Source organism: Corynebacterium fournieri, assembly GCF_030408775.1.
Taxonomy (GTDB): Bacteria; Actinomycetota; Actinomycetes; order Mycobacteriales; family Mycobacteriaceae; genus Corynebacterium; species Corynebacterium fournieri.
The window spans coordinates 1,864,311-1,920,093 of the sequence record NZ_CP047210.1 but is presented as its reverse complement, the minus strand read 5'-3'; the positions used below and the strand labels follow the sequence as shown (position 1 = coordinate 1,920,093).

At 64.1% G+C, this 55,783-nt stretch carries 50 protein-coding genes, 7 tRNA genes, 3 rRNA genes and 1 pseudogene (2 of these 61 only partly in view); 41 read left to right on the top strand and 20 right to left on the bottom strand.

Annotated features, from left to right (window positions below):
* Nucleotides 1-409, bottom strand: the beginning of a protein-coding gene (ygfZ, locus tag CFOUR_RS09285) for a CAF17-like 4Fe-4S cluster assembly/insertion protein YgfZ (RefSeq protein ID WP_085957308.1). The gene continues 644 nt to the left of window position 1, outside the view; the window shows 409 of its 1,053 coding nt (coding positions 1-409); its start codon is at nucleotides 407-409; its stop codon lies beyond the left edge, outside the window.
* A gap of 22 nt (nucleotides 410-431) precedes the next feature.
* Here ygfZ and CFOUR_RS09280 point away from each other — a divergent pair, with 22 nt between their 5' ends.
* Nucleotides 432-1,325 carry an aminodeoxychorismate lyase gene (locus tag CFOUR_RS09280; RefSeq protein WP_085957309.1) on the top strand — a complete coding sequence of 298 codons (894 nt, stop codon included), beginning with the start codon at nucleotides 432-434 and terminating at the stop codon, nucleotides 1,323-1,325.
* Here CFOUR_RS09280 and CFOUR_RS09275 read toward each other — a convergent pair.
* Nucleotides 1,322-1,966: a heme-binding beta-barrel domain-containing protein gene (locus tag CFOUR_RS09275; RefSeq protein ID WP_085957310.1), complete on the bottom strand. Its 645-nt coding sequence runs from the start codon at nucleotides 1,964-1,966 to the stop codon at nucleotides 1,322-1,324. The two genes, CFOUR_RS09280 and CFOUR_RS09275, sit on opposite strands and share 4 nt — an antisense overlap.
* The gene (locus CFOUR_RS09270; protein WP_230471776.1) at nucleotides 1,959-2,684 is read right to left on the bottom strand and encodes an LmeA family phospholipid-binding protein; all 726 of its coding nucleotides are present in this window, start codon (nucleotides 2,682-2,684) and stop codon (nucleotides 1,959-1,961) included. Before CFOUR_RS09270 ends, CFOUR_RS09275 begins: the two co-directional genes overlap by 8 nt.
* A gap of 34 nt (nucleotides 2,685-2,718) precedes the next feature.
* On the opposite strand from CFOUR_RS09270, the gene mshD reads away from it, so the two are divergent.
* The 5 genes from mshD (at nucleotide 2,719) to pstB (ending at nucleotide 7,915) form a co-directional block, all read left to right on the top strand.
* Entirely contained in the window at nucleotides 2,719-3,591 is an 873-nt protein-coding gene (mshD, locus tag CFOUR_RS09265) for a mycothiol synthase (protein ID WP_085958394.1), read from the top strand.
* A 164-nt stretch (nucleotides 3,592-3,755) separates the two neighbouring features.
* Complete coding sequence (gene pstS / locus CFOUR_RS09260) at nucleotides 3,756-4,898, top strand: phosphate ABC transporter substrate-binding protein PstS (RefSeq protein ID WP_085957312.1); 1,143 nt, start codon at nucleotides 3,756-3,758, stop codon at nucleotides 4,896-4,898.
* A gap of 155 nt (nucleotides 4,899-5,053) precedes the next feature.
* A complete protein-coding gene (pstC, locus tag CFOUR_RS09255) occupies nucleotides 5,054-6,124 on the top strand; it encodes a phosphate ABC transporter permease subunit PstC (protein WP_085957313.1) in 1,071 nt (356 codons plus the stop codon).
* A 17-nt stretch (nucleotides 6,125-6,141) separates the two neighbouring features.
* Complete coding sequence (pstA, locus tag CFOUR_RS09250) at nucleotides 6,142-7,101, top strand: phosphate ABC transporter permease PstA (protein ID WP_085957314.1); 960 nt, start codon at nucleotides 6,142-6,144, stop codon at nucleotides 7,099-7,101.
* Nucleotides 7,102-7,138: 37 nt separating this feature from the next.
* A complete protein-coding gene (pstB, locus tag CFOUR_RS09245; protein ID WP_085957315.1) occupies nucleotides 7,139-7,915 on the top strand; it encodes a phosphate ABC transporter ATP-binding protein PstB in 777 nt (258 codons plus the stop codon).
* Nucleotides 7,916-7,998: 83 nt separating this feature from the next.
* On the opposite strand, the gene CFOUR_RS09240 is transcribed toward pstB, so the two are convergent.
* Both CFOUR_RS09240 and dusB read right to left on the bottom strand, forming a co-directional pair.
* Complete coding sequence (locus CFOUR_RS09240) at nucleotides 7,999-8,730, bottom strand: phosphate signaling complex PhoU family protein (RefSeq protein WP_230471777.1); 732 nt, start codon at nucleotides 8,728-8,730, stop codon at nucleotides 7,999-8,001.
* A gap of 29 nt (nucleotides 8,731-8,759) precedes the next feature.
* Entirely contained in the window at nucleotides 8,760-9,920 is a 1,161-nt protein-coding gene (gene dusB, locus CFOUR_RS09235; protein ID WP_413540776.1) for a tRNA dihydrouridine synthase DusB, read from the bottom strand.
* 189 nt (nucleotides 9,921-10,109) lie between these two features.
* Here dusB and scpC point away from each other — a divergent pair, with 189 nt between their 5' ends.
* The 3 genes from scpC (at nucleotide 10,110) to zupT (ending at nucleotide 12,632) form a co-directional block, all read left to right on the top strand.
* On the top strand, nucleotides 10,110-11,618 hold the full coding sequence (gene scpC, locus CFOUR_RS09230) for a succinyl-CoA:acetate CoA-transferase ScpC (RefSeq protein WP_085957318.1): 1,509 nt from the start codon (nucleotides 10,110-10,112) through the stop codon (nucleotides 11,616-11,618).
* Between the two features lie 52 nt (nucleotides 11,619-11,670).
* Nucleotides 11,671-11,743, top strand: a tRNA-Lys gene (locus tag CFOUR_RS09225).
* Between the two features lie 82 nt (nucleotides 11,744-11,825).
* Nucleotides 11,826-12,632: a zinc transporter ZupT gene (gene zupT / locus CFOUR_RS09220; protein WP_085957319.1), complete on the top strand. Its 807-nt coding sequence runs from the start codon at nucleotides 11,826-11,828 to the stop codon at nucleotides 12,630-12,632.
* Nucleotides 12,633-12,637: 5 nt separating this feature from the next.
* Here zupT and CFOUR_RS09215 read toward each other — a convergent pair whose 3' ends face one another.
* The gene (locus CFOUR_RS09215) at nucleotides 12,638-13,225 is read right to left on the bottom strand and encodes a CG0192 family protein (RefSeq protein ID WP_085957320.1); all 588 of its coding nucleotides are present in this window, start codon (nucleotides 13,223-13,225) and stop codon (nucleotides 12,638-12,640) included.
* Nucleotides 13,226-13,298: 73 nt separating this feature from the next.
* Between CFOUR_RS09215 and CFOUR_RS09210 the strand changes: the two genes are divergently transcribed.
* The 8 genes from CFOUR_RS09210 (at nucleotide 13,299) to CFOUR_RS09175 (ending at nucleotide 18,617) form a co-directional block, all read left to right on the top strand.
* Nucleotides 13,299-13,371 (top strand) — tRNA-Glu (locus CFOUR_RS09210).
* Between the two features lies 1 nt (nucleotide 13,372).
* Nucleotides 13,373-13,449, top strand: a tRNA-Asp gene (locus tag CFOUR_RS09205).
* Between the two features lie 257 nt (nucleotides 13,450-13,706).
* The gene (locus CFOUR_RS09200; RefSeq protein WP_179154804.1) at nucleotides 13,707-14,534 is read left to right on the top strand and encodes a vWA domain-containing protein; all 828 of its coding nucleotides are present in this window, start codon (nucleotides 13,707-13,709) and stop codon (nucleotides 14,532-14,534) included.
* Between the two features lie 45 nt (nucleotides 14,535-14,579).
* Complete coding sequence (locus CFOUR_RS09195; protein ID WP_085957322.1) at nucleotides 14,580-15,590, top strand: hypothetical protein; 1,011 nt, start codon at nucleotides 14,580-14,582, stop codon at nucleotides 15,588-15,590.
* Nucleotides 15,591-15,640: 50 nt separating this feature from the next.
* Nucleotides 15,641-18,034, top strand: coding sequence for an ATP-binding cassette domain-containing protein (locus tag CFOUR_RS09190; RefSeq protein WP_085957323.1), 2,394 nt, complete (start codon nucleotides 15,641-15,643; stop codon nucleotides 18,032-18,034).
* 64 nt (nucleotides 18,035-18,098) lie between these two features.
* A tRNA-Asp gene (locus CFOUR_RS09185) sits at nucleotides 18,099-18,172 on the top strand.
* A 25-nt stretch (nucleotides 18,173-18,197) separates the two neighbouring features.
* Nucleotides 18,198-18,270 (top strand) — tRNA-Phe (locus CFOUR_RS09180).
* 56 nt (nucleotides 18,271-18,326) lie between these two features.
* On the top strand, nucleotides 18,327-18,617 hold the full coding sequence (locus CFOUR_RS09175) for a GNAT family N-acetyltransferase (RefSeq protein WP_085957324.1): 291 nt from the start codon (nucleotides 18,327-18,329) through the stop codon (nucleotides 18,615-18,617).
* Nucleotides 18,618-18,623: 6 nt separating this feature from the next.
* Here CFOUR_RS09175 and epsC read toward each other — a convergent pair whose 3' ends face one another.
* Together epsC and cysK are read right to left on the bottom strand one after the other, a co-directional pair.
* Nucleotides 18,624-19,223, bottom strand: a complete 600-nt coding sequence (epsC, locus tag CFOUR_RS09170) for a serine O-acetyltransferase EpsC (protein WP_085957325.1) — start codon at nucleotides 19,221-19,223, stop codon at nucleotides 18,624-18,626.
* A gap of 114 nt (nucleotides 19,224-19,337) precedes the next feature.
* Nucleotides 19,338-20,279, bottom strand: coding sequence for a cysteine synthase A (cysK, locus tag CFOUR_RS09165; RefSeq protein ID WP_085957326.1), 942 nt, complete (start codon nucleotides 20,277-20,279; stop codon nucleotides 19,338-19,340).
* 276 nt (nucleotides 20,280-20,555) lie between these two features.
* Here cysK and ramA point away from each other — a divergent pair, with 276 nt between their 5' ends.
* The 7 genes from ramA (at nucleotide 20,556) to CFOUR_RS09130 (ending at nucleotide 32,690) form a co-directional block, all read left to right on the top strand.
* Nucleotides 20,556-21,398, top strand: a complete 843-nt coding sequence (gene ramA, locus CFOUR_RS09160) for an acetate metabolism transcriptional regulator RamA (RefSeq protein WP_085958395.1) — start codon at nucleotides 20,556-20,558, stop codon at nucleotides 21,396-21,398.
* 44 nt (nucleotides 21,399-21,442) lie between these two features.
* Complete coding sequence (gene murA, locus CFOUR_RS09155) at nucleotides 21,443-22,693, top strand: UDP-N-acetylglucosamine 1-carboxyvinyltransferase (RefSeq protein ID WP_085958396.1); 1,251 nt, start codon at nucleotides 21,443-21,445, stop codon at nucleotides 22,691-22,693.
* Between the two features lie 553 nt (nucleotides 22,694-23,246).
* Nucleotides 23,247-24,764: ribosomal RNA gene (locus CFOUR_RS09150) — 16S ribosomal RNA — on the top strand.
* Nucleotides 24,765-25,166: 402 nt separating this feature from the next.
* Nucleotides 25,167-28,253: ribosomal RNA gene (locus CFOUR_RS09145) — 23S ribosomal RNA — on the top strand.
* A gap of 160 nt (nucleotides 28,254-28,413) precedes the next feature.
* A 5S ribosomal RNA gene (gene rrf, locus CFOUR_RS09140) occupies nucleotides 28,414-28,531 on the top strand.
* The 16S, 23S and 5S rRNA genes sit together here, the layout of an rRNA operon.
* 896 nt (nucleotides 28,532-29,427) lie before the next feature.
* Nucleotides 29,428-30,156 carry an ABC transporter ATP-binding protein gene (locus CFOUR_RS09135; RefSeq protein WP_085958337.1) on the top strand — a complete coding sequence of 243 codons (729 nt, stop codon included), beginning with the start codon at nucleotides 29,428-29,430 and terminating at the stop codon, nucleotides 30,154-30,156.
* Nucleotides 30,156-32,690 carry an ABC transporter permease gene (locus CFOUR_RS09130; protein WP_085956774.1) on the top strand — a complete coding sequence of 845 codons (2,535 nt, stop codon included), beginning with the start codon at nucleotides 30,156-30,158 and terminating at the stop codon, nucleotides 32,688-32,690. Before CFOUR_RS09135 ends, CFOUR_RS09130 begins: the two co-directional genes overlap by 1 nt.
* 7 nt (nucleotides 32,691-32,697) lie before the next feature.
* Here CFOUR_RS09130 and CFOUR_RS09125 read toward each other — a convergent pair whose 3' ends face one another.
* The 5 genes from CFOUR_RS09125 to CFOUR_RS09105 are packed head-to-tail and all read right to left on the bottom strand — an operon-like array spanning nucleotide 32,698 to nucleotide 35,553.
* On the bottom strand, nucleotides 32,698-33,063 hold the full coding sequence (locus tag CFOUR_RS09125; RefSeq protein WP_085956773.1) for a CrcB family protein: 366 nt from the start codon (nucleotides 33,061-33,063) through the stop codon (nucleotides 32,698-32,700).
* The gene (locus tag CFOUR_RS09120; protein ID WP_085956772.1) at nucleotides 33,056-33,406 is read right to left on the bottom strand and encodes a CrcB family protein; all 351 of its coding nucleotides are present in this window, start codon (nucleotides 33,404-33,406) and stop codon (nucleotides 33,056-33,058) included. Before CFOUR_RS09120 ends, CFOUR_RS09125 begins: the two co-directional genes overlap by 8 nt.
* Before the next feature lie 18 nt (nucleotides 33,407-33,424).
* Nucleotides 33,425-33,793, bottom strand: coding sequence for a FluC/FEX family fluoride channel (locus CFOUR_RS09115; RefSeq protein ID WP_085956771.1), 369 nt, complete (start codon nucleotides 33,791-33,793; stop codon nucleotides 33,425-33,427).
* Entirely contained in the window at nucleotides 33,786-34,124 is a 339-nt protein-coding gene (locus tag CFOUR_RS09110; protein WP_230471740.1) for a CrcB family protein, read from the bottom strand. Before CFOUR_RS09110 ends, CFOUR_RS09115 begins: the two co-directional genes overlap by 8 nt.
* Nucleotides 34,125-34,134: 10 nt before the next feature.
* Nucleotides 34,135-35,553, bottom strand: a complete 1,419-nt coding sequence (locus CFOUR_RS09105; RefSeq protein WP_085956769.1) for an alanine/glycine:cation symporter family protein — start codon at nucleotides 35,551-35,553, stop codon at nucleotides 34,135-34,137.
* Nucleotides 35,554-35,662: 109 nt separating this feature from the next.
* Here CFOUR_RS09105 and pgm point away from each other — a divergent pair, with 109 nt between their 5' ends.
* From pgm to CFOUR_RS09080, 5 genes are all read left to right on the top strand, one after another.
* Complete coding sequence (pgm, locus tag CFOUR_RS09100; RefSeq protein ID WP_085956768.1) at nucleotides 35,663-37,288, top strand: phosphoglucomutase (alpha-D-glucose-1,6-bisphosphate-dependent); 1,626 nt, start codon at nucleotides 35,663-35,665, stop codon at nucleotides 37,286-37,288.
* A gap of 18 nt (nucleotides 37,289-37,306) precedes the next feature.
* On the top strand, nucleotides 37,307-37,789 hold the full coding sequence (locus CFOUR_RS09095) for a MauE/DoxX family redox-associated membrane protein (protein ID WP_230471739.1): 483 nt from the start codon (nucleotides 37,307-37,309) through the stop codon (nucleotides 37,787-37,789).
* Between the two features lie 58 nt (nucleotides 37,790-37,847).
* Complete coding sequence (locus CFOUR_RS09090; RefSeq protein WP_085956767.1) at nucleotides 37,848-38,582, top strand: thioredoxin domain-containing protein; 735 nt, start codon at nucleotides 37,848-37,850, stop codon at nucleotides 38,580-38,582.
* Nucleotides 38,583-38,699: 117 nt separating this feature from the next.
* Nucleotides 38,700-38,772, top strand: a tRNA-Ala gene (locus CFOUR_RS09085).
* Between the two features lie 20 nt (nucleotides 38,773-38,792).
* Nucleotides 38,793-38,865: transfer RNA gene (locus CFOUR_RS09080), tRNA-Ala, on the top strand.
* Between the two features lie 100 nt (nucleotides 38,866-38,965).
* On the opposite strand, the gene CFOUR_RS09075 is transcribed toward CFOUR_RS09080, so the two are convergent.
* Together CFOUR_RS09075 and CFOUR_RS09070 are read right to left on the bottom strand one after the other, a co-directional pair.
* Entirely contained in the window at nucleotides 38,966-39,493 is a 528-nt protein-coding gene (locus tag CFOUR_RS09075; RefSeq protein ID WP_230471738.1) for a GNAT family N-acetyltransferase, read from the bottom strand.
* A gap of 6 nt (nucleotides 39,494-39,499) precedes the next feature.
* Entirely contained in the window at nucleotides 39,500-40,045 is a 546-nt protein-coding gene (locus CFOUR_RS09070; RefSeq protein ID WP_230471737.1) for a GNAT family N-acetyltransferase, read from the bottom strand.
* Nucleotides 40,046-40,179: 134 nt separating this feature from the next.
* Here CFOUR_RS09070 and CFOUR_RS09065 point away from each other — a divergent pair, with 134 nt between their 5' ends.
* The gene (locus CFOUR_RS09065) at nucleotides 40,180-40,701 is read left to right on the top strand and encodes a TetR/AcrR family transcriptional regulator (RefSeq protein ID WP_085958335.1); all 522 of its coding nucleotides are present in this window, start codon (nucleotides 40,180-40,182) and stop codon (nucleotides 40,699-40,701) included.
* Nucleotides 40,702-40,856: 155 nt separating this feature from the next.
* On the opposite strand, the gene CFOUR_RS09060 is transcribed toward CFOUR_RS09065, so the two are convergent.
* Complete coding sequence (locus CFOUR_RS09060) at nucleotides 40,857-41,570, bottom strand: hypothetical protein (RefSeq protein ID WP_085956766.1); 714 nt, start codon at nucleotides 41,568-41,570, stop codon at nucleotides 40,857-40,859.
* A gap of 49 nt (nucleotides 41,571-41,619) precedes the next feature.
* On the opposite strand from CFOUR_RS09060, the gene CFOUR_RS09055 reads away from it, so the two are divergent.
* A complete protein-coding gene (locus tag CFOUR_RS09055; RefSeq protein ID WP_085956765.1) occupies nucleotides 41,620-42,063 on the top strand; it encodes a methylated-DNA--[protein]-cysteine S-methyltransferase in 444 nt (147 codons plus the stop codon).
* Nucleotides 42,056-42,817: a fructosamine kinase family protein gene (locus tag CFOUR_RS09050; protein WP_290179233.1), complete on the top strand. Its 762-nt coding sequence runs from the start codon at nucleotides 42,056-42,058 to the stop codon at nucleotides 42,815-42,817. Before CFOUR_RS09055 ends, CFOUR_RS09050 begins: the two co-directional genes overlap by 8 nt.
* Here CFOUR_RS09050 and nadE read toward each other — a convergent pair.
* A complete protein-coding gene (nadE, locus tag CFOUR_RS09045; RefSeq protein ID WP_101706344.1) occupies nucleotides 42,814-43,638 on the bottom strand; it encodes an NAD(+) synthase in 825 nt (274 codons plus the stop codon). The two genes, CFOUR_RS09050 and nadE, sit on opposite strands and share 4 nt — an antisense overlap.
* A gap of 114 nt (nucleotides 43,639-43,752) precedes the next feature.
* On the opposite strand from nadE, the gene ykgO reads away from it, so the two are divergent.
* The 4 genes and pseudogenes from ykgO (at nucleotide 43,753) to nrdE (ending at nucleotide 47,291) form a co-directional block, all read left to right on the top strand.
* Nucleotides 43,753-43,875, top strand: a complete 123-nt coding sequence (gene ykgO / locus CFOUR_RS09040) for a type B 50S ribosomal protein L36 (protein ID WP_038612879.1) — start codon at nucleotides 43,753-43,755, stop codon at nucleotides 43,873-43,875.
* A gap of 307 nt (nucleotides 43,876-44,182) precedes the next feature.
* Nucleotides 44,183-44,413, top strand: a complete 231-nt coding sequence (gene nrdH / locus CFOUR_RS09035) for a glutaredoxin-like protein NrdH (RefSeq protein WP_085956763.1) — start codon at nucleotides 44,183-44,185, stop codon at nucleotides 44,411-44,413.
* 180 nt (nucleotides 44,414-44,593) lie between these two features.
* Nucleotides 44,594-45,022, top strand: a pseudogene (gene nrdI, locus CFOUR_RS09030) (class Ib ribonucleoside-diphosphate reductase assembly flavoprotein NrdI); the annotation flags it as partial.
* A gap of 103 nt (nucleotides 45,023-45,125) precedes the next feature.
* Nucleotides 45,126-47,291, top strand: coding sequence for a class 1b ribonucleoside-diphosphate reductase subunit alpha (nrdE, locus tag CFOUR_RS09025; protein ID WP_085956761.1), 2,166 nt, complete (start codon nucleotides 45,126-45,128; stop codon nucleotides 47,289-47,291).
* An 80-nt stretch (nucleotides 47,292-47,371) separates the two neighbouring features.
* On the opposite strand, the gene CFOUR_RS09020 is transcribed toward nrdE, so the two are convergent.
* The gene (locus CFOUR_RS09020; protein ID WP_085956760.1) at nucleotides 47,372-48,088 is read right to left on the bottom strand and encodes a FadR/GntR family transcriptional regulator; all 717 of its coding nucleotides are present in this window, start codon (nucleotides 48,086-48,088) and stop codon (nucleotides 47,372-47,374) included.
* 168 nt (nucleotides 48,089-48,256) lie between these two features.
* On the opposite strand from CFOUR_RS09020, the gene nrdF reads away from it, so the two are divergent.
* The 3 genes from nrdF (at nucleotide 48,257) to CFOUR_RS09005 (ending at nucleotide 52,021) form a co-directional block, all read left to right on the top strand.
* A complete protein-coding gene (gene nrdF, locus CFOUR_RS09015) occupies nucleotides 48,257-49,246 on the top strand; it encodes a class 1b ribonucleoside-diphosphate reductase subunit beta (RefSeq protein ID WP_085958334.1) in 990 nt (329 codons plus the stop codon).
* A 274-nt stretch (nucleotides 49,247-49,520) separates the two neighbouring features.
* Nucleotides 49,521-51,224: an aa3-type cytochrome oxidase subunit I gene (ctaD, locus tag CFOUR_RS09010; protein ID WP_085956759.1), complete on the top strand. Its 1,704-nt coding sequence runs from the start codon at nucleotides 49,521-49,523 to the stop codon at nucleotides 51,222-51,224.
* Nucleotides 51,225-51,301: 77 nt separating this feature from the next.
* Nucleotides 51,302-52,021: a peptidyl-tRNA hydrolase gene (locus CFOUR_RS09005; protein ID WP_085956758.1), complete on the top strand. Its 720-nt coding sequence runs from the start codon at nucleotides 51,302-51,304 to the stop codon at nucleotides 52,019-52,021.
* Here CFOUR_RS09005 and CFOUR_RS09000 read toward each other — a convergent pair.
* A complete protein-coding gene (locus CFOUR_RS09000; RefSeq protein WP_179154769.1) occupies nucleotides 52,011-53,975 on the bottom strand; it encodes an ATP-dependent DNA helicase in 1,965 nt (654 codons plus the stop codon). The two genes, CFOUR_RS09005 and CFOUR_RS09000, sit on opposite strands and share 11 nt — an antisense overlap.
* A 12-nt stretch (nucleotides 53,976-53,987) precedes the next feature.
* A complete protein-coding gene (locus CFOUR_RS08995; protein WP_085956756.1) occupies nucleotides 53,988-55,334 on the bottom strand; it encodes a nicotinate phosphoribosyltransferase in 1,347 nt (448 codons plus the stop codon).
* A 91-nt stretch (nucleotides 55,335-55,425) separates the two neighbouring features.
* Between CFOUR_RS08995 and clpS the strand changes: the two genes are divergently transcribed.
* Nucleotides 55,426-55,725, top strand: a complete 300-nt coding sequence (clpS, locus tag CFOUR_RS08990; RefSeq protein ID WP_085958333.1) for an ATP-dependent Clp protease adapter ClpS — start codon at nucleotides 55,426-55,428, stop codon at nucleotides 55,723-55,725.
* 11 nt (nucleotides 55,726-55,736) lie between these two features.
* Nucleotides 55,737-55,783, top strand: partial view of a DUF2017 domain-containing protein gene (locus CFOUR_RS08985; RefSeq protein ID WP_085956755.1) — the 5' end (the start) only. It continues 493 nt past the right edge of the window; the window shows 47 of its 540 coding nt (coding positions 1-47); its start codon is at nucleotides 55,737-55,739; the stop codon falls past the right edge of the window.

The following is a 55,783-nucleotide window of genomic DNA, read 5'->3' as shown; positions in this document are numbered from 1 at the left end:
CCGTCTCTTCGACGGTCACATCGGACCAGAACACCATCTTGCGCAGGAAGTCAACGAAAGATTCGCGCTGGTAGGAGGCCAAGTCCAGGTAGTACACCCCGTCTTTCACGGCGACGTCGGCGTGGTGCAGGATGCGACCCTGCGCGTCCAAGTCGAGGGCGGAGGCGGCGAAGCCGTCAGGGGCGTCGTCAAGCTTCTGCGACAGCAGGTTGTTCAAGAACCCGGGCGCGTCGGGGCCGGAAACGGCGATGATGGCGCGCTGCGAGCGGTCAATCAGCGTCGGCTCGGTGATGCGCTGCTCGCTCAAAGGGTTGCCGTAGTGCCAGGCGACACCGGCGGCGTCGAGAAGCGAGGGGCCCGGAAGTTCCTGGGCGCCGGGACGTGCGAGTAGCTCCGATGCATAACCCATGGGCGCCTATCATAGGGGCATTATGGTTTCTTCCCAGCTCCCGCCCGCGCCCGTGATTTACCTCGTAGAGCCGTTCGGCGGCTCCGTGCGGCGCCAGAACCCGAACATGCCGCACGTGTTCTGGGACGACGCAGCCGTCACCCGCGGCGACGGCATTTTCGAATCCATCTTGGTGCGCGGGGGCAAACCGCTGAACCTGGGCAAGCACCTGGACCGCTTCGCACGCTCGGCTAAGCTGCTTGGCCTACCGGAGCCGGGACGCGAGCACTGGACCCGCGCGACCGAGGAGGCGGTGGCGGACTACTGCCGCGAGCGCGGCGACGACAACGTGGAGGCGAAGTGCACCTGGACCTTCACCCGCGGGCGCGAAACCACGGGGGCGCCCACCGCCTGGCTGACCGTTCGCCCCCTGCCGGAGCAGGTGCTGCGCCAGCGCAAACGCGGCGTGAGTGTGCTGACCACCCCGCGCGGCTACAGCATCGACAACGACGTGCCCTGGATGCGCGGCGGCGCGAAGACCCTAAATTACGCGCTGACCATGGCGGCGCTGCGCTGGGCGGGTCAGCAGGGCGCAGACGACGTCGTCTTCGTCGACCCCGTAACCGACCGGGTGCTCGAGGGCGCGACGTCGAGCGTGCTCATGGTGAAAAAGGGCGGCCGCCTGCGCACTCCCGCTGCGGGCAACGGCGTGCTGGTCGGCACCACGCAGTCCGCCATCTTCGAGCACGCCGCCGCGCAGGGGTGGAAGTGCAAGGCGAAAGACATCTACCTCAGCGAGCTGTTCAAGGCCGAGTCCGTCTGGCTGGTCAGCTCCACCCGGGTGGCTGCGCGCATAAAGCGCCTGGACGGCACAAAGCTGCCCGCCCCCGACAACGAGTCGGAGATCAGGCAGCTGATCGAAGAAGCGATTGCCTAGCCCGCAACCCTTTTCAGCTCGGCGGACATGTAGGGCACCATCTCGCCGTCGACGGCGCGCTCGTCAACCCAGCCGAGGTTGTTGTTCGGCATCAGGCCGTACAGGCGCTTGCCCGGGCCGTGGGCGGCCGGGCCGGTTTCCGTGGCGATGGTGGAGGCGCTGGTGATCTGCCACGCGCGCTCGTTGACCGGCTCGCCGTACATGATCTCCACCAGGCCGCGGGAGTTGGTCAGCGTCACCTCGATCTCGTCTTTGAGCGAGATGCGCCAGAAGCCCACCTCGCGCTGGTCCGCGCCGGTGGGGTTGCCCTCGGAATCCAAGCGCCAGATGCGCGACTCGAAGCGCAGGTAATTCTCGCCGTCGTGGGAGATGATCAGCTGCTGGCCAAAGGCGTACTCGCCGCCTTCCGGGTCGGAGGGGTTGTTGGCCTGGCCGGAGCCGGACCACACGCCGACGAGGGGCAGAAGCGCCAGCAGACCGTCGTGAAGCGAGGGCCCGTAGCGCAGGTTCGCGGTGTCCGCCGCGAGCGGCATGTCCTCGAAACCCAGCTCCGGGATGTTGCGGTGGGCGGTTTCCTTGGACTGCTCCGCAGCGAGATTGACAGCGTCGTTGCCGTTGAGTTTGTTGTTTTCTTCAGTCATGCCTCTCAAGCGTAGACGCTCCCGCGAGCGGCTCCAGATCCGCTGGCTCAACCACGGTGTTGACGCGGTCGCGGGAGAACTCCAGCGAGCCGCCGGTCAGCTGCACCAGATCCGCCGGCCCGCCCAGCGGCAGGTCGCTGGTGTCGAAATCGATGCGGAAACCGTCGAGCACCTTGTCCTCGTCGCCCTGCGGGACCTCGATGAGCTGGCTCGGGCGCATCTGAAAAACGCCGTGGGATAGCCGCAGCGTCACCATCGCGGTCGCAGGCTCGCTCGCGCCGGGCACGGTGCCGGTCAGGCGGGCCTCGCTGGCCACCCCGCCGGAAGGGGAGATGTCGTACGGGTTGGCGATGTCCAAGTCCGTAATGCCCAGCAGCTCGCCGAAGCCCACGCCGTCGAGGCGGATGCGGCGGCGCACGAGGCGGGCGTCGGCCCCCACAATCTCGCCGCGCAGCGCGTCGGCGGGGGTGTCCAGCTTCAGGTTGAACATCTCCACGCTCGCCGTGCCCACGCCCGGGCCGGGAATGTCCGCGTCGGTGCGCCGCACGGTCACGCGCGGAACGCGGCCGCTGATGCCGGCGAACACGAATGGCGCTGCGGTGACTTGCACTTCCGTGCCGTCCGGGGCGAGTTGCCGCTCCACGTGGGAAGCGTAGGCGGTGTCCGCCAGCCCGAGGGTGGCGACGAGCGCGACTGCGCCGACAGCAACCTTGCGCACCTCGACCTCCTTTCCGCACGTAGCCTGGGTAGCTATGACTGTCGATATCCTAAGCGCCCACCTGCCCGGCGACCGCGTACGACCCCTCCTTCGCACCGCTGAGGCCGAAGACGGCATCGCCGCCTTTTCCGAGGCCTTCGTGCAGGGGCTTGACGACGTCCGCGTGAACCACTCCCACTTCTTGGCGGAAGATCGCGGCAAAGTGGTCGGCTGCGCCGGTGTGGCTGAAGACGGTTCCGCGGAACTGGTGGTGCACCCGCAGCGCCGGCGCGAGGGGATCGGGCGCGCCCTGGCGGAGGCGGTGCGCGCCCACAATCCTGAGGCAGGGCTGTGGGCGCACGGCAACCTGCCGGGAGCGCAGGCGCTGGCGGCTGCTCTGTCGCTGAAGATCGACCGGGAGCTGCTGGTGATGGAGATTGACGCAGGCGACATTCCAGCTGGGGGAGTGCGATTGCCGGAGGGCTTTGAAGACCTGGACTACGACGCTGCGGTTGCGCGGTGGGGGCGGGACGACGTCGACAAGCAATGGCTCGCCGTCAACAACGACGCGTTTTCCTGGCACCCGGAACAAGGCGGCTGGGACCTTCAGCGGCTGCGTCGCGCACGGGAGGCGGAGTGGTTCGACCCGGCGGGCGTGCGTTTGCTGTTCCACGGCGACGAACTCGCCGGGTTCCACTGGACCAAGCGCCACCCGGATGGGACGGGGGAGGTGTATGTTGTCGGGCTCGCTTCCGCGCATCGGGGGGAGGGAATGGGGGGACCCCTGATGCAGATGGGGCTGGAGTATCTTCGCGGGAAGGGATCTCCGCAGGTCATCCTCTATGTTGAATCCGATAACGAGCCCGCGGTCAAGCGGTACCGCCAGCTCGGGTTCGAGGTCCGTGAAAGTCACGTTGTCTACAGGTAGCCTGGCTATAACCTGCGAAAACAATGGGATGGACGGAAGTTCACCAAGTGTTCACTTAACTGGCTACCGGCCATTAACCAGGTTTTCGTAGGTTGGCATCTGTGAGTAATCGGACAGCTGGTCCGACGCTCGAAACCGACCAGTAAGCACCGGAAAGGTATCCCGTGATCCGTAACTTCAAGCGCACCGCCGCAATCGCTGGCGTCGTTGCAGTATCTTCCGTTTCCCTCGTCGCCTGCGGCGACTCCGACGACAACGCAGCTTCCGAGGCTGTTGAGTCCGCAACCGAGGCTGTCTCCTCCGACGAGAACAAGGGCGACACGAAGTCCGGCGACTACGAGCTGTCCGGCCAGGAAGGCACCCTCGTCGCTGAGGGCGCTTCCTCCCAGCAGAACGCGATGGACTACTTCGCGTCCGTCTACGCATCCGAGGTTCCGGGCGCTCAGCTCGCGTACACCCCGTCGGGCTCCGGCGCTGGCCAGAAGCAGTTCATCGCCGATCAGGTCGCCTTCGCCGGCTCCGACTCCCCGCTGAAGGACGACCAGGTCCAGGCTGCCGCTGACCGCTGCGGCGGCAACGAGGCTTGGCACCTGCCGTTCGTCATCGGCCCGGTTGCCGTCGCCTACAACCTCGAGGGCGTGGACAACCTCAACCTGACCGTCGACAACATCGTCGAGATCTTCCAGGGCGTCATCAAGACCTGGAACGACCCGAAGATCGCCGAGAACAACGAGGGCGTCGACCTTCCGGACACCCCGATCAACGTCTTCTACCGCTCCGACGAGTCCGGCACCTCCGACAACTTCCAGAAGTTCCTGGCTGCCGCTTCCGACGGCAAGTGGGAGTCCACCGGCAAGGCGTTCCCGAACACCGTCGGTACCGGCGCTAACGGCTCCTCCGGTGTTGCGCAGGAGGTCAACGCGACCGATGGCGCCATCACCTACGTCGAGGCTGGCTTCGCTGACAAGAAGGCCAACATCGACTTCGGCAACGGCCCGGTCGAGCTCACCGACGAGACCGTGGGCAAGGTGCTGGACAACCTGGAGTTCAAGACCGAGGGCCACAACATGGTCGTCGACTCCGACAAGCTGTTCAAGACCGACACCGCTGGCGCATACCCGCTGGTGCTGACCACCTACGAGATCGTCTGCTCCGCTGGCTACGACGAGGCGACCTCCAAGATGGTCAAGGACTTCCTCAACGTCGCTCTGGATTCCCAGGACGAGGAGCTCGCTGCCGAGGGCTTCATCCCGGTCGGCGGTGCACACGCTGACCGTCTGCGCGAGGCAATCAACGCCATCAAGTAACGCCAACTTGATGCTGGTCTCCAGGGCCTAGCGCCTAGGAGGCAGATGGACCCCCCACTGATTCCGATCGCGGGGGGTCTCTCTATGCGGAGACGCGGTAGAAAGGCCGTGTTTCCCGCCGTCCACAACGTTTATTCTTCGAAGGATTCGAGCAAATGGCTGCTAACGATCACCTCGACCGCGGTGCAGGACCCGCGAACACATCTGATCCTGTAATCCAGAACTCCACAGGCGGCACCCTGACAAAGGGACAGGAGGAGCGCACGCCCGTCAGCGACGATGCGAACACCGGTTCCGGCGTGAAGCGCCCGGGCGACCGTGTGTTTGAGTTCTTCTCTACCGCATCCGCGACCCTGATCACTGTCCTCGTCGCGGCGATCGGCATCTTTCTGCTCATCCAGGCCATCCCGCCGCTGAGCCGTAACGAAGGCGGGATCGTCGGCTTCCTCACCTACGGCGGCGGATGGCAGACGGCGAACCTGGACGCGATGAAGTTCGGTATCCCGAACCTCTTCTTCTCCACCATCACCATCTCCCTGATCGCACTGATCATCGCCATGCCGATCGCTTTGGGCGTGGCGCTGTTCCTGTCCAACTACTGCCCGACGAAGCTGGTTCGCCCGCTGGGCACCCTGGTGGACATGCTGGCCGCGGTGCCGTCCATCGTGTACGGCCTGTGGGGCGCTCAGGTGCTCGGCCCGCTGCTGGGCGACTTTTACAAGTGGGTCAACAGCTGGGGCGGCGACTTCTTCCTGTTCGCCACCTACCAGAACTCCCCGCCGTTCTCGACGGCGCGAAACGTGATGACCGGCGGCATCGTGCTGGCGATTATGATCCTGCCGATCATCGCCGCGACCGCCCGCGAGATCTTCGTGCAGACCCCTCCGGGCCAGATCGAGTCCGCCCTGGCCCTCGGCGCAACCCGCTGGGAAGTCATCCGCATGACCGTCATCCCCTTCGGAATGTCCGGCTTCATCGCCGGCTCCATGCTCGGCCTCGGCCGCGCACTCGGTGAGACCATGGCGCTGTACATGGCCGTGGCACCGGCGAACGATTTCCGCGGTTCGCTGTTCGACGGCGGCACCACCTTCGCCACCGCGATCGCCAACGCCGCCGCAGAGTTCAACAACCCGGTCTCCGCGGGCGCCTACATCGCCGCCGGCCTGGTGCTGTTCCTGCTGACCTTCGTCGTCAACTCGATCGCCCGCGCGATCGTTAACAAGTAAGGAGCGGAAAGCAGAAAATGTCTACTGCAGTACCCAACAACGGCGCCTCCCAGGTAGCCACCAAGACCTCCGCTCCGGCGCGCGCCTCCCGCGGCGGCGAGAACCCGTTCACCGACATCGCTTCGGGCCGCAAGACCACCAACTCCATCATGGGCGGCCTGATGTGGCTGTGCATGATCCTTGCCCTGATCCCGCTGCTGTGGCTGCTCGTCACCGTGGTCTCGCGCGGCATGGGCGCCGTGCTCGACCCGGCCTGGTGGAGCCAGGACATGGTCGGCGTGCGTTCCTCCAAGCCGGGCGGCGGCGCACTCCACGCGATCGCCGGTACCCTCATGCAAACGCTCATCGCGTCGCTGTTTTCCATCCCGATCGGCATCTTCACCGCTATCTACCTGGTGGAGTACTCCAACGGCAATAGGCTGGGCAAGCTGACCACCTTCATGGTGGACATCCTCTCCGGTGTGCCGTCCATCGTCGCCGCGCTGTTCGTCTACGCCCTGTGGATCACCATCCTGGGCCAGCAGCGCTCCGGCTTCGCCGTGTCGCTGTCGCTGATCCTGCTCATGATCCCGGTCGTGGTCCGCAACACCGAAGAGATGCTGCGCGTGGTCCCGATGGATCTGCGCGAGGCGTCCTACGCGCTGGGTGTTCCGAAGTGGAAGACCATCGTGCGCATCGTGCTGCCGACTGCGCTGTCCGGCATCGTCACCGGCATCATGCTCGCCGTCGCCCGTGTGATGGGCGAGTCCGCTCCGGTGCTGATCCTCGTCGGTTCCACGCCGACGACGAACTGGTTCAATATGTTTGACAAGCCGCAGTCTTCGCTGCCGCTGTTCATGCTGGACATGTGGAAGTCCGGCGCTACCGGCCCGGCAAACGACCGACTCTGGGGCGCGGCGCTGACGCTCGTGATCCTCGTTGTCACCCTGAACCTGCTCGCACGTTTTGTGGCGAAGCGCTACTCGGTCAAGAAGTAACCCCACCCGCGTTCCCACCCATCCAGGAGAAACCCAGATGTCTACCAAGCTCGAACTCAACGACGTCAACATCTACTACGGCGACTTCCACGCCGTGCAGAACGTCAACATGCAGATCCCGGCGAAGTCCGTGACCGCGTTCATCGGCCCGTCCGGCTGCGGCAAGTCCACCGTGCTGCGCACCCTCAACCGCATGCACGAGGTCATCCCCGGCGCGTCCGTGAAGGGCGAGATCCTCCTCGACGGCCACGATATCTACGGCAAGAGCGTGGACCCGGTTGCCGTGCGCAACACCATCGGCATGGTGTTCCAGAAGGCGAACCCGTTCCCGACCATGTCCATTGAGGACAACGTCGTGGCAGGTCTGCGCCTGTCCGGTGAGAAGGACAAGAAGAAGCTCAAGGAGGTCGCCGAGCAGTCCCTGCGCGGCGCGAACCTGTGGGACGAGGTCAAGGACCGTCTGGACAAGCCGGGCGGCGGCCTTTCGGGCGGTCAGCAGCAGCGTCTGTGCATCGCCCGCGCCATCGCGGTGCGTCCGGAGGTGCTGCTCATGGACGAGCCGTGCTCCGCGCTCGACCCGATCTCGACCCTGGCCGTGGAGGACCTCATCCACGAGCTGAAGAACGACTTCACCATCGTCATCGTGACCCACAACATGCAGCAGGCTGCACGTGTGTCCGACAAGACCGCGTTCTTCTCCCTCGAGGCAACCGGCAAGCCGGGCCACCTGGTGGAGTTCAACGACACCACCACCATCTTCGAAAACCCGCAGCAGAAGGAGACGGAGGACTACATCTCCGGTCGCTTCGGCTAAAGCATCCCTGCTTGACGACGCCCCTTCGGTGCCCCGTAACAGGGCAGCGCCGAAGGGGCGTCGCCCTATTTCGGCTCGTGGCGCTACTGGTGGTTGCGGAACCTCCGTTCGATGGTGGCGAACTTGGCTTCCGGGTCGTAGTCCTCGTCGTCGCGCTGGCGCAGGTATGCCTCCGGCTTGAGCCCGGTGATGAGAAAGACCATGCGGCTGGCAACGCTGACGCACCGGTCCGCGTACCGCTCGTAGTAGCGCGCGAGCATAGCCACGTCGACGGCTTCGCGGGTGGAGTACTCCCACTTCCGGTCGGAGACCAGGGCAGTGAGGAACGCCTTCATGTCGTCGACGCCTTCGTCGATCGTGTGTAGCTCAACAGCTGCGTCGGCGTCGGGGTCGACGAGCAGTTTGCGGGTGGCCGCGCCCATCTCTTGCACCAGCCGGGCGAGCTCTTCGACGTATCCCTGCAGCGCCTTCGGGTAGATGCGGGCGGGGTGGCGCTGGCGGGCCAGCAGGGCGATGTTTTTGGCCAGCGAGCCCATGCGGTCGAAGCTTTCCACAATGTAGATGGCGGAGATGACCTGACGCAGGTCCTTGCCCACTGGGCTTTGCAGGGCCAACAGGCGCATGCTGTGGTCCTCGCAGCGCTGGATGGCCTCCTGCAGGGAGTCCAGGTAACCCAGTGCCTCTTCGGCATCCTCGAGGGATTGCTCGAGCACGGCTGCGGAGGCGTAGTCCATGATTTCGCGCACGGTGTCGCACACCTCGAGGACGTCCTTGTGAAAAACCTCGAGATGTTCCCTATACACAGTGCGAAGCATGTGGTTCATGCTACTTAACGCGCCGCGTTTTACCCGCCGTTATTTTCAATCTCGGCGCCCTCGGGCACCGTGTCGTCCTCGGGGTCGTCGAGCCAGCCTTCCGGCAGTGCGATCTTGCCTGCGGAGCCTTGGCGTCCGCGGGCGTCGTCCGCGTGCTGCGCGAGCTCGTCGGAATCTGCGATGAGGGCGAGGCGCTCCTTGAGCTCGGCCAGGGAAGTCACCTGGGCGAGGGTCTTGCGGAACTCGCCGCCGACGGGGAAGCCGCGCAGGTACCAGCCGGTGTGCTTGCGGATGTCCCGGCACGCGTGATCCTCGCCGTCGTGGGCGGCCAGGAGCTCGGCGTGGCGGTAGATGATCGCGGCGACTTGGCCCAGAGTGGGCTCGGGCGGGATGTCCTCGCCGCGCAGCTGCGCGCCGAGTTGGGCGAACAGCCAGGGCCGGCCCAGACAGCCACGGCCGACTTCCACGCCGTGGCAGCCGGTCTGCTCCATCATCTTCGCGGCGTCGTCGGCAGCGAAGATGTCGCCGTTGCCGATCACGGGGACGCCGGTGCCGTCCATGTGCTCGACTAGCCGTCCGATCTCGTCCCAGTGGGCTCCACCGGAGTAGCGCTCGGCGCCGGTGCGCGCGTGCAATGCGACGGCAGCTGCGCCCGACTCGGCGGCGATGCGGCCGGCATCCAGGTGCGTGTGGTGCCCGTCGTCGATGCCGATGCGGAACTTCACCGTGATCGGGATGCCGGAGCCTTCGGCGGCGCGCACGGCCGCGTCGACGATGTTGCCGTAGAGGCGGCGCTTGTACGGGATGGCGCAGCCGCCGCCCTTGCGGGTGACCTTGGGCACGGGGCAGCCGAAGTTCATGTCCACGTGGTCGGCGATGTCTTCTTCCACAATCATGCGCACGGCCTCGTAGGTGAACTTCGGGTCCACGGTGTACAGCTGCATCGACCGCGGCGTTTCTACGTCGGCGAAGGTGGTCATGTGCAGCGTTTTCTGGTTGCGCGCCACCATGGCGCGCGCCGTGATCATTTCACAGACGTAGAGGCCGGAGGAGGTGCCGGTGAGCTCCTCCTCGATCTCCCGGCACAAGACGCGAAACGGCATGTTTGTCACCCCGGCCATCGGTGCGAGGATGACGGGGGAGTTCAAATCGATGCCGCCGATAGTCAGGGCGGGGGCAGCTGTAGTCATAGTGGGCCCCATTCTTCACGGACAGCACGTCTTGCGTCCAATCGCCGGAAGTACGCCCGTTCGGGGGTACGGAGGCGTCGATAAGCACTTGCTTTCCTGCGTCCCCCTCGCATGTCGTGGCAGTGGGGCATACGTCACAATATGGTGGTCAATGTTATCTACCCGCACGAAAAGATTTGAGGGAGCATCATGAGCGATCGCATCGCAAGCGCGAAGCTGCGCGACAAGGTCATGTCCGCCGAAGAGGCTGTCCAGTTTGTCAACCACGGCGACAAGGTGGGCACCTCCGGCTTCACGGGCGCAGGCTACCCCAAGGCCATGCCCGCCGCGATTGCGGACAAGGCGAAGGCCGCCCATGAAAAGGGCCAGGACTTCTCCATCGACATGTACACCGGCGCCTCCACGGCCCCGGAGTGCGACGGTGTGCTGGCGGAAGCTGGCGCGCTGCGCTACCGCATGCCGTACCAGTCGGACCCGACCATGCGTAAGAAGATCAACGCGGGCGAGATGAAGTTCCAGGACATCCACCTGTCCCACTCCGGCATGATGGTGGAGCAGGGCTTCTTCGGTGAGGTTGACCTGGCCATCGTCGAGGCCGTGCGCATCACCGAGGATGGCAACATCGTCCCGTCGTCCTCCGTGGGCAACTCCGTGGAGTTCCTCAACGCGGCCAAGAAGATCATCATCGAGGTCAACTCCTGGCAGTCCGAGGAACTCGAGGGCATGCACGACATCTGGACCGTGCCGCCGCTGCCGAACCGTATCCCGATCCCGATCACCAAGTGCGGCGACCGCATCGGCACCACCTACATCGAGATTGACCCGGAGAAGGTCGTCGCGGTCGTCGAGACGAACGACCCGGACCGCAACGCTCCGTTCAAGGCGCCGGACGAGATCTCCGAGAAGATCGCGGGCAACTTCCTCGACTTCCTGGAAAACGAGGTCAAGGCTGGCCGCCTGGCGTACGACGGCTACGTCATGCAGTCCGGCGTGGGCAACGTCCCCAACGCTGTGATGGCGGGCCTAATGGACTCCAAGTTCGAGAACATCCAGGCCTACACCGAGGTGATCCAGGACGGCATGGTCGACCTGATCGACGCGGGCAAGATGACCGTGGCCTCCGCCACCTCCTTCTCCCTGTCGCCGGAGTACGCGGAGAAGATGAACCGTGAGGCGTCGCGCTACCGCGAGTCCATCATCTTGCGCCCGCAGTCCATCTCCAACCACCCGGAGGTCATTCGCCGCACGGGCCTGATCGCCTCCAACGGCATGATCGAGGCCGACATCTACGGCAACGCCAACTCCACCCACATCAACGGCTCCCGTCTGATGAACGCGCTGGGCGGCTCAGGCGACTTCACCCGCAACGCCTACATCTCCTCGTTCATCTCCCCGTCGATCGCCAAGGATGGCGCCATTTCCGCGATCGTCCCGTTCGCGTCGCACATCGACCACAACGAGCACGACGCTATGGTCTTCATCACCGAGTACGGCGTGGCCGACCTGCGCGGCCTGGCGCCGCGTGACCGTCCGGCGAAGATGATCTCGATTGCGCACCCGTCCTACCGTCCGCTGCTGGAGGAGTACGTCGAGCGCGCCTCCAAGTGCAAGTACCAGGCAACGCCGCACGACCTGCGCCACGCCTTTGACTTCCACCTGCGCATGGAGGAGACCGGCACGATGATGAAGGAGGACTAAGCCTGCCCCGATTTCCGGGCTAAGGGGCCCACGGGCTACCATTAGCCCTCGCGGGCCTTTAGCTCAGCTGGTAGAGCTACGGACTTTTAATCCGCAGGTCGCGGGTTCGATCCCCGCAGGGCCCACCGCATGCCTCGGCCGTATTCGGCCGGGGCATTTTGCGTATCTGCGCCCCCTGCGACTGGGCTGAACTGCTAGGTTTACGCCATGGATCTTGCAACAGCTACCCCGGGTGCCGTCACCGTCGCGCTCGGGATCTCCCTGTTGGCGGGCCTGTCCACCGGCTTCGGCGGCCTTATCGTGGCGCTGAAGCGCTCCCCGGGGCCAGGCTTTTTAGCTGGCGCGTTGGGGTTTTCCGCCGGCGTGATGGTCTACATTTCATTCATGGAGCTTCTGCCGGAGGGGATCGACGGGCTTGCGGAAGCGGGCAACGTATCCGCGGAGCTGTGGGGCGCAGTGGCGTTTTTCGCCGGCATTGCGCTCATCGCGCTGATTGACAGGTTCGTGCCGGAGGAGATCAACCCGCACGAAGAGCCGGACGCTTCCGGGGTGAGCCGCGCCCGGCTGCGCAACGTCGGCGTACTCAGCGCCGTGGCGATCGCGGTGCACAACTTCCCGGAGGGGTTTGCCACGTTCGCGGTGGCGTTGGCGGACCCGGCGCTCGCGTTGCCGATCGCAATCGCGATTGCGATTCACAACATCCCCGAGGGCATCGCCGTGGCCGTGCCGCTGCGGCAGGCCACCGGCTCGAAGTGGAAAGCCGCCGGCTGGGCCACCCTATCCGGTCTGGCGGAGCCGCTCGGCGCCGTCATTGGTTTTCTGCTGCTGCGGCCGTTTCTGGGCTCGCAGACGTTGGGCTACACCTTCGCCGCGATCGCCGGAATCATGGTCTTTGTCAGCCTGGATAAATTGCTGCCCACCGCTATTGCCACAGGCAAGCACCACACCGCCATCTACGGCATGATCATCGGCATGGCCGTCATGGCAGCCAGCCTGCTCATCCTGCCGGGCTAAGCGGGCTACTTCCACACCTCGAGGCGCATGAGGATCACGCCGTCATCGGTGCGCACGAGCGCGAGGTCCTCCGGCTCTGCCACCTGGGCGTCGAGGATCTCGCGGGTGAGGCGCAGCTGGTAGCGCTGCGGTTGCGCGTCGATCTCCACGGTGCCGATGCTGGTGTACTCGTTGTGGTCCTCAATCTCCACTGCGCCCACGGCTGCGTCAGGGGTCAGGCCGGTGCCGCGCACGGCGAAGATCGGCTCGCCGTTGCTAAAGGACGCGCCATCCCCACCCGCGAGGATTGTGTGAATCAGCTCGCGAACCGCCACCGGATCCGCGTTGAGCGGTGCAACAGATCGGGCACCGAGGACGGAGTGGTCCATGGGCGTCAGCTCGTCGTCAAGCTTGGCTCCCGCGTCGCGGTAGGAGACCCCGAACTGCCGAAGCGCTCCGTTGGCATCGCGGCCGACGAGGACCTCGATGCCCACCTCCCCGTCGCGGTCCACCACACGGTAGGAACCGAGGCGTTCCACGATGGGGGAGTGCTCGGAAAGGAGCCGGTCTTTCGTCGGGGAAAGGGTCGCGTCGTAAATGATTGCTTCGGCCATGTGGCCACTGTACTGCTCATTTGGTTGCTGGGGGCGCGCTGTCGTATGATTCAACGGCTGTCTTTGATGACAGGCCCCCATCGTCTAGAGGCCTAGGACTCCGCCCTTTCACGGCGGCAACACGGGTTCGAATCCCGTTGGGGGTACGGCCCTGTGGCGCAGTTGGTTAGCGCGCCGCCCTGTCACGGCGGAGGTCGCGGGTTCAAGTCCCGTCAGGGTCGCCAAATACAAGCCAGTTCTCGGAAAACCGGGGACTGGCTTTTTGCTACTTCCAGAACATCTGTTGCCAAAGCGTTGATCCACTTTTATTGTTGTCTGTGACAATGGACACATAAGGAAGAGGGCCTGAGCAATGTCGCATGTCAAATGGGGAAGTCGTTCCGTGGCCGTGTGCGTACTTGTCGTCGCTTGCATGCTGGCGTGGGTAGCGCCTGCATTCGCGACGGAGACGACGCGTCGGCCCGCGGAATCGAGCATTGCAGTGAGCACTGAGACGAAGACGTTGTCGAGCTCGACCACGAGGGCGTCGGCAAGCGCGGGCTCCGCAGACGCGAAGGCCGTCCTGATCCTGGATGCGTCCTACTCCATGGTCGAGGAGGACGCCGAGGGTCCGCGTATGGACGCGGCGAAGAAGGCGACCCACGAGCTGGTTGAATTCCTGCCGCCGACCGCGAAGATGGGGCTCATTGCCTACGGCGCGCAGGAATCCAACGCGCCCGACAATCGCGAAAAGGGCTGCAAAGACATCCAGAGCCTCGTGCCTATTGGCGAGGTGGACAAGAAAGAGTTCGGCGCGGCTATCGACGGGCTGACGCCGAAGGGTTACACGCCGATGGGCAACGCGCTGCGCAAGGCTGCAGAGCAGTTGGGCACCGACGGCGAGCGCTCGATCATTCTGGTCTCCGACGGTATCGACACCTGCGCGCCGCCCGAGGTGTGCGACGTGGCCAAAGAGCTGGCGGGCGACGGCGTAGACCTGGCGATCCACACTGTCGGGTTCAAAGCTGACGAGGAGGCCCGCGCGGAGCTGGAATGTATCGCGGAAGCTGGCGGCGGGCAGTTCCTAGAGGCGGCCGATGCAAGCAGCTTGGCGCAGTCGCTGAAGTTTTTGTCCCAGCGCGGGGTGGAGAAGTACCAGACGGGTGGCACGCCTTTTGAGTTCTCGGACACCCCAGAGGGCGCGAAGTGGCTGGGCGAAGGCCAGTACCAGACCACGGTGACCCCGGACCGGGGTACTGCGAAGGACCGGTACTTCCGTATTTCCGTGCCGCCGCGCCACCACGCGCGCGTGGTGTTTTCTCCCGTGTAGCAGACCGAAGGCACATGGGAAGACGGGCACCTGAAAATTGAACCGGTGGAGGTGACCAACGAGGGTGATGCGGAGTGCGGCTGGTTCCCGGGTAAACACACTGCATTCGTCTCTGCTGGGCCGGACTACGGGATCGAATCTGCGGCTGTCTCGATGGAGCGCAACGGAGAGTCGGACATGGAGTGCGATATGAGTGACATCCTGGTTAAGACGCAGATCTCCGACGTCGAGGGCAACGACACCGGGGACATCGGGCTCGAGGTCAGTGTCTTCTATGAGCCGATTCCCAGCGATGAGGAGAAAACTGAGTGGTCAGACGGCAAAATTATCAAAGCTGGCGACTATCTTGGCGAGATGCCGATGAAGAACCCCGAGCCGATTTCCGGCGGCACCGGGTTCAATGATGCGGTGGACATCACCGAGGGCACGTACTCCGACAACATCATCCCTGGTGAGTTCAGGTTCTACAAGATCCCGGTGGCCTATGGGCAGCGGCCGGTGGTGAAGTTGAAAACGCCGGAGTCGGTCGCGCACAACGCCGATAGCCTCGGCTTTGGCATCTACGATCCGATGCGCAACGAGCTCGTGCGCACCCCGTTGAACTTCTTCATAGATGCAGCCGAATCCGACGCGGAAACGCTGAGCCAGTACGTGTGGCACGACACCAGCACTCCCTACCAGGGCGAGTACTACATCTGGGTCGGCATGCAGTGGGTGCACGAAGGCTATGACATCACTGGTGTGGAGCAGCCTTTTGAGTTTGAGGTGGTCATGGATGGCGAACCTGGCAACGGCGGCCCGGATTGGACGCCGACGCATGAGGACGGCCCGGAGCCATCCGACGAGCCGATCGCATTCAACTCGGCCGACAAAGCAGCCGAGACGTCGGCTTCGCAGAGCAGTCAGGACAGCGAGGAAAGCGATGCGGAGGTCGACGCCGCGAAGGACGAGGACGCTGGCGGGTTCGGGCTCGTGCCGGGGCTGCTCGGCGGCCTGCTTGTGCTGCTACTGGTAGCGGGGGCGGTCGTGTTCTTCATCGCACGTGGGCGTCGATAAGCGACCGCTCCAGCTGCCGGTTTTGTTTAGCTGCGGCTACGCTTTCCACCGTGAAAACAGCGACCGTAAACAGCAGAGCCGACGCCCACGACGCCATCGTTATCACGGGAGCGAGCGAGAATAACCTGCGCAACGTCTCGCTTCAGATACCGAAGCGCCGCCTGACCGTGTTCGCCGGCGTCTCCGGCTCCGGCAAGTCCTCGCTGGTGTTCGACACTGTCGCCGCCGAGTCCCAGCGCCTGATCAACGAGACGTATTCGACGTTCGTCCAGGGCTTCATGCCGTCGATGGCGCGGCCGGACGTGGTGGGCCTGGAGGGGGTGACCGCGGCGATCGTGGTGGACCAGTCCCCGCTGGGATCGAACGTGCGCTCCACAGTCGGCACCGCCACAGACGTCACCCCGATGCTGCGCGTGCTGTTTTCGCGCATCGCCGAGCCGAATGCGGGCGGACCGGGCGCGTACTCCTTCAACGTGCCGAGTGTGTCCGGCGGCGGCGTGCTCACGGACGCCACCGGCAAGAAGACCGTGCGCAAGAACTACACCCGCACCGGCGGCATGTGCCCGACGTGCGCTGGCACGGGCCGCGCCAGCAAGTTCGACGAGGCGCAGGTGGTGGACGATTCGCTTTCGCTTGACGACGGCGCCATCCTCGCGCCGGGCTACAAGCCGGGATCCTGGCAGCTTCGCGCCTACTCCGAGTCCGGGAAGTTTCCCACCGACGTGCCGGTGGGAAAGTTCACGAAGGAGCAGCGTCACGCCCTGTTTTACGGCGAGCCGGAGAAGGTGCAGTACTTAGGTTTCAACACCACCTACCAGGGGCTGATCCCGCGCCTGGAGGCATCGCTGTTGAGCAAGGAGAAGGAGGAGCTGCAAAAGTCCGCGCGCGAGTTCGTCGATCGCGCCGTCACTCAGGTGGACTGCCCGGCCTGTGGCGGCACCAGGCTGGCAGCGCACGCCCTCGAATCGAAGATTGGCGGCAAGAACATCGCCGAGCTGTGCGCGATGGAGGTCGCGGACCTGGCCGAATGGTTCGCCCGCGTGGATGCGCCGTCCGTGGCGCCTTTGGTGGCGTCGATTCGCGATGCGCTGGCCAACTTCACCGCTATCGGGCTGGGCTACATGGCGTTGGACCGGCCGACCTCGACGTTGTCGGGTGGTGAGGCCCAGCGCGTGAAGATGATCCGGCATTTGGGTTCGGCGCTCTCCGACGTCACGTACGTCTTCGACGAGCCGACCGCGGGCCTGCACGCCGCCGACATCGACCGCCTTAACAACTTGCTCACCGCACTGCGGGATAAGGGCAACACAGTGTTGGTGGTGGAGCACCGGCCGCAGACCATCGAAATCGCCGACCACGTGGTCGAGCTCGGCCCGGGCGCCGGCACCGAGGGTGGGCAGGTGGTGTTCGAGGGCACCGTGGCCGAGCTGCGGTCCGCGGGCACCCGCACGGGCGACAGCCTCGCGCTCGGCGTCGAGCTGAAGGACGACCCGCGCACCCCGACGGGCTGGCTTGAGGTCCGCGGGGCGAGCGAGAACAACCTCGCCGGCATCGATGTGGACGTTCCCACGGGCGTGCTCACCGCGGTCACGGGCGTGGCGGGTTCCGGCAAGTCGTCGCTGCTGCAAGCCCTCGCGGAGTCGGGGCTGCTGGAAGATGCCGTGTGGGTGGACCAAGCGCCTATCTCCGGCTCGCGCCGCTCCAACCCGGCCACCTACACCGGTGCGCTCGACCCGATCCGGAAGGCCTTCGCCAAAGCGTCGGGGGAGCCGGCGTCGATGTTCTCCCCGAATTCTGCCGGCGCCTGCCAGCACTGCAAGGGCGCGGGCGTGGTGTACGTGGATTTAGGGCTCATGCAAGGCGTGGACGTGCCCTGCGAGGTGTGCGAGGGCAAGCGTTTCGACGACGCCGTGCTGGTGCACACCCTCGGCGGCAAGAACATCGCGGAGGTGCTGTCGATGCCGGCAGAGCAGGCGCAGCCGTACTTCAAGGAAAACAAGGTCAATGCCGCCGCGAAGATGTGCGGGCACCTGGTGGACGTGGGCCTGGGCTACGTCACCCTCGGCCAGCCGCTGACCACGCTCTCCGGCGGCGAGCGGCAGCGCCTCAAGCTCGCGGCCAGCCTGAAAAAGCCCGCTTCCGCCTACGTCCTGGACGAGCCGACCAACGGGTTGCACCTGACGGACACGGCGCGGCTGACCAGCTTGTTCGACCGGTTGGTGGATGCCGGGGCGAGCGTGATCGTCGTAGAGCACAACTTGGCGCCTATCGCCCGCGCCGATTACGTCATCGACCTCGGCCCGGGCGCTGGTTCCGCAGGCGGTGAGGTGGTGGCTGCGGGGACGGTGCCGGAGGTCGTCGCTAAGCATGGCGAAACCGGTTCTGAAACTGGCAAATACCTTTCCTACGCTGCCGATTTGTCCGCTCGCGACGGTGCTGTGTAATGTATCAACTCGTGCAAGCGACAGTGTGAACACGCTGGAGCGGGCGCGAGAAATAACAGAATATGGCCCTGTGGCGCAGTTGGTTAGCGCGCCGCCCTGTCACGGCGGAGGTCGCGGGTTCAAGTCCCGTCAGGGTCGCCGAACAGCTTGAAAAAGCGGTTCTGGCTAGATAGCTCAGTCGGTAGAGCACACGCCTGAAAAGTGTGGGGTCGCCAGTTCGATCCTGGCTCTAGCCACACTCCGAAACCCCTTTCGCAGCAATGCGGAAGGGGTTTCGCATATAGTCGTCCGCATGTCTGAACACTCGGATTTTTCAGTGCGCAAAAATGAGGCCGAAGGCCAGTACGAAATTCTCGTCGGCGGGGAAGTAGCCGGCTTTGCCACCTACACCGACCGCGATGGGGTGCGCGACCTGCCGCACACGGTGGTAGACCCCAAGTTCCGCGGCGAGGGCCTGTCCAAGCCGCTGATCAAAGCGGCGCTTGACGACGCTAAAGCCGACGGCGTCCAAGTCACCCCGTCCTGCCCCGCCGTGGAGCGCTACATCGAGCAAAACCCCGAATATCGGGAACTGCTGGCGTAGCGCCGCCTAAATGATGTAGTTGCCCGGATTGACGTAGCAGTCCGGGTCCACCAGCCGCACCCGCTCGCCTGTCTTGCGGGGGCGGCTTTTTGCTGGGATACCTACCGCGATCGAGTTTTCCGGCACGTCCTTGGTCACCACCGCGTTTGCGCCGATGGCGGAGCCGGCGCCGATGACCACGGGGCCGAGCACCTTCGCACCGGCGCCGATGGTGACGTTGTCGCCGATGGTGGGGTGGCGCTTCGTCTGCGTGAGCACCTGCCCGCCCAGCGTCACGCCGTGGTAGAGCATGACCCCTTCGCCGATTTCCGCGGTCTCGCCAATGACGATGCCCATGCCGTGGTCGATGAAGAAACGCCGGCCGATGGTTGCGCCCGGGTGAATCTCGATGCCGGTGAAAAAGCGGTTGAGTTGGGCCAGGATGCGGGCAGGGCCCTTCCATCCGCGCTCCCACATGGCGTGGCAGACGCGGTGCACCCAAATGGCGTGCAGGCCGGAATACACCACGGCGTTTTCGACGTCGCCGCGCGCAGCCGGGTCGTGCTCGCGCGCGTTCGCCAGGTCCTCGCGGACAGTGGATACAACCTTTGCGGCCAGGGAAAGCATGGGGCGCAGTGTACCAAGCTGTCCATTTTCTGCGGGGATAAAAATTCCCCCGCGCGTCCGGCGTTGCAACCGGCGGCGCGGGGGAGCGTGAGCTCGTCGCTAAGCAACCAGCGTTTAGTCGCGGATGTCCTCGTAGAGGATGGTGGAGACGTAGCGCTCGCCGAAGTCCGGGATGACCACGACGATGGTCTTGCCCGCGTTCTCCTCTCGCGCGGCGATCTCCAGGGCCGCCTTCACGTTCGCGCCGGCGGAAATGCCGCCGAGGATGGCGTCCTTGACCGCGAGCTCGCGGGAGGTGGACACAGCGTCCTCGTTGGACACGGCGATGATCTCGTCGACCACGTTGCGGTCCAGGGTGCCCGGGATGAAGTTCGCGCCCAGGCCCTGGATCTTGTGCGGGCCGGCCTCGCCCTTGGACAGCAGCGGGGACGCGGCCGGCTCAACGGCTACAGCCTTGACGTCGGACTTCTGCTCCTTCAGATACTTGCCTGCACCGGAGATGGTGCCGCCGGTGCCCACGCCAGCGACGAGGAAGTCGACCTCGCCGTCGGTGTCCTCCCAAATCTCCGGGCCGGTGGTGTCGTAGTGGATCTTCGGGTTGGCCTCGTTTTCAAACTGGCGGGCCAGGATAGCGCCCTCGTTCTGCTCCACCAGCTCGTTGGCCTTTTCCACGGCGCCCTTCATGCCGGCTGCGCCCGGGGTGAGCACGATCTCAGCGCCGTAGGCGCGCAGCAGCACGCGGCGCTCGTTGGACATGGTCTCCGGCATGGTCAGGATGACCTTGTAGCCCTTGGCCGCGCCGGCCAGGGCCAGCGCGATGCCGGTGTTGCCGGAGGTGGCCTCGACGATGGTGCCGCCCGGCTTCAGGTCGCCGGACGCCTCGGCGGCCTCGACGATGGCCTTGCCGATCCGGTCCTTGACGGAGTTGGCCGGGTTGTAGAACTCCAGCTTGGCCAGCACGCGCGCCTTGGCCCCGTGTGCCTCGGTGATGTCCTTGAGCTCCACCAGCGGGGTGCCGCCGATGAGGTCCAAGACGTTGTCTGCGATCTTCGCCATTGTGATCCCCTCCTGGGGTTTCGCGGTTTTGTAGCTTGTGCACGGGACAGCATACACCCGGAATTAGACCGGGCGGTTTGGTTGGGAAAGACAGGTCGGTTCACAAATTGTGTTTGTGCGCGCCAGCTTGCGCGATACTGGAGTATGGGTGGAGCGGGGCTAACTTTGGCTACCCCCGTTCGCGCGATATGATCACTTTTGTTTTTCAGTCCTATTCGGATCCGGGTGTGCCCCAAACGGGTGCCCCCGGAACGGTGGAAGGCGACACGTATGACGATGGATGCGCAACGCATCAAGGACGACGATGACGCGATCCGTGCGGCACTGACCGCTTTGAAGACCGCGACGGGCATTCCGGTTGCCATGTACGGCACATTGTTGGCGGACAACCGAATCCAAATCACCCAGTGGATCGGCCTTCGCACCCCCGCGCTGCAAAACCTCAGCATCGCCGAAGGGGCCGGCGTGGGCGGGCGCGTCGTGTCCACCCGCCGTGCGGTGGGCATCGCCGACTACACCCGCGCCTCCGTCATCTCCCACGAGTACGACCAGCAGATCCAAGACGAGGGCCTGCATTCCATCGTTGCGGTGCCGGTGATCGTGCAGCGCGAGATCCGCGGCGTGCTCTACGTGGGCGTGCACTCGCCGGTGCGGTTGGGCGACAAGGTCATCGAGGAGGTGGCCATGACCGCGCGCACGCTGGAGCAGGAGCTGGCCGTCAACGCCGCTTTGCGCTCGTCGGAAGGCGGCGAGCGCGCGGGTGCGAAGCCCGGCCGGGCCATGAACGGTGCCGAGTGGGAGCAGGTGCGCGCCACCCACTCGAAGCTGCGCATGCTGACCAACCGCGTGGAAGATGAAGCGCTGCGCAAGGAGCTGGAGCAGCTGTGCGAGCAGCTCGTCTCTCCGGTTGCGGTGAAGCAGACCACAAAGCTGTCCGCGCGCGAACTCGACGTGCTCGCCTGCGTGGCGCTCGGCCACACCAACGTGGAGGCTGCGGCCGAGATGGGCATCGGCGCAGAGACGGTGAAGTCCTACCTGCGCAGCGTGATGCGCAAGCTCGGCGCGCACACCCGGTACGAGGCGGTCAACGCCGCCCGCCGCATCGGCGCCCTGCCCTAAGCAGCCGCTTATCGACGTCCCTCCGGTTCGGTACTGTGGCGGACGTGAAAGAACGGTTTTTGGTTTCAGGCGGTGCCCGGCTTGCGGGCGAAGTTCGCGTCGACGGCGCCAAGAACAGCGTGCTCAAGCTGATGGCTGCGGCCCTTCTGGCTGAGGGCACCACCACGCTGCGCAACTGCCCCCAGATCCTGGACGTCCCGCTCATGCGCGACGTGCTTGTGGGGCTGGGCTGCGAGGTAGACATCGAAGGCGACGTCGTGCGCATCTCCACCCCGGCGGAAGTCTCCCCGCACGCGGATTTCGACGCGGTGCGCCAGTTCCGTGCCTCCGTGGCGGTGCTCGGCCCGCTGGTGGCCCGCTGCACTGAGGCGTACGTGGCCCTGCCCGGAGGCGACGCCATCGGCTCGCGCCCGCTGGATATGCACCAATCCGGTCTGGAAAAGCTCGGCGCCACCACCCATATCGAGCACGGTGCCGTGGTCGCCCGCGCGGAAAAGCTCACCGGCGCCGCCATCAAGCTGGACTTCCCGTCCGTCGGCGCAACCGAGAACATCATCACTGCCTCCGTGCTTGCCGAGGGCCGCACCGTCTTAGACAACGCAGCCCGCGAGCCGGAGATCGTGGACCTGTGCTCCATGCTTAACTCCATGGGCGCGCGCATCGAAGGCGCCGGCACGTCCACCATCACCGTCGACGGCGTGGATGCTCTCTCGCCCACCGAGCACACGGTGGTGGGGGACCGCATCGTCGCCGGCACCTGGGCGTACGCCGCCGCGATGACGCAGGGCGACATCACCGTCACCGGCGCCGCGCCCGGCCACCTGCACCTCGCGCTGTCCAAGCTCAAGCTCGCGGGTGCGAATGTGGAGACCTACGACAACGGCTTCCGTGTGCGCATGGACCAGCGTCCCCGCGCCGTGGACTACCAGACGCTGCCGTATCCGGGATTCCCCACTGACCTGCAGCCGATGGCCATTGCGCTGTCCGCGATTGCCGACGGCGTATCCGTCATCACCGAGAACGTCTTCGAGGCGCGCTTCCGCTTTGTGGACGAGATGCTGCGCCTGGGTGCCGAGGCCAACGTGGACGGCCACCACGTGATGCTGCGCGGCGTGGACACGCTGTCGTCCACGGATGTCTGGTCCTCCGACATCCGCGCCGGCGCCGGGCTCGTGCTCGCCGGCCTTGTCGCGGACGGCGTGACCACGGTGCACGAGGTCCACCACATCGACCGCGGATACCCCGCGTTTGTGGAGCAGTTAAACGCACTTGGAGCGCATGTAGAACGCGCCTAAAAACCTGGTTTGTGCTGGGGGTTTGTGTTGTTGTTGGGGTGTGTGTAACTTATATCGAGTCAGCGAGACCGACAACGCCCCGCTGGAGAGCAGATAAAAGGTTCTCTGGTTTGTGTGGCGGGCAGGAAAACAATCGCTGATAGATTCCAAAGTCACTTTGAGGCTGGCTCACGTTGTGTGGGTTGGTTTTGGGTGTGCTGGTGTTGTTTGAGAACTCGATAGTGTGCCAATGTACTTTTGTTGCGTGGGTGTGTTTGCCTGCCTTTTCGTGCACTGTGTGGTGCGTGCCTTTTTAAGGGTGTGTGCCGGTGGTGGCGTGGTTGAATTCCATTGATGGATCGCGTCATTGTTTGGTTCGGTGTGCGTGGGGTGTGGTTTTCATGTTTCACGTATGTTTTCATCGACCCCTTTGTTTTGCCCCGTCGGGTTGGGGTCGGTGGTTTGAACCTTTGTAATTTTTGGATTTTGCCAGTCTGACACTTTTGTGGTGTTGGTTTGGTTTGTTTTTGGTTGGGTATTGGGCTTTTCACGGCCTGTTTCTGCTGAAACATATTTTGTGGAGAGTTTGATCCTGGCTCAGGATGAACGCTGGCGGCGTGCTTAACACATGCAAGTCGAACGGAAAGGCCCAAGCTTGCTTGGGTACTCGAGTGGCGAACGGGTGAGTAACACGTGGGTGATCTGCCCTGCACTTCGGGATAAGCCTGGGAAACTGGGTCTAATACCGGATAGGACCACTTCTTGGATGTTGTGGTGGAAAGTTTTTTCGGTGTGGGATGAGCTCGCGGCCTATCAGCTTGTTGGTGGGGTAATGGCCTACCAAGGCGTCGACGGGTAGCCGGCCTGAGAGGGTGTACGGCCACATTGGGACTGAGATACGGCCCAGACTCCTACGGGAGGCAGCAGTGGGGAATATTGCACAATGGGCGCAAGCCTGATGCAGCGACGCCGCGTGGGGGATGACGGCCTTCGGGTTGTAAACTCCTTTCGCTAGGGACGAAGCGTTTTTGTGACGGTACCTGGAGAAGAAGCACCGGCTAACTACGTGCCAGCAGCCGCGGTAATACGTAGGGTGCGAGCGTTGTCCGGAATTACTGGGCGTAAAGAGCTCGTAGGTGGTTTGTCGCGTCGTTTGTGTAAGCCCGCAGCTTAACTGCGGGACTGCAGGCGATACGGGCATAACTTGAGTGCTGTAGGGGAGACTGGAATTCCTGGTGTAGCGGTGGAATGCGCAGATATCAGGAGGAACACCGATGGCGAAGGCAGGTCTCTGGGCAGTAACTGACGCTGAGGAGCGAAAGCATGGGTAGCGAACAGGATTAGATACCCTGGTAGTCCATGCCGTAAACGGTGGGCGCTAGGTGTGAGTCCCTTCCACGGGGTTCGTGCCGTAGCTAACGCATTAAGCGCCCCGCCTGGGGAGTACGGCCGCAAGGCTAAAACTCAAAGGAATTGACGGGGGCCCGCACAAGCGGCGGAGCATGTGGATTAATTCGATGCAACGCGAAGAACCTTACCTGGGCTTGACATGCACCAGATCGCTACAGAGATGTAGTTTCCCTTTGTGGTTGGTGTACAGGTGGTGCATGGTTGTCGTCAGCTCGTGTCGTGAGATGTTGGGTTAAGTCCCGCAACGAGCGCAACCCTTGTCTTATGTTGCCAGCACGTTATGGTGGGGACTCGTGAGAGACTGCCGGGGTTAACTCGGAGGAAGGTGGGGATGACGTCAAATCATCATGCCCCTTATGTCCAGGGCTTCACACATGCTACAATGGTCGGTACAATGCGCGTGCGAGCCTGTGAGGGTGAGCGAATCGCTGAAAGCCGGTCGTAGTTCGGATTGGGGTCTGCAACTCGACCCCATGAAGTCGGAGTCGCTAGTAATCGCAGATCAGCAACGCTGCGGTGAATACGTTCCCGGGCCTTGTACACACCGCCCGTCACGTCATGAAAGTTGGTAACACCCGAAGCCAGTGGCCTGTCATGGGAGCTGTCGAAGGTGGGATCGGCGATTGGGACGAAGTCGTAACAAGGTAGCCGTACCGGAAGGTGCGGCTGGATCACCTCCTTTCTAAGGAGTTTTTTGTTTGCCCGCAGTTGTGGGTGTGTGGTGGTTGAGTCGCCGAGTGTGTGACTGCCACTGTTTTAAATATTGTTCACTGGGTGGACATGCACCTGTGGGTGGTTGGTTGCCGGCCGAGAATGTGGTTGGTGGTTGGACTGCCTGGTTGTGGGTGTGTGCTGCATGGTGTTGGTGGGCTTGATTGCTTGCGTGATGAGAGTATGTAGTTGGTGCACTGTTGGGTGTCTGGGGCAGCATTGGTTTGTCCTTTTGGGCCCTGCTTTTCTGCTGGTGTGAATGTTTGTGTTTGCGCTGGTGGGGTGGGGTTGTGTTGTGTGAGAACTGTATAGTGGACGCGAGTATCTTTCTTTTTTGTGTTTTGGTGTTTATACCTTGATTGTTTGTGTGTCCGTGTGTTTTGTTACGGGCGTATGGTGGATGCCTTGGCATGCTGAGCCGATGAAGGACGTGTGAGGCTGCGTTATGCCTCGGGGAGTTGCCAACAAAGCGTTGATCCGAGGATGTCCGAATGGGGAAACCCAGCATCAGTTGTGTGGTGTTACCCGCAGGTGAATACATAGTCTGTGTGGGGGTTGACGCGGGGAAGTGAAACATCTCAGTACCCGTAGGAGAAGAAAACAATTGTGATTCCGTGTGTAGTGGCGAGCGATAGCGGATGAGGCTAAACCGTGTGCGTGTGATACCTGACAGGGGTTGCGTGTGCGGTGTTGTGGGGCGTAGACGTTTGCAGGCTGTCGACTGTGAGCATGATTTATACGTGTCAGCGGAAGCATCTGGGATGGTGCACCGGAGTAGGTGATGAGTCCTGTACGTGAAGGCATGTGTGGTTGTGTTGTTTATGTTTTCCCCGAGTAGCAGCGGGCTCGTGGAATCTGCTGTGAATCTGCCGGGACCACCCGGTAAGCCTAAATACTCAGTGTGACCGATAGTGAATTAAGTACCGTGAGGGAATGGTGAAAAGTACCCCGGGAGGGGAGTGAAAGAGTTCCTGAAACCATGCGCTTACAATCCGTCAGAGCACCGTTTGTGTGTGATGGCGTGCCTTTTGAAGAATGAGCCTGCGAGTCAGCGGCATGTCGCGAGGTTAACCCGCCTGTGGGGGAGCCGTAGCGAAAGCGAATCCGAAGAGGGTGGCAAGTGGCATGTCCTGGACCCGAAGCGGGGTGATCTACCCATGGCCAGTGTGAAGCAGCTGTAAGAGGTTGTGGAGGCGCGAACCCACTTAGGTTGAAAACTGAGGGGATGAGCTGTGGGTAGGGGTGAAAGGCCAATCAAACTCCGTGATAGCTGGTTCTCCCCGAAATGCATTTAGGTGCAGCGTGATGTGAGCTTGCCGGAGGTAGAGCTACTGGTTGGTTGAGCGGGACTATCATCTTAGCGACGTCAGCCAAACTCCGAATACCGGTTTATAGTGTTGCATTGCAGTGAGACTGTGGGGGATAAGCTTCATAGTCGAGAGGGAAACAGCCCAGATCGCCGGTTAAGGCCCCTAAGGGTGTGCTAAGTGGAAAAGGATGTGGGATCGCGAAGACAGCCAGGAGGTTGGCTTAGAAGCAGCCATCCTTGAAAGAGTGCGTAATAGCTCACTGGTCGAGTGGTTCCGCGCCGACAATGTAGTGGGGCTCAAGCACACCGCCGAAGCCGCGGCAAACATTTTTTGTTTGGGTAGGGGAGCGTCGTGTGTGGGGTGAAGCCGTACCGGAAGGAGCGGTGGACTGCATGCGAGTGAGAATGCAGGCATGAGTAACGAATGGCAAGTGAGAATCTTGCCCGCCGGATGACTAAGGGTTCCTGGGTCAAGTTCGTCTTCCCAGGGTGAGTCGGGTCCTAAGGCGAGGCCGACAGGCGTAGTCGATGGTCAACGGGTTGATATTCCCGTACCCGTATGCACGCGCCCAGTATCGAAGCGGTGATACTAACCACCCTGACCCGCCGACAGTGTTCCACCCTTGCGGTGGGATGGTTGGTGGTGATGCGTGGGGCCTGATCCGTTGTAGGTCAGTGATGGGGTGACGCAGTGAGGTAGCCTATGCCGCTGATTGGATTGCGGTGCAAGCGTGTGGCACGACAGCTAGGTCAAATCCGGCTGTCACAAGTGTGAGGCGTGATGCGTAAACCCGAATGGGTGAAGTTGGTGATCCTGGACTGCCGAGAAAAGCCTCTAGCGATGTGTGTGTACGGCCCGTACCCATAACCGACACAGGTGGTCAGGTAGAAAATACTCAGGCGAGCGGGTGAACTGTGGTTAAGGAACTCGGCAAAATGCCCCCGTAACTTCGGGAGAAGGGGGACCTCAACGCGTTGCCTTCCATACGGTTGGTGTGCGTGTTGGGGTCGCAGAGAAGAGAGGGGAGCGACTGTTTATCAAAAACACAGGTCCGTGCGAAGACGGTTAAGTTGATGTATACGGACTGACGCCTGCCCGGTGCTGGAAGGTTAAGAGGACCCGTTAGGACTTTTGTCCGAAGCGGAGAATTTAAGCCCCAGTAAACGGCGGTGGTAACTATAACCATCCTAAGGTAGCGAAATTCCTTGTCGGGTAAGTTCCGACCTGCACGAATGGCGTAACGACTCCCCTGCTGTCTCAACCACAGGCCCGGTGAAATTGCAGTACGAGTAAAGATGCTCGTTTCGCGCGGCAGGACGAAAAGACCCCGGGACCTTCACTATAGCTTGGTATTGGCATTCGGTGCGGTTTGTGTAGGATAGGTGGGAGACTTGGAAGCATGCACGCCAGTGTGTGTGGAGTCGTTGTTGAAATACCACTCTGACCGTAGTGGATATCTAACCTTGGCCCATGATCTGGGTTGGGGACAGTGCCTGGTGGGTAGTTTAACTGGGGCGGTTGCCTCCCAAAATGTAACGGAGGCGCCCAAAGGTTCCCTCAGCCTGGTTGGCAATCAGGTGTTTAGAGTGTAAGTGCACAAGGGAGCTTGACTGCGAGACTTACAAGTCGAGCAGGGACGAAAGTCGGGACTAGTGATCCGGCACCTACTTGTGGATGTGGTGTCGCTCAACGGATAAAAGGTACCCCGGGGATAACAGGCTGATCTTCCCCAAGAGTCCATATCGACGGGATGGTTTGGCACCTCGATGTCGGCTCGTCGCATCCTGGGGCTGGAGTAGGTCCCAAGGGTTGGGCTGTTCGCCCATTAAAGCGGCACGCGAGCTGGGTTCAGAACGTCGTGAGACAGTTCGGTCTCTATCCGCCGCGCGCGTTGAAACTTGAAGAAGGCTGTCCCTAGTACGAGAGGACCGGGACGGACGTACCTCTAGTGTGCCAGTTGTTCCGCCAGGAGCACGGCTGGTTGGCTACGTACGGGAGGGATAACCGCTGAAAGCATCTAAGCGGGAAGCCTGTTTTAAGATGAGGTTTCATTTGAGGTTCCCAGAAGACGACTGGGTTGATAGGCCGGACCTGGAAGCACAGCAATGTGTGGAGGCGACCGGTACTAATACACCAATAAACACCAACACCAAACAACCAACATAGGGTTGTAAACACCGCACGAAACACAACGATTGTGCTCGCGTCCACTGTGCAGTCACTGACACAACACACCAACCACCACGCTGGTTGGCCGAACAACTGCATACACCAGTCGCACACGCGACCCAGGCATGCCCCCCAAGGTGTGTCGGTGGTTGATAGCGGCGGGGAAACGCCCGGTCCCATTCCGAACCCGGAAGCTAAGCCCGCCCGCGCCGATGGTACTGCCCCCGGGAGGGAGTGGGAGAGTAGGTTACCGCCGACCCAACAACTTCACAATAAAGCACCCGCCGTTGATCACCACCACGATGACCAACAGCGGGTGCTTTCACATGCCTACACACCGCCGGCGCACCGGCGCCCGCATTGCGGACAACCAGACCGACTCCAATCATTGGTCACGACCCATGAAGCGGAGACCGATGCGTTGCAGCCGTTGCGTTGCGGACCGCCCCACTGCGGACTCCACATTGCGGACAACCAGACCGACTCCAATCATTGGTCAGCCCCCAACAACCCGAGCGCAATGCGTTGCGGAACCAGTACGGGCGCCAACGCCGACTCTCCTCGGCGAGAAAGTCGAGTACGGGACGTCGAATGCATCCCCGTACACGCGCGGACTCGACCTCCGCTACTCGACCAACACCAACACCGCGCACGCTGACTTCCGCATTGCGGACAACGACACCCGCACCAACAATAGGGCACGCCCACCAACCAAGCTGGTTCATCAGGCGGCTTTCGGCCCGGAGGCTACCAGTTGCGGACTCACCCCTTGCGGAATCCCCGAATTGCAGGCCAGGCCACCCAACACACGTCCGCCGACGCGCACGATCTGACACAACCCCAATCGCCACCAGGCACAACACCGCCGGAAAACCGCCACAACGTCAAATCATGCGCAAACCCCACCGAACACCACCCCGACCACCAGGCCACCAAGCAGACCCGTGCCCACCAGCCCCACACACCGTCCCGGTCCCCACCACCGTCCCGCCCCAGATACAAGAGGGATCCGGCCCGAAGGACCACCGTCGCCGCCAAAGAATGCCCCTCCACCTCGCTGATTCCTCCCGGGCGGCCAGCGACTATGCCACAGATGAGGCGCTGTCTCTGGTGCGTATAGTCCCAGGAAGGAAGCATCGCAGAGAAAGGGCGCTGATGGTTGAGGCGGCGGCGCGGGCGGTAGGCCTGGTCAAGAAGTATGGGCGCGGGGACACGGAGGTGGTCGCGCTCGATGGCGTCGATGTGGAGTTCGCTCGTAATGAGTTCACGGCCATTATGGGCCCGTCGGGCTCGGGAAAGTCCACGCTCATGCACGTGATGGCGGGGCTGGATTCCGCGACGTCTGGGTCGGCGTTGATCGGTGATACCGACTTGTCGCGGCTGAACGACAAAGAGTTGACGGCGCTGCGCAGGGACCGCTTGGGGTTCATTTTCCAGTCGTTTAACTTGGTGCCCACGCTCACCGCCGCGGAAAATATCACGTTGCCCACGGATATCGCGGGCCGGAAGGTGGATCAGGCGTGGTTTGAGCAGGTCACTGATCGTCTGGGGTTGTCGCAGCGGTTGGGGCACCGGCCGGCGGAGCTCTCCGGAGGTCAGCAGCAGCGTGTGGCGTGCGCCCGCGCACTGGTGTCGCGCCCGGAGCTCATCTTCGGCGATGAGCCGACGGGCAACCTGGATTCGAATGCGTCGCGCGAGGTGCTGGACATCCTTCGCACTGCGGTCGACGCGGACGGGCAGACGGTGGTCATTGTCACCCACGATGCGCGCGCCGCGGCGTATGCGGACCGGGTGATTTTCCTCCGAGACGGCAACATTGTCGACGAGATGCGCAACCCGGACATGGATGCCATCCTCCGCGTCATGGCCGGCATGGAGGACTGATGGCCAACACGCTGACGAAGGTCTCGCTGCGCAACGTCGCGGCGCACAAGCTTCGCCTCGCGCTGACTGTGTTGGCGGTGGTGTTGGGCACGGCGTTCCTCTCGGGTGCGCTGATGCTTACCAACATGCTCTCGTCCACGTTCGATTCGGCGGTGGACACCGCGTTCGAGGACGTTGATGCGGTGGTGCGTCCGGGCGAGGGCAGCGGCTCTATCGACATGGACACGTTCAACGCCGTGAAGGCGGATGCGGATGTCGAGCGGGTGAATGTGTTCGCGGATGAGCCGGTGGTCGTCGCTAGGCAAGACGAAGTTGCGATTCAGACGCAGCTCGGCACCTCGCGCTTGATGCCGTACTACGGCGCAGATGAGGCGGTGGGGCGTGCGCCTGTGCTTGTCGACGGCTCCGCTCCCACCGCCCCCGGAACCGTCGCCGTCAACGCGAACGGCGCGCAGCACTACGGCATCGAGATGGGCGAGCGGCTCATCGTGGTGGACAAGGACGGCCGCAACGAGTTCACAGTCAGCGGGCTCTACGACGACCCGATGGCGCAGGAGACCTCGCTGGTGCTGCGGATCGGGGAGGACGGTTTCCGTGACGCGTACACGAACGGGAAGTCTGTGCCGGGGATGACGGTGCAGGGCTCGCCGGAGGTCGTCGAGAGGCTGCAGGCGAACTTCCCGGGGGTGGAGGTCCGGGAGGGCGCGGAGGTCGCGAGTGAGATCTCTGCGCAGATCCGCGATGGATTGAGCTTTGTCAGCTACTTCTTGGTCGCGTTCGGCCTGGTGGGGCTGCTGGTGGGGACGTTCCTCATCGCGAACACGTTCTCCATGATTGTGGCGCAGCGCACCCGTGAGTTCGCGCTGCTGCGCGCGCTCGGCGCATCTCGGGGCCAGATCACACGCTCGGTGGCGTTCGAATCCGTGCTGGTGGGTCTGGCCGGTTCCGCACTCGGTGTGGTCGGAGGCGCGGGGCTGGTGGCGCTGATCCGGGTGGTCATGGGCGCGAACGGGATGCCCTTGCCGGATGCGGGGACCGGCCTGTCTGCGCAGGCGGTCATCGTTCCGGTTGTGGTGGGCACGCTGGTGACGGTGCTGTCCGCGCTCGCGCCGGCGCGGCGGGCCGGGCAGGTGCGTCCAGTGGAGGCCATGCGCTCCAGCGAGGCCGCCGCGCCGCAGCCGTTGCGGTTGCGCACGGTGGCCGGCCTGATTCTGGTGGCGGCCGGTGTTGTCGCCGCGGCCTACGCGATGGGGTGGGGCGACGGAGCGACCGGCCGGCGAGCTGGCCTGGTGGGCGTTGCCGCACTGGCCGCGATCACCGGCCTGTTTCTGGCCGGGCCCGCGCTGAGCCTGCCTGTCGTGCCGCCTTTGGGCAGGATCATCGGCGCGCCGTTCGGGGCGGTGGGCAAGCTCGCGTCCACGAACACGCGACGGAATCCGCGGCGCACCGCCACCACGGCGTTCGCGCTCATGCTCGGCATCGCGCTGGTGACGGTCATCGGCATGTTGGGCGCCTCGATGAAGCAGTCGGTCGACGACGTGGCCACCAGCGAGGTCAGCGCCGATTTCGTGCTCTCCGGACCGCAGAACGGAGTCTTCCCCCTGCCGGACGATTTGCCGGAGAGGTTGGCCGAGGTCGACGGCGTCGGCGAGACGGTCAGCTTTACTCAGGCTCCGATCTCCGTCGACGGGCAGTTTGGCTACCAGCTCGGCTCCCTCGGCATGACCGACGTGCTGCAGGGCGACCCTGCACAACTGATCAACCTCCACATGGTAGAGGGCAGCTCCAGCCTGGACGGCAACACGGTCATCGCGCCGTTGCACGTCGCCGAGGAGCATGGCTGGCACGTCGGCGACACCCTGGCCGTGGCCGGGCCGAACGGCCAAGTGATAGACGCCACCTTGAGCGGGGTGTTCGAGGGGTCGAATATTTTGCAGTCCTTCGTTGTGTCCGACGAAGCTGCCGCTGCCACCGGCGCGCGCGGTGCGGGGCGCACCCTCATGATCGGCGTGAACAACGCCGGCGACGTGGACGACGCACAGTTGCGCGCGAACCTGGAAGAGGCGGTGCGCCACGACATTGTGGTGCAGGTGCGTTCCACGCAGGACATGAGCGGGGAGGTCTCCGCCATGATCGACCAGATGCTGTTTATCCTCTACGCGCTGCTTTCGCTGGCCGTGGTGATCGCCGCGTTGGGCATCGTGAACACGCTGACCCTCTCGGTGATCGAGCGTCGCCAGGAGATCGGCATGCTGCGCGCCGTGGGCACGCAGCGCCGGCAGGTCCGCACCATGATCACGCTCGAGTCGGTGCAGATGACTGTCTACGGCGCGGTGCTCGGCGTACTGCTCGGCTTGGGGCTCGGGTGGGCGTTCCTCACCGTCCTCGAGGCGAAGGGCTTGACGGCGGTCATCGTTCCGTGGGAGCTTGTCGGCGCTGTGTTAGCCGGGTCCTTCCTGCTGGGGCTGCTCGCAGCGGTGTGGCCGGCAAGCAGGGCGGCGAAGACCCCGCCTTTGGACGCCATCGCCGAGTAGGCGCCGCTTATTGGAAGCCGACGCTGGCCCAATGCACGCCCACGGCTGCCGCGCCCACGGCGGCCAGGGCAGTGCCCAAGCCGTACTTTATGGCGAGGGGGAACTCGGCGGCTTTGACCATCTCGCCGAGCTGGCGCGCCAGAAGGGACAGGGTGGACAGCGCACCGGCGAAGCCGACTCCGACGGCGGTGCGCCACATCCCCGGTGCAGCGACCGAGAAGCCGATGACGGCGGAGGCGGCGATGTTGGCGGCGAAGGTGGCCGCCAAGGGGTGGTGGATCTCGCGCATGAGCAGCCAGCGGGTAAAACCGCCGACCACACCGCCGGCGAAGACCGCGGCTGCGCCTTCGAGTGTGGGAAGCAGGTTAAGCATGCTGGCGCTCCCGGGTCGCGTCGCCGGCGAGCCACGCTAGTGTGGCGGTGACCAGGCTGAGCACGATGATGAACACCGCCCACAGCGGGGAGTTGGTGGTGGCGGCAAGCGCGACGGCGGATAAGGTGCTGAACCCGCCGAGGAAACCGACGCCCCAGAATGCGCCGGGGCGCCACAGCCCCATGGCGTAGCTGGCAATCAGGTTCACCGCGAACGTGACGGTCAGGGCCAGCGCTTCCGGGGTGGAGGGGTTGACCCAAATGAGCACGATGTAGCGGGCGAGTGCTCCGAGCCCTGCACCGAGCCCTACAAAAAGGCCGGTTTCCAGGTCGTCGAAGTGCATATTCACCCAGTGTAGCCCCTAGCCGCCGAAGGCTCGAAGGCCCCAGTGCATGCCGAACCAGGCGCTTAAGACACCCAGGACCGCGACGCGCACCGCGTAGCGCTGGGCTTGACGCTTTCGGCCGGCGGTAAGCAGGTCGCCGAGTTCTCGGGCGAAGGTGGACCAGGTGGACAATGCTCCGGCGAAACCCGCCCCGAGCGCGAGCTGCCAGGCTGCGGGGGCGGTGACTGCGAAGCCGGCGATGGCGCAGGCGACCACGTTGGCGGCGGCCGTGGCGGCGCGAGGATGGTCGATCAGCCGGGTCAGCCCGAAACGAGCCATGCCGCCCAACGCGGCGCCGGCGAAGACTACCGCCAGGGTGAGGGCTAATCCGTACCAGCTAGCCATAGCGCCGCTCCCGGAGGGTGTGGCCGAGAAGGTAGGAAGCTATAGACGTCGCAAAGCTGAGCACGACGACGGCGAGCGCGACCAGCGCGCTGGAGCGCATCGCCGTCACCGAGATTGCGGAGTAGGTGGTAAAACCGCCCAGGAACCCGGTGCCCCACAGCGGGCCCGGCTTGTACAGGCCCATGGCGAAGCAGCCGAGGATGTTTACGGCGAAGGTCAGCGCGAGCGCCGTGGTGGTGCCGGGCACGGCCGCGAGCAGCACGCACTGCCTGAGTACGGCCCCAAGGCCCGCCCCGAGGCCGACGAGCAGCGCAGTCCGGAAAGTGTCCACCATCGCGAGCTTAGTGCCAGTCCAGCTTCTGCTGTTCGACGAAGTCGGCGACCTCTTCCGGCGACTTTTTCAAGTGCGGGTCCCAGGCGAGGTACTCGCGGGTCTCGCGCACCACGATGCCGGACAAAAGCAGCAGGCCGATCAGATTCGGGATGGCCATCAACCCGTTGGACAGGTCGGAGAACGTCCACGCCAGCTCCAGCGACGCCACCGCGCCGACGAAGGACAAGGCGGTGAAGAACATGCGGTAGGGGATGGACGCCCAGTCGCCGAACAGCGCCACGATGGCGCGCTCGCCGTAGTAGGACCAGCCCAAGATGGTGGAAAACGCGAAGAAGATCAGCGCGACGGAGACGATCAGGCTGCCCCACTCGCCGGGCAGGGCCGTCTCGAAGGCGGTCGCGGTCATGATCGCGGCCTGGTCGCGGCCCATGTCCCAGGTGCCGGCGGTGACGATGACCAGGCCGGTGATGGTGGCAACGAGGATGGTGTCGATGAACGTCTGCGTCATGGACACCAGCGCCTGGCGCGCCGGGTGCTGCGTCTTCGCGGCCGCGGCGGCGATCGCGGCGGAGCCCATGCCGGACTCGTTGGAGAAGATGCCGCGGGCCACACCGAACTGGATGGCCAGCATGATGCCGGAACCGACGAAACCGCCGGTGGCCGCGGTGCCGGTGAACGCGTCGGCGAAGATGGTGGTGATGGCCGCCGGTACCCGGTCCGCCATGAGCGCCAGCGCGGTGATGCCGCCGCCGACGTAGATGACGATCATCAGCGGCACGAACGCCGCGGTGATTTTGCCGATGCCCTCGATGCCGCCGAGCACGGCCGCGCCGACGGCGAAGAAGATGACCACGCCGGCGACGTTGGCGCTGATGCCGAAGGCGTCGTGCATGCCCGCAGCGATGGAGTTGCCCTGGGCGAGATTGCCGATGCCGAAGGAGGCGAAGATGGTGAACAGGGTAAACGCCGCGGCGAGGAATTTGCCGAAGCGGCCGCCGACACCGGTTCTTAAGTACTCGTGCGGCCCGCCCTGCTGCTTGCCCTTCTTGTCGGTGGTGCGGAAGCGCACGCCCAGGTAGGCCTCGGAGTACTTCGAGGCCATGCCGACGATGCCGGTGAGCCAGATCCAAAACAGCGCGCCGGGCCCGCCGATGGAGATCGCGGTGGCCACGCCGACAATGTTGCCGGTGCCCACCGTGGCGGCCAGGGCGGTGGTCAGGGCCTGGTAGTTGGAGATGTCGCCGGCGCCTTCTTCGGCCTTGTCCACGAACGCGTGGCGGGTGGCGCGGCCGAGGGTGCGGAACTGGATGCCGCGCAGGCGGATGGTCAAAAACAGGCCGGTGCCCAGCAGGAGGGGGATGAGCAAGAACGGTCCCCAGACGAAGGTGGAAATAGCACTGAGGATGTCGTTCAAGTTGTCAGCCATGAGCAGTAGTAAAACATACAGTGCGGTGAATAATATATAGGTGGCAGGAAATACATTCACGGGCGATGATGGTGGGAAGGACTCTGCCTGAGACACAAGGAGCATTCCCATGGCACACCAACGCGCCGGACAGCCCGCCCGCGACGAAGACCTCATCGACATCGCCGAGGTGGTCACCGCCTACTACACCCGTGACATCGACCCGGAAAACCCGGACCAGCAGGTCGCCTTCGGCACCTCCGGCCACCGCGGTTCATCCCTGGACAACGCGTTCAACGAGGCGCACATCCTGGCCACCACGCAGGCGATCGTGGACTACCGCCGCGGCGAGGGCATCGACGGGCCGGTCTACATCGGCCGCGACACCCACGCCCTGTCCGAGCCGGCGATGGTCTCCGCGCTCGAGGTGCTCATCGCCAATGGGGTGCCGGTGCTTGTCGACGCTAAAGGGCGCTACACGCCCACCCCGGCCGTCTCCCACGCCATCCTGACCCACACCGGCGGCAAGGCCGACGGCATTGTGGTGACCCCGTCGCACAACCCGCCGCGCGACGGCGGTTTCAAATACAACCCGCCCACCGGCGGCCCGGCGCCAGCAGAAGCCACCGACTGGATTGCCAAGCGCGCCAACGAGTACATCGCAGCAGGCCTCGACGGTTTGAAGCGCACCTCCGTCAGCGGCGTGCTGGACGAGCGCGCCGGGAAGTTCGACTACCTCGACCACTACGTTTCCGACCTGGGCAACGTGGTGGACATGGACGCGATCAAGGCATCTGGCCTGCACATCGGCGCTGACCCGATGGGTGGGGCGTCCGTGGACTACTGGGGCGCGATCGGCGAGCGCTACGGGCTGAACCTCGAGGTGGTCAACCCGCACGTGGACGCAACCTGGCGGTTTATGACGCTGGACACCGACGGCAAGATCCGCATGGACTGCTCCAGCCCGAACTCCATGGCCTCGCTGGTGCGCAACCGAGACAAGTTCGACCTGGCCACCGGCAACGACGCGGACGCGGACCGCCACGGCATCGTCACCCCCGACGCGGGCCTGATGAACCCGAACCACTACCTGGCCGTGGCCATCGAGTATCTGTTTAGCCACCGCGACGGCTGGGCGGATGGCACCGCGGTGGGCAAGACCCTGGTGTCGTCTTCCATGATCGACCGCGTCGTCGCGTCGCTCGGCCGCGAGCTGGTGGAAGTGCCTGTCGGCTTCAAGTGGTTCGTGCCGGGGCTTATCGACGGCACGATCGGCTTCGGTGGCGAAGAGTCCGCCGGCGCGTCGTTTTTGCGCAAGGACGGCACCGTCTGGTCCACCGACAAAGACGGGCTGATCATGGACCTGCTCGCAGCGGAAATCACCGCCGTGACGGGCAAGACGCCGTCCGCGCGTTACGCGGAGCTTGAGACCGAGTACGGTGCCCCCGCCTACGCGCGTATCGACGCCCCGGCCGGCCGCGAGGAAAAGGCCAAGCTGAAGGCGCTGTCTGCGGACCAGGTTGGGGCGGATGCGTTGGCGGGCGAAGCTATCGTCGCAAAGCTGACTGAAGCTCCCGGCAACGGTGCCGCCATCGGCGGGTTGAAGGTGACCACCGACAACGCGTGGTTCGCCGCGCGGCCCTCCGGCACCGAGGACAAGTACAAGATCTACGCCGAATCCTTCAAGGGCGACGCGCACTTGAAGCAGGTGCAAGAGGAAGCGCAGGCGCTCGTTTCTGAAGTTTTGGGCAGCTAGTGGAGTAACGTACGACCTGTGAGCACAACGACAACCCCCGCGCCCGAGCGCAACACGAAAGAACTGGTGCTGGACGTCCTGTCCGCACTCGCGCGCTTCTTCATGGCGTACGTGTGGCTGGACGCCGGCATCGCGAAACTCGGCGTCCCCCTCGACGTGACCAAGACCATCGAGGCCTACGAGATTTTCACCCCCGACTGGTCCTACCTGCTGGCGCACATCATCGGCCCGCTCGAAGTGGCCGGCGGCCTGCTGCTGCTTCTAGGCATCAAGCTGCGCTGGTCCGGCAAGGTGTCAATCATCGTGCTGACGCTGTTCATCATCGGCATGCTGTCCGCCTGGCAGCGCGGGCTGGTCATCGACTGCGGCTGCTTCGACCCTTCCCAGGCAGGCGAAGGCGAGAGCAACCTGCTTGTCACCGTGGCGCGAGACCTGGGCTACATCGCCATCACCGGGTTTATGATGTGGCGCCCGTTTAAGAAGTTCGCTATCTACCCCTAAACTTGAGCGGGTAGACAGTACCCGTCATGCCATCCGGCACGCACAACAGGAGAGAACTGTGACCACACGCAAAGTGGAAAACCCGAACAAGAAGGGCAACACCGCCTTCATCTGGGCGGTCCTCGCCGTCCTGGCTATTGCCCTCGTGGTGATCGGCCTCATCGTCTTCAACGGCCGCGAAAACCGCAGCGCCGCAATCCAAGAAGAGATGATCGACGTCGAGGGCATCAACGTTGCCTGGGACGGGGAGGAGAACACCATCCACCTCACCGGCGACAACGCCGACGCGAAGACCGCCGAGCTGTTTGAAGACTTCTCCTGCACCCACTGTGCGGACCTGCACATCGCCACCGACGAGGCAATGCTGGAGAAGCTCAAGGCTGGCGAGATCAACGTCGACCTGCGCCCGATGACCGCCCTGGATCAAGGCCAGGAGGGTCACTCCACCAAGGCGCTCGCTGCCGAGCTGGCGCTGATCGCCAACGGCGACCTGGCGCAGGCGTTCACCGTCCGCGACTACCTGTTCCAGAACCAGCAGTCCGCGTACAACAAGTACGACAACGACGGCTTCGCCGACCTGGCCAAGGACTACGAGGCCTCCGACGCTGCCATCCAGGACATCCGCGACGGCAAGTACATCGAGACCGCCAAGCGCATGGGCTCCGAGAACATGAAGTACCAGGAGGACGAGACCGGCGATGCATGGACCCCGCGCGTCCTGGTCGACGGCAAGGACATCGAGGACATCGAGGGCAAGCGTGACAACTGGCCGGAGACCCTGGCCGGCATGTAAGCCTTTCGGCTAGCGTTTTCACCGCCTCACTCCGGCCCCGGGGTGGGGCGGTTTCTCTTTCCCGCTGGGGATTTGGAGGCCCGCGTGCCCGGCTGTATATTTACGTGAGTTATCCAAGGGGCTATGGCGCAGTTGGTAGCGCACCACACTGGCAGTGTGGGGGTCACGGGTTCGAATCCCGTTAGCTCCACTCCACAACTACATATTCATGGGGCTATGGCGCAGTTGGTAGCGCACCACACTGGCAGTGTGGGGGTCACGGGTTCGAATCCCGTTAGCTCCACGTAAGACGAGAAAATCGAAACTGCCCCGCCTGATGGCGGGGCAGTTTTGTTTCTGCGGTGACGTGGGCCGTACAGGGAGCATGAAAGTCAGACTCCCGATCATTGGCGGATGTGCTCGGAGGCAAGTCGCGCGAAGATGAGGGTGTCGGTCCATTCGCCCTTGCTGAACCAGTCCTGGACGTGATGCGCTTCGAGCCGGAGCCCGACACGACGAGCCAGTGCTGCCGAGGCGTTGTTTCGGGCATCCATCTGCGCGGTGACGCGGTGGAGCCGGTAGTGGTCAAACCCGAGGGCGAGTACTGCTCGGACGGCTTCGCTGGCGAAACCTTGCCCATCGTGCGCCGGGTCGAGAACCCACCCAATCTCGCCTTGACGGTGCTCGTGATCGGTGAGCCAGAGGGCGACGTCTCCGATCGGGACGCCGTCATGCTCGATGACCAGCGCAAGCGCACCAGTCTCGCCATCGATGTCAGTCTTCGCTAGGCGTTCGGTGAGCTTGTCGTGGGTGACTTCCGCGGTCCATGGCTCGTCCAACAGGTAGCGGGCAAAGTCGGGTTGCGAGTACAGCTCGTGAAGCCATTCGGCATCGTCGGCGTTATGCGGACGGAGATGGAGTCGCTCCGTCACCAACGGTCACTGGGCGGTGGGTACGAGATAGCGCCGGTAATGGAACAACTCCTCCTGCTGTCCTGCGGGCGTGGTCCCGACAGCTCGCTCGACCTCACGGAACCCTGCGTTGGTCAAGCACCGCTGGGAGGCCTTGTTCTCCAGGAGCGTGCGTGCTGTCAAGGTTCGCAGTCCACTGTTGCATGCGAAGCGTGATGCCAACTCCAGGCCCCGACGAGCGTGCCCTGCTCCCCGCGCATCCGGATGAATCCAGAACCCGACCTCGGCAGCCTCGGAGCTGACGTCGAAGAGCACCAAGGAGCCCACAAACCGGTCCGTCTCGGCATCGACAAGTGCGAGGACTGCCAGCGTGCCGGATGACAGACCCTTAGCAACCTCGTCACGGATCATCCGTCGCACGGACTCTGGGGTGTATTCGGACTCGGGTAGGTGGCCGAAGCGCCGCACAGCTTCATCCTTGGTGCCGGCTGCATACGCGTCTGCATCCAGCTCAGAGAGGGGCCGTAGGCGAGTGTTCTCAAAGGTGATCGGGAGGGTGGTGGCATCCAGCATGTGCTAAACCTAACATAGAATGGATAGCTAACTGAAGCGTGTTTGGTTAGGTTGGTGGGGTGAGCTACTGGGAACACCGCAAACCTGTACGACGCCTCCGCGCAGTGGACATCGGGGAGGTTGCGAGGGCATCGGTGAAGCTGCTGGACGAAGGCGGGTTGAGGGCCCTCACCCTGCGATCTGTGGCGCAACAGGTGGGTGTCGCTCCAGCCAGCCTGTACTCCCGCGTCGAATCCGTCGACGATCTGTTTGACCTCGCCCTCGACACAGCGCTTGCAGACGATCCCGTGATGTCCGAGTCGATCCGCAGCGCCGACCTGCCTGACCTGATGCACGCCTTCTTCGCGCACCTCACGACCCACCGGTGGGCCGGTCAGGTCATCGGTATGCGCGCTCCCAGGGGCCCGGCGTACCTGGCCCTTTCCGAGCGGATGTGCGTCCTGCTCGAACAAGCGGGTACCCCGGATCCGCTGGGAACTGCCTACCGTTTGTCCAACCTGGTGATTGGTGCCTCGCTGACCGCACCCATGGCATCTGACGAGAAGCGCGTCGCCATTGACCCTGACCAAGCTCCTACCTATGCGCGGCTCCACGCGACGCACCACATAAGCCCACGCGAGATTCTCTCCGACGGCATCACGGCACTCCTGTCGTGAGGGGGCCTTTTGATTCGGGGCTGCCCTGCGTTGCTGATGGCCACGGGCTGGTCTCCGTGAGAGTGCGCCGCTTCGCAATGCGCCGATAGTCGGACGGGCTGATCCCGACGATGCCCGGCTGTTCGGCCGGGCAGTTTTTGCGTTGCGGGGCGGCGCTACTGAGCGGCCTGGCGCATGCCTTCGAAGTATGCGTTGCCGTCAGCGCCGGTGTAGCAGGCGTGTGAATCAACGGGCCACACGTCGCGCGCTTGCTCGCACGTGAACAGGCTCCCGTAGGGGCCGAGGGTGGCCCACTCCATGGCCGGCGGGCCGGATTGCGCCGGAGCGGGCTGCGCCGGTGCCTGCTGCTGGGGCGCGGGTTCGGGTGCTTGCTGTTGTTGGTTCGCGGCCTCGCGTTCGGCTGCTTCGCGCTCCGCTGCCTCGCGCTCCGCTGCCTCGCGTTCGGCTGCCTTTCGCTCGGCCGCTTCTCGTTCTGCTGCTTCACGTTCCGCTGCCTTTCGCTCGGCAGCCTCACGTTCGGCCGCTTTGCGCTCGGCTTCCGCGGATTTCGACGCTGCTGCGGCGGAGGAGGACGCGGCCGCCGCGGAGGACGACGAGGCGGCGGCCTCCTTTTCCTCGGCTTCCTTGTCTAAACGCTTGAGGGCGGCGTCGAGCTCCTCGCGGTTGATGATGCCGTCGCCGTCGGCGTCGTCGGACGCATCGAGCTTGTGGCTGAGCTGGCGCATGTCGGATTCGCACCCGTCGTCGCCGTCGCACACTGCGGAGGCGATAGCGGGGCTGGTGCCAGCGATGATGTCGGATGAGTTGCCGCAGGAGGCCAAGGTAAGAGCCGCGGCGCAGGCGAGGACGGTGGTGAGTTTCCGGTGCATGGCTAGGAGTGTAGCGCGATCTCATCGGCCGGGAGCTACGCTGAACTGCATGTTTGCGTCACCGATCGGGCTGTTGCGCTTCGTCGCCAGTGAGCGCGGCCTCACCCGCGTGTGCTTCGAGGGGGAGCAGCTGCCTATCGACGAACCTTCGGACCACCCCGTAGCCACCCAAGAGCTTACCGAGTACTTCGCCCGCACACGCCGGGAGTTCACCGTGCCGCTCGACCTGCAGAACGTGACTGAGTTTCGGGCTGCGGTGCTGCGGGAGCTGGCGAAAGTCCCGTACGGGGAGACCACGTCCTACGCGGAACTCGCCCGCGCGGTGGGCAACCCCAAGGCGGTGCGCGCGGTGGGCAGCGCGTGCGCCACCAACCCGCTGCCGTTGTTCATCCCGTGCCACCGGGTGCTGCGCAGCGACGGCCAACTTGGCGGTTACCGTGGCGGGACAGAGGCAAAACGTTTCTTGCTGCGATTGGAGGGCATCGATGTCTGACACGTTTGTGAAGCACGGCAGCGCGCCGGGGGCCGCAGCCGCGGAGGCGGCGTATCTGCGCTGGCTGCGCGAGGGCTCCACCGCGGTGGTGGAGGTGCTGGAGCTGGATGAGGACGCGAACACGCTGACCATTGAGAAAGTGGATCCCGTTCGCCCGACCGTGGACGCCGCCCGTCAGGCCGGCCGTGAGCTGGCCGCCATCCACGCCATGGGGGCGGTTGCGTTCGGGGCGCCCGCGGACGGGTGGGACGGCCCCAACTTCATCGGCACCCGCCAGCAGGCGTGCGAGCCAACCGGGCGCTGGGCCAAGTTCTACGTGGAGCAGCGAGTGCTGCCTTTTGCGGAGAAAGCGCTTCGGGCAGGGAATGTAGGGGGCGGCGGGATGGACGTCGTCAAGCAAGCATGCGATGCGCTGCTCGAAGAAGACGCCGACGCCCCGCTCGCCCGCATTCACGGTGACCTGTGGGCGGGCAACCTGCTGTTCGGCGCGGACGGGCCGCGGTTTATCGACCCGGCCGCGCACGGCGGGCACCCGCTGACCGATATCGCCATGCTGGAGCTGTTCGGCGCGCCTCACTTCAGCGCGATCGTGGACGGGTATGTGGATGCCGGGGGAGTGTTGGGCAGCGACTGGCAGCGACGCATCGCGGTGCACCAGTTGCACCCGCTGGCGGTGCACGCGTGGACGCACGGCCCGTCCTACGGCTCGGCGCTCGTGCGTGCGGCGGAGGAGACCCTGCGCGTGGTGGGCTAGCGCCACCAGGTGTCGTTCGGACCCGGCGGCAGGTGGCGCTTGTGCTGGCCGATACGCCACAGGTGCTCGAGGCGCTCGGCGGCCTCGGCGGGAACCTGCTTGCCCTCCAGGTAGTCGTCGATGTGGGCGTAGGTGATGCCGAGCGCCTCTTCGTCGGGAAGCGCGGGGCGGTCTTCTTCCAGGTCCGCGGTCGGGACCTTCTCCCACAGGCGGGGTTCGGCGTCGAGGTGGGCCAAAAGCGCCGCGCCCTGGCGCTTGTTCAACCCGGCCAGCGGGATAAGGTCTGCGGCGCCGTCGCCGTGTTTGGTGAAAAACCCGGTGACGTTCTCCGCCGCATGGTCCGAGCCCACCACCAGCAGGCCGCGCTCGCCGGCGATGGCGTACTGGGCGATCATGCGCATGCGCGCCTTGACGTTGCCCTTGTTGAAGTCGCCGAGGCTGTCCGCTCCCAGCGCGCCCGCCACAGCACCCGCCATCGCAGTGGTGGCTGGCTCGATGTCCACTGTGACCGTCTCGTCGGGCTGGATGAACTTGAGCGCCAGCTGCGCGTCGTCCTCGTCGGCCTGCACGCCGTGCGGCAGTCGCACCGCAACGAAGGTCGCTTCCGCACCGTCCGCCCGGCGCTTCTCCACCGCCAGCTGCGCCAGACGCCCGGCGAGCGTGGAGTCCTGCCCGCCGGAAATGCCGAGTACGTACCCCTTCGCGCCGGTGGCGTCCAGGTAGTCCACCAGGAACTGCACGCGCCGGGTGATCTCGGTGGCAGGGTCGATGGTCGGTGCCACGCCGAGGGTGGCGATGATCTCTGACTGCATGGCGCTCATGGTAGGAGGTTTTGATTCAGCGCGTCCGGTGTGTAACATTTACCCCCGTGTTGCGACTCGGCAGCTCGCCGATGGTCGCTAATTGCAGGTAATCCGAGCAGAAAGGAGCGCCCGATGAAGGTCCGCAAGTCGCTTCGGTCGCTGAAGAACAAGCCGGGCGCCCAGGTTGTGCGCCGCAACGGCAAGGTTTACGTGATCAACAAGAAGGATCCCCGTTTCAAGGCTCGTCAGGGCTAAGCGCGAATCCTGCCCCGTCACCCGAGTGGTGGCGGGGCTTTTTGCTTTGCGACGAACCTCCGGCGAAAAACTTTTTTCGCAAAATTACACGCTTGGCAGCACGGGTGCGTTCATCTTTTAACTACATGTGGGTGATTTCCTGACCCTATCCTGGGAATACCACCCGTGTAACTACTACATGTAGTAGCAGTTGCCGAACTTTCCCCCAAGGTATAGTGTCTCTTGGTGTTGCCCCGGGGGAGCCCGGGAAGAACGAAAAAGCCCGTTGAATCCCTGTCTAAGACCCGCAGAGAAAGAGCCTGGAACTATGTCGATCACCGTTTACAGCAAGCCGGCCTGCATGCAGTGCAAGGCCACCGAGAAGGCCCTGACCAAGGCTGGCCTCGAGTTCACCACGGTCGACATCTCCATGGACGAGGAGGCCCGCGACTACGTGATGGCCCTCGGCTACGTCCAGGCTCCGGTCGTCGAGGCGAACGGCGAGCACTGGTCCGGCTTCCGCCCGGACCGTATCAAGGGCCTCGTCGCTGCGGCGTAACTTCCCGGCCCCCGCCTCCCGCGTGCCCACTCACCCCCGCGGATCCAGCTAGTACGACCCAGCTAACGGCCCAAAATAAGGCGAATAGCTGGATCCTGGTAGCTGGATTTGGTTCTGGCGGGCGGGATGGACCGCGGGGGCTACACAACAGAAAACTCAGCACGAAGAAAGGCGGCGGCCATGCTGGTGGTCTACTTCTCTTCCGCGACGGAAAACACGAAGCGGTTTGTAGAGAAGCTCGGCCTCCCGTCCCAGCGCATCCCCTTGCGCAGGGCCGACCCGGAACTGATTGTCGACGAGCCTTATGTGCTCATCTGCCCCACATACGGCGGGGGAGCGAGCGTGAGCGGCGCCAACTCGCGGCCCGTGCCGGGCCAGGTCATCCGTTTCCTCAACAACGAGGGCAACCGGAGCCTGATCCGGGGTGTGATCGCCGCCGGAAACTCCAACTTCGGCGCCGATTATTGCCTTGCCGGGAAGGTTATCGCCGACAAGTGTAAGGTCCCGTATTTGTACCGGTTCGAGCTCATGGGCTTGGCCGAGGATGTCGCGCACGTGCGTGGCCAACTCATCCAGCATGCTGGAAGGTTGGGGCTGCGTGGGGGACCGGAGGTCGTCGATAGGCGAGAAGCTCCGGACGAATCCGAGCGGCTGGCAAGATTGCGCGCAAAGTACGCCGGTAAATATTCAAGAACAAAATGAAGGACGCGATGTGACTACCCAGACTGTCGGTAAGAATGTCCCGGAGCCGGTCAACGAGCACGACCAGCTGGATTACCACGCGCTCAACGCGCTGCTGAACCTGTACGACGAAAGCGGCCGGATCCAGTTTGACAAGGACCGCGAGGCCGCGAACCAGTTCTTCCTCCAGCACGTCAACCAGAACACGGTCTACTTCCACGACCTGGAAGAGAAGATCGACTACCTGGTCAGCAACAAGTACTACGAGCCGGAGACCATTGAAAAGTACGACTGGTCCTTTATTAAGGACACGTTCAAGCGCGCGTACTCCTACAAGTTCCGCTTCAAGTCCTTCCTCGGCGCGTACAAGTACTACACCTCCTACACGCTGAAGACGTTCGACGGGCGCCGCTACCTCGAGCGCTTCGAAGACCGCGTGTCCATGACCGCACTGTTCCTCGCCGACGGCAACGAGGAGCTCGCCTTCGCACTTGTCGACGAGATCATGACCGGCCGTTTCCAGCCGGCCACCCCGACCTTCCTCAACGCCGGCAAGGCACAGCGCGGCGAGCTCGTCTCGTGCTTCCTGCTGCGCATCGAAGACAACATGGAGTCCATCGGCCGCGCGATCAACTCCTCGCTGCAGCTGTCCAAGCGCGGCGGCGGCGTGGCGCTGTTGCTGAGCAACATCCGCGAAGCTGGCGCGCCGATTAAGCACATCGAAAACCAGTCGTCCGGCGTCATCCCCGTGATGAAGCTTTTGGAGGACTCCTTCTCCTACGCCAACCAGCTCGGTGCGCGCCAGGGCGCAGGTGCGGTCTACCTCAACGCCCACCACCCGGACATCATGCGCTTTTTGGACACCAAGCGCGAAAACGCCGACGAGAAGGTGCGCATCAAGACCCTCTCGCTCGGCGTGGTCATCCCGGACATCACCTTCGAGCTGGCCAAGCGCAACGACGACATGTACCTGTTCTCCCCGTACGACGTGGAGCGCGTCTACGGCGTGCCGTTCGCGGACATCTCCGTGACCGAGAAGTACGAGGAGATGGTGGAGGACCCGCGCATCCGCAAGTCCAAGATCAACGCGCGCTCCTTCTTCCAGACGCTCGCGGAAATCCAGTTCGAGTCCGGCTACCCGTACATCATGTTCGAGGACACCGCGAACCGTGCGAACCCGGTGAAGACCGGCCGGATCAACATGTCCAACCTGTGCTCCGAGATCCTGCAGGTCAACTCGCCGTCCGTGCTGAACGACGACCTGACCTACGCGGAGACCGGCCACGACATCTCCTGCAACCTGGGCTCGCTCAACATCGCGATGGCGATGGACTCGGACAACTTTGCCAAGACTGTGGAATCCGCCATCCGCGCGCTGACCGCAGTGGCGGACAAGACCTCCATCGAGTCCGTGCCGCCGGTGCGCGACGGCAACAACGCCTCCCACGCCATCGGCCTGGGCCAGATGAACCTGCACGGCTACCTCGGCCGCGAGCACATCGAGTACGGCTCGGAGGAAGGCCTGGACTTCACCAACGCCTACTTCGCAGCCGTGATGTACCAGTGCATCCGCGCCTCCCACAAGATCGCGGTGGAAAAAGGCCAGGCCTTCGCGGACTTTGCCAAGTCCGAGTACGCCACCGGCGAGTTCTTCGACCGCTACGACCCGGCGGACTTCGAGCCGAAGACCGACAGGGTCAAGGAACTGTTTGCCAAGTCCGACATCGCCGTGCCGACGGCGCAGGAGTGGGCGCAGCTCAAGGAGGACGTCGCGCGCGACGGCATCTACAACCGCTACCTGCAGGCCGTGCCGCCGACCGGCTCGATCTCCTACATCAACAACTCCACGTCCTCGATCCACCCGATCGCCTCCAAGATCGAGATCCGCAAGGAAGGCAAGATCGGCCGCGTCTACTACCCGGCGCCGCACATGGACAACGAGAACCTCGACTACTTCAAGGACGCGTACGAGATCGGCTACGAAAAGATCATCGACACGTACGCCGAAGCCACGAAGTACGTGGACCAGGGCTTGTCGTTGACCCTGTTCTTCAAGGACACGGTGACTACGCGCGACATCAACCGCGCGCAGATTTACGCGTGGCGCAAGGGCATTAAGACCTTGTACTACATCCGTCTGCGCCAGATGGCGCTGGAAGGCACCGAGGTCGACGGCTGCGTCTCCTGCATGCTCTAAACCAGCGCCGAGCGCCGAGGGCGCTGCCCGGGCGCATATAGAAAGGGATCCGACCGCGGGGTCGGATCCCTTTCTTTTATTTACATCTCCATGAAGTCGTTGACTCCCCGGAGGAGTCGCCGGGAAGCATCTTCTGCCGCGTCTGCCTCGCCGTCCGCGATGGCTTGGGCCAGATCCAGGTGGATTTTCATGGTGTCCACGTGCGGGTCGTCCGGCATGATGCCGTAGATGGAGCGGCCGCTCATGATGTCCAGGATCGGCTGCGTCAGCGCGATGAACATCTCGTTGTCGGAGGCCTCGATCATCAGGGCGTGGAACTCCAGGTCCGCCTCCTGGAAGGCCTCGGAGTTGCCGGCGTCTTGCCCGGCTAGCTCCACAATGCGCTGGGCTAGTTCGGACAGGCGGCGCGATTGCTCGCGCGAGGCGTTCATGGCGGCGAGGCGGGCGGCGCCGGGCTCGATCGCGTCGCGAAGCTCACGCAACGACGCCAGCTGCGCGGGGCGTTGCTCCTCGCTGCGCAGGCGCCAGGAGATTACGGAGTGGTCGAAGACGTTCCACTCGCTTTGCGGCAGCACCTTCAGGCCAACGCGGCGCGAGGAGGACACCAGGCCGAGCTGCTCCAGCGCGCGCATCGCCTCGCGTGCGACGGTGCGGGAGATGCCGAACCTCTCGGAGAGATCGTGCAACGTAAACGTGTTGCCCTCCGCCTGCGCTCCGGAGACAATTTCCTCGCCGAGGGTGTCCAGGATGGAAGAAAGCAGGGGTTCAGAAGAAGACCTATGACCGCTCGCAGCCACGGCACAACCTCCTTATCTTGGGCGGCAGTTCTTGGTAGTACGAGTAGTTTATGCCATGGGCGTGCGGGGCCAGGAAATCGTGGGAGGGCAATCGTGGGAGGGCAATCGTGGGAGGGCACCGGCGGGCGCACGGCCCGCGAGTCTTGATACGGAAGTAGGATGGTCGCCATGACTGACGATTACGCGCGTTACCTTGCGTCCCACGAAAAGCCGGTGAAAGCTATCAACTGGAATAGCGTCCCGGATGACAAGGACCTTGAGGTGTGGGATCGCCTGACCGGCAACTTCTGGTTGCCGGAGAAGATCCCGGTGTCCAACGACATCCCGAGCTGGAACACTCTCACCGATGCTGAAAAGCAGGCCACCATGCGCGTGTTCACCGGTTTGACGCTGCTGGACACGATCCAGGGCACCGTTGGCGCGGTGTCGCTGCTGCCGGACGCGACCTCGCTGCACGAGGAGGCGGTGCTGACCAACATCGCGTTCATGGAGTCTGTGCACGCGAAGTCTTACTCCAACATCTTCATGACGTTGGCGGACACCCCCGCGATCAACGAGGCGTTCCGCTGGTCGGAGGAAAACGAGTACTTGCAGCGCAAGGCGAAGATCATTCTCAGCTACTACGAGGGCGACGACCCGCTCAAGCGCAAGATCGCCTCCGTGATGCTGGAGTCCTTCCTGTTCTACTCGGGCTTCTACCTGCCGCTGAACTGGTCGGTGCACTCGAAGCTGACCAACACGGCCGACATCATCCGCTTGATCATCCGCGACGAGGCGGTGCATGGCTACTACATCGGCTACAAGTACCAGGTGGCGCTGCGCGGCGAGAGCGAGGAGCGCAAGGAGGAGCTGAAGGACTACGCCTTCGAGCTGCTCTACGACCTGTACGAGAACGAAAACCAGTACACCGAGGACATCTACGATCCGCTCGGCTGGACCGAGGATGTCAAGCGTTTCCTGCGCTACAACGCCAACAAGGCGCTGAACAACCTCGGCTACGAGGGGCTGTTCCCGGTGGACGAGACGAAGGTCTCGCCTGCGATTTTGGCCTCCCTGTCGCCGAACGCCGACGAGAACCACGACTTCTTCTCCGGCTCCGGTTCCTCTTACGTCATCGGCCGCGCGGAAGACACGCAGGACGAGGACTGGGACTTCTAGGCATTTGCTTGCCGACGTCCCTCCGGTGGACACCATCCCCGGCCCGTGTGTTGCGGGCCGGGGATTTTTCGCGCCGCCACAGCTGCACACTCGCGTCACATTGGTGACAGGGTTGGGTGGGCCGCGCCGGCGGTGACCCCGCACGGGGGCAGCATTGCGGGAGGCTGGAAAAACGGTGTGTGGAACGTTATGCTGATCCGGTATCACTCGTGGCAACTGTGCCCAATCCAGCCTCTGCTGGGGAAGGTGCAGTTGCTGTAGTCAGGAGGATCAGATGACCGCTGTGGCACCGCGGCTGGACAATTACGTCCCGCCGACACGCCCCGAGCCCACGGGCAACGCCCGTAAGGGTTCGAAGATTTACAAGCAACTCACCACCACCGACCACAAAGAACTGGGCATCATGTACATCATCATGTCCTTCATCTGGTTCTTCGTGGCCGGTTTGATGGCACTGCTCATCCGCGCCGAGCTGTTCAGCCCGGGCCTGCAGTTCCTGTCCAACGAGCAGTTCAACCAGCTGTTCACCATGCACGGCACCGTGATGCTGCTGGCGTTCGGTACCCCGATCGTCTGGGGTTTCGCCAACTACGTGCTCCCGCTCCAGATCGGCGCTCCGGACGTGGCCTTCCCGCGTCTGAACGCGTTCGGCTTCTGGGTCACCACCGTCGGCGTGGTCGCCATGCTGCTCGGCTTTATCACCCCGGGTGGCGCGGCCGACTTCGGTTGGACCATGTACATGCCGCTGGCTGACGCGGTGCACACCCCGTCCGTCTCCGCCAACCTCTGGGTTGTCGGCGTGGGCGCTACCGGTGTGGGCACCATCGCTTCCGCAGTGAACATGCTCACCACCGTGCTGACGATGCGTGCGCCGGGCATGACCATGTTCCGTCTGCCGGTGTTCACGTGGACCATCTTCGTCACCTCCATCATCGCCCTGATGATCTTCCCGCTGCTGACCGCAGCGGCGATGGGTGTGCTCTACGACCGCCTGCTGGGCGGCCACATCTACGACACCGCCAACGGCGGCACCATCCTGTGGCAGCACCTGTTCTGGTTCTTCGGCCACCCCGAGGTGTACGTGCTGGCGCTGCCGTTCTTCGGTGTGATCTCCGAGATCGTCCCGGTGTTCTCCCGTAAGCCGATCTTCGGCTACATCGGCCTGGTGTTCGCAACCCTGGCTATTGCGGGCCTGTCCATGGCTGTGTGGGCTCACCACATGTTCGCCACCGGCGCGATCCTGCTGCCGTTCTTCTCCTTCATGACCTTCCTCATCGCGGTGCCGACCGGCGTGAAGTTCTTCAACTGGCTGGGCACCATGTGGAACGGCCACCTCACCTTCGAAACCCCGATGCTGTGGGCCACCGGCTTCCTGTTCACCTTCCTCTTCGGCGGCCTGACCGGCATCATGCTGGCCTCCCCGCCGCTGGACTTCCAGCTGCACGACTCCTACTTCGTGGTCGCTCACTTCCACTACACCCTGTTCGGTACGGTCGTGTTCGCCTCCACCGCTGGCGTGTACTACTGGTTCCCGAAGATGACAGGCCGCATGCTGGACGAGAAGCTGGGCAAGATCCACTTCTGGTTCACCGTGATCGGCTTCAACATGACCTTCCTGGTCCAGCACTGGCTGGGCAACATGGGCATGCCGCGCCGCTACGCCGACTACCTGGACACCGACGGCTTCACGCTGCTCAACCAGGTCTCCACGGTTGGTGCGTTCATCCTGGGCATCGGCTTCCTGCCGTTCATCTGGAACGTGTTCAAGTCCTGGCGCTACGGCGAGATCGTCACCGTCGACGATCCGTGGGGCTACGGCAACTCCCTGGAGTGGGCAACCTCCTGCCCGCCGCCGCGCCACAACTTCACCGCGCTGCCGCGTATCCGCTCTGAGCGTCCGGCGTTCGAGCTGCACTACCCGCACATGGTGGAGACCCTGCGCCGCGAGGCACACACCGGCCACCGCGACGCGAAGTAGTCGCTGGCGTTTCGCCTCCTGAGAACAAACCCCCGCTCCGGCGGGGGTTTCTTTTGTCGGGGAGTACCCTTGCCACAATGACCGACCAGTACTTCACCTCGGCCCACCAGCTGCTCCAGCAGCGCGTCTCGGGCGACTACAAGTCCCGCGCGGAGGATCCGGAGGACCCGTCGACAGTCCAGGCGATGCAGATAGCCATCAACCTGCCCAAACAGGATCCCCCGAGCCGCAACGCCGTGCTCAACGACGCCGCCCGCGCCGCCGTGGCGGTGTGCTTGGACCCGCGGGCGGGGCAGGAGGGCTTCTGGCGCGCGGGGTTGGACAACTGGTACTCGCACCGCATCCGCAAAGTGGCCCGCCGCGCCCGAAACAAGGCGTGGGAGGACGTGCAGGCGCTTCCCGGGGTGACCATCGGCAGTGTGCGGGCCTTTGTGCCCTCGGCGGTGGCGGATGTGCCGCACGAGATAGCCAAGCTGCAGATCAAGGGCACAGAGCTCGAGCCGGGTGAGGAGCTGCCGTTGGATGCGGCGGCGCCGCTGGTCGCCCTGGACGCCTCCCTGCAGATGTCCGCGGGCAAGGCCGCCGCCCAGGTCGGACATGCGTCCATGCTGCTCGCCGCCGCGCGCGATACCGCTTGGGTGCGGCAGTGGGCGGATGCCGGCTTCCCGCTCAACGTGCGCGAGCTGCCTCGTGAGCAGTTTGCCGAGATCGCGGCACGTCCCGGGGCCGTGCCGGTGCGCGACGCCGGTTTCACGGAGGTCGCGCCCGGCTCGATAACCGCGGTAGCTATCGCTTAGCGACGAGCCTCCGGAGCGCCCCGCGCACCACATCCGGATCCGTGGTGTCCCAAAACGCCGGCAGGCTCCGGCGGATGTAGGAGCCGTAGCGCTTGGTTACCAGCCGGTTGTCCAGGACGGCGACCACGCCGCGGTCGTTGACGGAGCGCAGCAGGCGACCGGCCCCTTGCGCCATGAGCAACGAGGCGTGGGTGGCGGAGACCTCCATGAAGCCGGAGCGGCCGGCGGCGTCCGCGGCGTTGGAGCGCGCCTGCAACAGCGGGTCGTCGGGGCGGGGAAACGGGATGCGGTCGATGATCACCAGCGAGCAGGCGCTGCCCGGCACGTCCACGCCCTGCCACAGCGTCAGCGTGCCAAACAGGCAGGAGTTCTCGTTTTTGGCGAACGTGTCCACGAGCGCGCCAGTGGAGTCTTCGCCCTGGAGCAGGATGTCGAAGGGCAGGCGCGCACGCATCGCTTCCGCGGCCTGCTCTGCGGCGCGGCGCGAAGAAAACAACCCGAGAGTGCGCCCGCCGGCGGCGGTGATCAGCTCCGCTATCTCGTCCAAGGTTTCCGAGGACAGCCCGTCGCGGCCCGGGTTGGGCAGGTGGCGCGCGGTGTAGAGGATGCCGGACTTGGCGGGGTCGAAGGGAGTGCCGGCGTCGAGGGCGTCCCAGCTGCCCTTGGGCAGGCCCCAGGAGGCCGCCATGGCGTCGAAGTTGCCGCCGACAGACAGTGTCGCGGAGGTGAGCACCACCGTCTGTTCGCCGAACAACCGCTCGTGCAGCAGTCCGGCGATGGAAAGCGGTGCGACAGATACGGAGTCGCCGGAGCGCTCCGAGCGGGTCAGCCACACCACGTCAGAGTGCTTGGCCGGGTCCGGCTCGTCGAAGACTTCCAGGATGCGCACCACAGCGTCGTGGAGGTCTTCTAAGTGGTTGCGCAGGTTCGTGCGCTCGGCGAACTTCTCCGGGTCATTCTCGGATTCGCCCGCAGGGGCGTCGGAGATGCCGGTGCGGGTCTTCCACAGTGCGTCGCGAAGCGCGGCGAAAGCGCCGCGGGCAGGATCGGAGATGACTTCCCAGCGCCCGGGGGCCTCGAGGTCGATCGCGGCGGTGAAGTCGTCGATGACGCCTTCCAGCGTCTCCCGCGAGGTGCCCAGCTTGCCAGCGCGGCGCGCGGCCATGGTCAGCGCGCGGGCGGAGATCTCGGAAGTGGCCACGGAGGTGATCCGCCCGTCGAGCTCGTGCGCCTCGTCGATGATCACGGCGTCGTGCTCTGGAAGCACCGCCACGTCCGCCAGCGCGTCGATGGCCAGCAGCGCATGGTTGGTCACCACGATGTCGACGTCCTTTGTGCGCTCGCGGGCGAGCTCGGCGAAGCACTCCTCGCCGTGCGGGCAGCGTGACGCCCCCAGGCACTCGTTCGAGGTCACGGACACCTGGCGCCAGGCCATGTCCGGCACGCCCGGCACGAGGTCGTCACGGTCGCCCGTCTCAGTGTCTTGCGCCCACTCGGCCACGCGCTTGACGTGCTTGCCCAACCAGGACAGGTCTTCTTCCTCGATGAGGGAGTCCGAAGGGGCGTCGTCAAGCGAGAGCTTGTGCAGGCAGACGTAATTGTTGCGGCCCTTCTGAATGGCGAAGGTGGGGCGCTGCGGCAGAAGCGGCTCGAGCGCATCCGCAAGACGCGGCAGATCCCTGTCCACGAGCTGGCGCTGCAGCGCAATCGTTGCCGTGGAGACGACCACGGTGGTCTCGTTCGCCTGCGCGTAGCGGATCGCCGGGACCAGGTAAGCGAGCGACTTACCGGTGCCGGTGCCTGCCTGGACTGCGAGGTGGCGCTGCGAATCCAGCGCCTTGGTTACAGCCTCTGCCATCTTCACCTGCCCCGCGCGGCGCGCGCCGCCGAGGGACTCGACGGCAGCGGCGAGCAGGTCGGTGGTGGACTGGCTCAACGGTTCGTCTTCAGCCACGAACTGCTCCACCTACTCGGTGGGTTCGGGGAAGCCGACGAACTTCGTCGGGATGGCCACTTCGCCGCGGGACAGGGCCAGGCCCTCCCACGGCAGGGTGCGGCGGGCAGCTGCGTGCAGCTCGCGGATGTCCTCGATAGTGGGCTGGCCGTCCACAAGCTCGCCGTCGCGGATCAGCGGCACCGTCATCTCGCGGTACTCCAGGTTCGTCTTGTGGGGCACCTCCATGCCCAGCGGGTGGATCACCTCGCCTACGGCAACACCGGAGGAGCGGTAGGCGCGCAGCGCAGACTTGCCGCCGCCGTAGGTGACCTTGCCGGAGGAGCGCTTTGCTACCGGGTGGCCCTCCACCTCCACCAGCTTGTACACCAGACCAGCGGTGGGAGCGCCGGAGCCGGTGACCACGGAGGTGCCCACACCGAAGCCGTCCACCGGGTCGCCGCGCAGACCCGCGATGGCGAACTCGTCCAGATCGGAGGAGACGATGATGCGGGTGTTAAACGCCCCGGCCTCGTCCAGCTGCTTGCGCACGCGGCGGGAGACGATGCCCAAATCGCCCGAGTCGATGCGTACCGCGCCCAACTCGGTGCCGGCGACCTCGAGGGCGTTTTCCACGCCCTTGGTGATGTCGAAGGTGTCCACCAGCAGCGTGGTGTCCACCCCGAGGGCGTCGATCTGGCCTTTGAATGCGGCCTTCTCGTCCGGCTTGCCGTCCGCGTCCACGTGCAGCAGCGTCCACGAGTGCGCGGAAGTTCCGGAGGCTGGGATGCCGTAGCGCAAAGAGGCCTCCATGTTGGAGGTCGCGTTGAACCCGGCGATGTAGGTGGCGCGCGCGGCGGAGACGGCGGCCTGCTCGTTGGTGCGGCGCGAACCCATTTCGATGATCGGCCGGCCGTCGGCGGCGGAGACCATGCGCGAGGCCGCCGAGGCGATGGCGGAGTCCGAGTTGAGGATGGACAGGATGACCGTCTCCAAGATCACGCACTCGGCGAACGTGCCGCGCACCGTCATGATCGGCGAGTACGGGAAGTACAGCTCACCCTCGCGGTAGCCGTCGACCTGCCCTGAGAACTTGTAGTTTTCCAGGTACTCGCGCGCCTCCGGCGAAAGGAAGTCCGCGGAATCCAGCTGGTCCTGGGTGAAGCGAAACTTGGTGATGGCGTCGAGCACCCGCTCGGTACCGGCGACCACGCCGTAGCGGCGCTCATTTGGCATGCGGCGGCCGAACACCTCGAAGATGCACTCGCGCTGCGCGGTGCCGTCCTTGATGGCGGCGTCGAGCATGGTCAGCTCGTACATGTCCGTGAAAAACGCGGTGGAACCCTGCGTACCGGTGGAGTGGGTGGGTGCTTCGTTCATGGTGAGACAGCGTACCCTCCTGGGACAAGAAGGTAAGGTGGTGCACATGTTTTCCTCAGCCGATTTTCCTGCGGTCGCTCGCGCTGGGCGCATGGGCTCGCCGCTGGCAACCCCAGAGTTGGACGAGGCCGTCGACGTCGAAGTGGCTACGAGCGAGAACCTGCCGTGGCTGTGCATCGTGTGGGACGACCCGGTGAATCTGATGAGCTACGTCACCTACGTGTTCCAGACCGTGTTGGGCTACGACCGCAAGCGTGCCACCGAGCTGATGATGCAGGTGCACACCGAGGGCAGGGCCGTAGTCTCCTCCGGCGAGAAGGACAAGGTGGAAACCGACGTGAAAAAGCTGCACACCGCCGGCCTGTGGGCCACGATGCAGCAGGCAGGGTAGGGGGCAAGCGCATGCAGCCGTGGCGCAAGAAGAAGGGCCTGATGCGCTCGACGCCGAA

Bases quoted from the DNA above. Each gene is read 5' to 3' on its own strand.
- CFOUR_RS09060 (WP_085956766.1), bottom strand. From the start codon at position 41,570: ATGCACCGGAAACTCACCACCGTCCTCGCCTGCGCCGCGGCTCTTACC.
- ykgO (WP_038612879.1), top strand. From the start codon at position 43,753: ATGAAGGTCCGCAAGTCGCTTCGGTCGCTGAAGAACAAGCCGGGCGCC.
- CFOUR_RS09240 (WP_230471777.1), bottom strand. From the start codon at position 8,730: ATGCTTCGCACTGTGTATAGGGAACATCTCGAGGTTTTTCACAAGGAC.
- nrdH (WP_085956763.1), top strand. From the start codon at position 44,183: ATGTCGATCACCGTTTACAGCAAGCCGGCCTGCATGCAGTGCAAGGCC.
- CFOUR_RS09120 (WP_085956772.1), bottom strand. From the start codon at position 33,406: ATGCACTTCGACGACCTGGAAACCGGCCTTTTTGTAGGGCTCGGTGCA.
- scpC (WP_085957318.1), top strand. From the start codon at position 10,110: ATGAGCGATCGCATCGCAAGCGCGAAGCTGCGCGACAAGGTCATGTCC.
- CFOUR_RS09175 (WP_085957324.1), top strand. From the start codon at position 18,327: ATGTCTGAACACTCGGATTTTTCAGTGCGCAAAAATGAGGCCGAAGGC.
- ctaD (WP_085956759.1), top strand. From the start codon at position 49,521: ATGACCGCTGTGGCACCGCGGCTGGACAATTACGTCCCGCCGACACGC.
- CFOUR_RS09070 (WP_230471737.1), bottom strand. From the start codon at position 40,045: ATGCTGGATGCCACCACCCTCCCGATCACCTTTGAGAACACTCGCCTA.
- CFOUR_RS09130 (WP_085956774.1), top strand. From the start codon at position 30,156: ATGGCCAACACGCTGACGAAGGTCTCGCTGCGCAACGTCGCGGCGCAC.
- CFOUR_RS09135 (WP_085958337.1), top strand. From the start codon at position 29,428: ATGGTTGAGGCGGCGGCGCGGGCGGTAGGCCTGGTCAAGAAGTATGGG.
- CFOUR_RS09050 (WP_290179233.1), top strand. From the start codon at position 42,056: ATGTCTGACACGTTTGTGAAGCACGGCAGCGCGCCGGGGGCCGCAGCC.
- CFOUR_RS09005 (WP_085956758.1), top strand. From the start codon at position 51,302: ATGACCGACCAGTACTTCACCTCGGCCCACCAGCTGCTCCAGCAGCGC.
- CFOUR_RS09215 (WP_085957320.1), bottom strand. From the start codon at position 13,225: ATGGCCGAAGCAATCATTTACGACGCGACCCTTTCCCCGACGAAAGAC.
- nrdF (WP_085958334.1), top strand. From the start codon at position 48,257: ATGACTGACGATTACGCGCGTTACCTTGCGTCCCACGAAAAGCCGGTG.
- CFOUR_RS09280 (WP_085957309.1), top strand. From the start codon at position 432: ATGGTTTCTTCCCAGCTCCCGCCCGCGCCCGTGATTTACCTCGTAGAG.
- pgm (WP_085956768.1), top strand. From the start codon at position 35,663: ATGGCACACCAACGCGCCGGACAGCCCGCCCGCGACGAAGACCTCATC.
- mshD (WP_085958394.1), top strand. From the start codon at position 2,719: ATGACTGTCGATATCCTAAGCGCCCACCTGCCCGGCGACCGCGTACGA.
- pstB (WP_085957315.1), top strand. From the start codon at position 7,139: ATGTCTACCAAGCTCGAACTCAACGACGTCAACATCTACTACGGCGAC.
- CFOUR_RS09055 (WP_085956765.1), top strand. From the start codon at position 41,620: ATGTTTGCGTCACCGATCGGGCTGTTGCGCTTCGTCGCCAGTGAGCGC.
- CFOUR_RS09105 (WP_085956769.1), bottom strand. From the start codon at position 35,553: ATGGCTGACAACTTGAACGACATCCTCAGTGCTATTTCCACCTTCGTC.
- CFOUR_RS09125 (WP_085956773.1), bottom strand. From the start codon at position 33,063: ATGCTTAACCTGCTTCCCACACTCGAAGGCGCAGCCGCGGTCTTCGCC.
- CFOUR_RS08995 (WP_085956756.1), bottom strand. From the start codon at position 55,334: ATGAACGAAGCACCCACCCACTCCACCGGTACGCAGGGTTCCACCGCG.
- CFOUR_RS09115 (WP_085956771.1), bottom strand. From the start codon at position 33,793: ATGGCTAGCTGGTACGGATTAGCCCTCACCCTGGCGGTAGTCTTCGCC.
- zupT (WP_085957319.1), top strand. From the start codon at position 11,826: ATGGATCTTGCAACAGCTACCCCGGGTGCCGTCACCGTCGCGCTCGGG.
- epsC (WP_085957325.1), bottom strand. From the start codon at position 19,223: ATGCTTTCCCTGGCCGCAAAGGTTGTATCCACTGTCCGCGAGGACCTG.
- clpS (WP_085958333.1), top strand. From the start codon at position 55,426: ATGGGCTCGCCGCTGGCAACCCCAGAGTTGGACGAGGCCGTCGACGTC.
- cysK (WP_085957326.1), bottom strand. From the start codon at position 20,279: ATGGCGAAGATCGCAGACAACGTCTTGGACCTCATCGGCGGCACCCCG.
- ramA (WP_085958395.1), top strand. From the start codon at position 20,556: ATGGATGCGCAACGCATCAAGGACGACGATGACGCGATCCGTGCGGCA.
- nadE (WP_101706344.1), bottom strand. From the start codon at position 43,638: ATGAGCGCCATGCAGTCAGAGATCATCGCCACCCTCGGCGTGGCACCG.
- dusB (WP_413540776.1), bottom strand. From the start codon at position 9,920: ATGACTACAGCTGCCCCCGCCCTGACTATCGGCGGCATCGATTTGAAC.
- CFOUR_RS09275 (WP_085957310.1), bottom strand. From the start codon at position 1,966: ATGACTGAAGAAAACAACAAACTCAACGGCAACGACGCTGTCAATCTC.
- pstA (WP_085957314.1), top strand. From the start codon at position 6,142: ATGTCTACTGCAGTACCCAACAACGGCGCCTCCCAGGTAGCCACCAAG.
- pstC (WP_085957313.1), top strand. From the start codon at position 5,054: ATGGCTGCTAACGATCACCTCGACCGCGGTGCAGGACCCGCGAACACA.